Origin of the sequence: Saccharothrix longispora (genome assembly GCF_030852425.1) — a bacterium.
Lineage (GTDB): Bacteria > Actinomycetota > Actinomycetes > Mycobacteriales > Pseudonocardiaceae > Actinosynnema > Actinosynnema longispora.
Genome location: NZ_NSDM01000015.1, coordinates 57,672 through 115,342 on the forward strand (window position 1 = coordinate 57,672; position 57,671 = coordinate 115,342).

45 protein-coding genes (2 of these 45 cut by a window edge) are annotated in these 57,671 nt (G+C 71.8%); 20 read left to right on the top strand and 25 right to left on the bottom strand.

Annotated elements, in window-relative coordinates; translation table 11 throughout:
• From CKY47_RS37065 to CKY47_RS29965, 4 genes are all read right to left on the bottom strand, one after another.
• A protein-coding gene (locus CKY47_RS37065; protein WP_371320761.1) for an endonuclease crosses the window boundary here: on the bottom strand, nucleotides 1-199 show its 5' end (the start). The gene continues 977 nt to the left of window position 1, outside the view; 199 of the gene's 1,176 nt are visible here — the first part of the coding sequence; the start codon lies at nucleotides 197-199; the stop codon falls past the left edge of the window.
• 209 nt (nucleotides 200-408) lie between these two features.
• Nucleotides 409-675 carry a hypothetical protein gene (locus CKY47_RS29955; protein WP_306749672.1) on the bottom strand — a complete coding sequence of 89 codons (267 nt, stop codon included), beginning with the start codon at nucleotides 673-675 and terminating at the stop codon, nucleotides 409-411.
• A complete protein-coding gene (locus CKY47_RS29960; RefSeq protein WP_306749673.1) occupies nucleotides 653-859 on the bottom strand; it encodes a hypothetical protein in 207 nt (68 codons plus the stop codon). The genes CKY47_RS29955 and CKY47_RS29960 overlap by 23 nt, the downstream gene beginning before the upstream one ends.
• A gap of 25 nt (nucleotides 860-884) precedes the next feature.
• The gene (locus tag CKY47_RS29965) at nucleotides 885-1,646 is read right to left on the bottom strand and encodes an alpha/beta fold hydrolase domain-containing protein (RefSeq protein ID WP_306749674.1); all 762 of its coding nucleotides are present in this window, start codon (nucleotides 1,644-1,646) and stop codon (nucleotides 885-887) included.
• Between the two features lie 126 nt (nucleotides 1,647-1,772).
• Here CKY47_RS29965 and CKY47_RS29970 point away from each other — a divergent pair, with 126 nt between their 5' ends.
• Together CKY47_RS29970 and CKY47_RS29975 are read left to right on the top strand one after the other, a co-directional pair.
• The gene (locus CKY47_RS29970; RefSeq protein ID WP_306749675.1) at nucleotides 1,773-2,420 is read left to right on the top strand and encodes a HemK2/MTQ2 family protein methyltransferase; all 648 of its coding nucleotides are present in this window, start codon (nucleotides 1,773-1,775) and stop codon (nucleotides 2,418-2,420) included.
• Complete coding sequence (locus CKY47_RS29975; RefSeq protein WP_306749676.1) at nucleotides 2,404-2,595, top strand: CDGSH iron-sulfur domain-containing protein; 192 nt, start codon at nucleotides 2,404-2,406, stop codon at nucleotides 2,593-2,595. The genes CKY47_RS29970 and CKY47_RS29975 overlap by 17 nt, the downstream gene beginning before the upstream one ends.
• On the opposite strand, the gene CKY47_RS29980 is transcribed toward CKY47_RS29975, so the two are convergent.
• The 3 genes from CKY47_RS29980 to CKY47_RS29990 are packed head-to-tail and all read right to left on the bottom strand — an operon-like array spanning nucleotide 2,592 to nucleotide 6,175.
• Complete coding sequence (locus tag CKY47_RS29980) at nucleotides 2,592-3,605, bottom strand: iron-containing redox enzyme family protein (protein WP_306749677.1); 1,014 nt, start codon at nucleotides 3,603-3,605, stop codon at nucleotides 2,592-2,594. The two genes, CKY47_RS29975 and CKY47_RS29980, sit on opposite strands and share 4 nt — an antisense overlap.
• 9 nt (nucleotides 3,606-3,614) lie before the next feature.
• A complete protein-coding gene (locus tag CKY47_RS29985; protein WP_306749678.1) occupies nucleotides 3,615-4,670 on the bottom strand; it encodes a carboxylate-amine ligase in 1,056 nt (351 codons plus the stop codon).
• Nucleotides 4,667-6,175: an FAD-dependent oxidoreductase gene (locus tag CKY47_RS29990; RefSeq protein ID WP_306749679.1), complete on the bottom strand. Its 1,509-nt coding sequence runs from the start codon at nucleotides 6,173-6,175 to the stop codon at nucleotides 4,667-4,669. The genes CKY47_RS29985 and CKY47_RS29990 overlap by 4 nt, the downstream gene beginning before the upstream one ends.
• Before the next feature lie 59 nt (nucleotides 6,176-6,234).
• On the opposite strand from CKY47_RS29990, the gene CKY47_RS29995 reads away from it, so the two are divergent.
• Nucleotides 6,235-6,669, top strand: coding sequence for a DUF6098 family protein (locus tag CKY47_RS29995; RefSeq protein ID WP_306749680.1), 435 nt, complete (start codon nucleotides 6,235-6,237; stop codon nucleotides 6,667-6,669).
• A 42-nt stretch (nucleotides 6,670-6,711) separates the two neighbouring features.
• On the opposite strand, the gene CKY47_RS30000 is transcribed toward CKY47_RS29995, so the two are convergent.
• From CKY47_RS30000 to CKY47_RS30015, 4 genes are all read right to left on the bottom strand, one after another.
• Complete coding sequence (locus CKY47_RS30000) at nucleotides 6,712-7,254, bottom strand: dihydrofolate reductase family protein (RefSeq protein WP_306749681.1); 543 nt, start codon at nucleotides 7,252-7,254, stop codon at nucleotides 6,712-6,714.
• Nucleotides 7,255-7,326: 72 nt separating this feature from the next.
• Nucleotides 7,327-9,348 carry a neutral/alkaline ceramidase gene (locus tag CKY47_RS30005; protein ID WP_306749682.1) on the bottom strand — a complete coding sequence of 674 codons (2,022 nt, stop codon included), beginning with the start codon at nucleotides 9,346-9,348 and terminating at the stop codon, nucleotides 7,327-7,329.
• A gap of 84 nt (nucleotides 9,349-9,432) precedes the next feature.
• Nucleotides 9,433-10,635, bottom strand: a complete 1,203-nt coding sequence (locus CKY47_RS30010; protein ID WP_306749683.1) for a cytochrome P450 family protein — start codon at nucleotides 10,633-10,635, stop codon at nucleotides 9,433-9,435.
• 60 nt (nucleotides 10,636-10,695) lie between these two features.
• On the bottom strand, nucleotides 10,696-11,496 hold the full coding sequence (locus tag CKY47_RS30015) for a GntR family transcriptional regulator (RefSeq protein ID WP_306749684.1): 801 nt from the start codon (nucleotides 11,494-11,496) through the stop codon (nucleotides 10,696-10,698).
• A 182-nt stretch (nucleotides 11,497-11,678) separates the two neighbouring features.
• Between CKY47_RS30015 and CKY47_RS30020 the strand changes: the two genes are divergently transcribed.
• The 5 genes from CKY47_RS30020 to CKY47_RS30040 are packed head-to-tail and all read left to right on the top strand — an operon-like array spanning nucleotide 11,679 to nucleotide 17,631.
• Nucleotides 11,679-12,923 (top strand): extracellular solute-binding protein, encoded by a 1,245-nt coding sequence (locus CKY47_RS30020; protein ID WP_306749685.1) that lies wholly within the window; start codon nucleotides 11,679-11,681, stop codon nucleotides 12,921-12,923.
• Nucleotides 12,920-13,867 carry a carbohydrate ABC transporter permease gene (locus CKY47_RS30025; protein WP_306749686.1) on the top strand — a complete coding sequence of 316 codons (948 nt, stop codon included), beginning with the start codon at nucleotides 12,920-12,922 and terminating at the stop codon, nucleotides 13,865-13,867. The genes CKY47_RS30020 and CKY47_RS30025 overlap by 4 nt, the downstream gene beginning before the upstream one ends.
• Nucleotides 13,864-14,685, top strand: coding sequence for a carbohydrate ABC transporter permease (locus tag CKY47_RS30030; protein ID WP_306749687.1), 822 nt, complete (start codon nucleotides 13,864-13,866; stop codon nucleotides 14,683-14,685). The genes CKY47_RS30025 and CKY47_RS30030 overlap by 4 nt, the downstream gene beginning before the upstream one ends.
• Nucleotides 14,686-14,705: 20 nt before the next feature.
• Nucleotides 14,706-16,232, top strand: coding sequence for a beta-N-acetylhexosaminidase (locus CKY47_RS30035; RefSeq protein ID WP_306749688.1), 1,527 nt, complete (start codon nucleotides 14,706-14,708; stop codon nucleotides 16,230-16,232).
• A gap of 16 nt (nucleotides 16,233-16,248) precedes the next feature.
• Nucleotides 16,249-17,631 carry a cellulose binding domain-containing protein gene (locus CKY47_RS30040; RefSeq protein ID WP_306749689.1) on the top strand — a complete coding sequence of 461 codons (1,383 nt, stop codon included), beginning with the start codon at nucleotides 16,249-16,251 and terminating at the stop codon, nucleotides 17,629-17,631.
• A gap of 54 nt (nucleotides 17,632-17,685) precedes the next feature.
• On the opposite strand, the gene CKY47_RS30045 is transcribed toward CKY47_RS30040, so the two are convergent.
• Together CKY47_RS30045 and CKY47_RS30050 are read right to left on the bottom strand one after the other, a co-directional pair.
• Nucleotides 17,686-17,937, bottom strand: coding sequence for a hypothetical protein (locus CKY47_RS30045; RefSeq protein WP_306749690.1), 252 nt, complete (start codon nucleotides 17,935-17,937; stop codon nucleotides 17,686-17,688).
• 99 nt (nucleotides 17,938-18,036) lie between these two features.
• Nucleotides 18,037-19,245 carry a helix-turn-helix domain-containing protein gene (locus CKY47_RS30050; RefSeq protein WP_306749691.1) on the bottom strand — a complete coding sequence of 403 codons (1,209 nt, stop codon included), beginning with the start codon at nucleotides 19,243-19,245 and terminating at the stop codon, nucleotides 18,037-18,039.
• A gap of 145 nt (nucleotides 19,246-19,390) precedes the next feature.
• Between CKY47_RS30050 and CKY47_RS30055 the strand changes: the two genes are divergently transcribed.
• The 5 genes from CKY47_RS30055 to CKY47_RS30075 all read left to right on the top strand — a co-directional run bounded on the left by CKY47_RS30055 (nucleotide 19,391) and on the right by CKY47_RS30075 (nucleotide 24,792).
• Nucleotides 19,391-20,665: an MFS transporter gene (locus tag CKY47_RS30055; RefSeq protein WP_306749692.1), complete on the top strand. Its 1,275-nt coding sequence runs from the start codon at nucleotides 19,391-19,393 to the stop codon at nucleotides 20,663-20,665.
• On the top strand, nucleotides 20,662-22,065 hold the full coding sequence (locus tag CKY47_RS30060) for a pyridoxal phosphate-dependent decarboxylase family protein (protein WP_306749693.1): 1,404 nt from the start codon (nucleotides 20,662-20,664) through the stop codon (nucleotides 22,063-22,065). Before CKY47_RS30055 ends, CKY47_RS30060 begins: the two co-directional genes overlap by 4 nt.
• 526 nt (nucleotides 22,066-22,591) lie before the next feature.
• Complete coding sequence (locus CKY47_RS30065) at nucleotides 22,592-23,005, top strand: hypothetical protein (RefSeq protein WP_306749694.1); 414 nt, start codon at nucleotides 22,592-22,594, stop codon at nucleotides 23,003-23,005.
• 151 nt (nucleotides 23,006-23,156) lie between these two features.
• Complete coding sequence (locus CKY47_RS30070; RefSeq protein ID WP_306749695.1) at nucleotides 23,157-23,951, top strand: SDR family NAD(P)-dependent oxidoreductase; 795 nt, start codon at nucleotides 23,157-23,159, stop codon at nucleotides 23,949-23,951.
• A 268-nt stretch (nucleotides 23,952-24,219) separates the two neighbouring features.
• On the top strand, nucleotides 24,220-24,792 hold the full coding sequence (locus CKY47_RS30075; RefSeq protein WP_306749696.1) for a hypothetical protein: 573 nt from the start codon (nucleotides 24,220-24,222) through the stop codon (nucleotides 24,790-24,792).
• 119 nt (nucleotides 24,793-24,911) lie between these two features.
• Here the strand turns inward: CKY47_RS30075 and CKY47_RS30080 are convergent, their stop codons facing one another.
• The 5 genes from CKY47_RS30080 to CKY47_RS30100 form a co-directional block, all read right to left on the bottom strand.
• A complete protein-coding gene (locus CKY47_RS30080; protein ID WP_306749697.1) occupies nucleotides 24,912-26,363 on the bottom strand; it encodes a radical SAM protein in 1,452 nt (483 codons plus the stop codon).
• Nucleotides 26,363-28,963 (bottom strand): glycosyltransferase, encoded by a 2,601-nt coding sequence (locus CKY47_RS30085; protein ID WP_306749698.1) that lies wholly within the window; start codon nucleotides 28,961-28,963, stop codon nucleotides 26,363-26,365. The genes CKY47_RS30080 and CKY47_RS30085 overlap by 1 nt, the downstream gene beginning before the upstream one ends.
• 253 nt (nucleotides 28,964-29,216) lie before the next feature.
• Entirely contained in the window at nucleotides 29,217-29,591 is a 375-nt protein-coding gene (locus tag CKY47_RS30090) for a hypothetical protein (protein ID WP_306749699.1), read from the bottom strand.
• Between the two features lie 457 nt (nucleotides 29,592-30,048).
• Nucleotides 30,049-30,627 carry a DUF8817 family protein gene (locus tag CKY47_RS30095; protein WP_306749700.1) on the bottom strand — a complete coding sequence of 193 codons (579 nt, stop codon included), beginning with the start codon at nucleotides 30,625-30,627 and terminating at the stop codon, nucleotides 30,049-30,051.
• Nucleotides 30,628-31,167: 540 nt separating this feature from the next.
• Nucleotides 31,168-33,906: a tetratricopeptide repeat protein gene (locus tag CKY47_RS30100; RefSeq protein WP_306749701.1), complete on the bottom strand. Its 2,739-nt coding sequence runs from the start codon at nucleotides 33,904-33,906 to the stop codon at nucleotides 31,168-31,170.
• A gap of 912 nt (nucleotides 33,907-34,818) precedes the next feature.
• Here CKY47_RS30100 and CKY47_RS30105 point away from each other — a divergent pair.
• The 5 genes from CKY47_RS30105 to CKY47_RS30125 all read left to right on the top strand — a co-directional run bounded on the left by CKY47_RS30105 (nucleotide 34,819) and on the right by CKY47_RS30125 (nucleotide 41,602).
• Nucleotides 34,819-35,817 carry an AAC(3) family N-acetyltransferase gene (locus CKY47_RS30105; protein ID WP_306749702.1) on the top strand — a complete coding sequence of 333 codons (999 nt, stop codon included), beginning with the start codon at nucleotides 34,819-34,821 and terminating at the stop codon, nucleotides 35,815-35,817.
• Between the two features lie 938 nt (nucleotides 35,818-36,755).
• Complete coding sequence (locus CKY47_RS30110; RefSeq protein ID WP_306749703.1) at nucleotides 36,756-37,292, top strand: P-loop nucleotide/nucleoside kinase family protein; 537 nt, start codon at nucleotides 36,756-36,758, stop codon at nucleotides 37,290-37,292.
• A 1,104-nt stretch (nucleotides 37,293-38,396) separates the two neighbouring features.
• Complete coding sequence (locus tag CKY47_RS30115) at nucleotides 38,397-38,846, top strand: hypothetical protein (RefSeq protein ID WP_306749704.1); 450 nt, start codon at nucleotides 38,397-38,399, stop codon at nucleotides 38,844-38,846.
• Between the two features lie 559 nt (nucleotides 38,847-39,405).
• A complete protein-coding gene (locus tag CKY47_RS30120; RefSeq protein ID WP_306749705.1) occupies nucleotides 39,406-40,602 on the top strand; it encodes a S1 family peptidase in 1,197 nt (398 codons plus the stop codon).
• A 76-nt stretch (nucleotides 40,603-40,678) separates the two neighbouring features.
• Nucleotides 40,679-41,602, top strand: a complete 924-nt coding sequence (locus CKY47_RS30125) for a helix-turn-helix domain-containing protein (protein ID WP_306749706.1) — start codon at nucleotides 40,679-40,681, stop codon at nucleotides 41,600-41,602.
• A 96-nt stretch (nucleotides 41,603-41,698) separates the two neighbouring features.
• Here CKY47_RS30125 and CKY47_RS30130 read toward each other — a convergent pair whose 3' ends face one another.
• From CKY47_RS30130 to CKY47_RS30140, 3 genes are all read right to left on the bottom strand, one after another.
• Nucleotides 41,699-42,454, bottom strand: coding sequence for a class I SAM-dependent methyltransferase (locus CKY47_RS30130; protein ID WP_306749707.1), 756 nt, complete (start codon nucleotides 42,452-42,454; stop codon nucleotides 41,699-41,701).
• Between the two features lie 29 nt (nucleotides 42,455-42,483).
• Nucleotides 42,484-43,251 carry an IS481 family transposase gene (locus CKY47_RS30135; RefSeq protein ID WP_306749708.1) on the bottom strand — a complete coding sequence of 256 codons (768 nt, stop codon included), beginning with the start codon at nucleotides 43,249-43,251 and terminating at the stop codon, nucleotides 42,484-42,486.
• Nucleotides 43,252-44,283: 1,032 nt separating this feature from the next.
• Nucleotides 44,284-45,996 carry a choice-of-anchor P family protein gene (locus tag CKY47_RS30140; protein ID WP_306749709.1) on the bottom strand — a complete coding sequence of 571 codons (1,713 nt, stop codon included), beginning with the start codon at nucleotides 45,994-45,996 and terminating at the stop codon, nucleotides 44,284-44,286.
• 809 nt (nucleotides 45,997-46,805) lie between these two features.
• On the opposite strand from CKY47_RS30140, the gene CKY47_RS30145 reads away from it, so the two are divergent.
• A complete protein-coding gene (locus CKY47_RS30145; RefSeq protein WP_306749710.1) occupies nucleotides 46,806-47,966 on the top strand; it encodes a S1 family peptidase in 1,161 nt (386 codons plus the stop codon).
• Here CKY47_RS30145 and CKY47_RS30150 read toward each other — a convergent pair.
• The 3 genes from CKY47_RS30150 to CKY47_RS30160 form a co-directional block, all read right to left on the bottom strand.
• Entirely contained in the window at nucleotides 47,920-48,363 is a 444-nt protein-coding gene (locus tag CKY47_RS30150) for a hypothetical protein (RefSeq protein ID WP_306749711.1), read from the bottom strand. The genes CKY47_RS30145 and CKY47_RS30150 overlap by 47 nt on opposite strands.
• A 235-nt stretch (nucleotides 48,364-48,598) precedes the next feature.
• Entirely contained in the window at nucleotides 48,599-50,038 is a 1,440-nt protein-coding gene (locus tag CKY47_RS30155; protein WP_306749712.1) for an SMI1/KNR4 family protein, read from the bottom strand.
• Nucleotides 50,039-50,522: 484 nt separating this feature from the next.
• Nucleotides 50,523-51,002, bottom strand: a complete 480-nt coding sequence (locus tag CKY47_RS30160; RefSeq protein ID WP_306749713.1) for a hypothetical protein — start codon at nucleotides 51,000-51,002, stop codon at nucleotides 50,523-50,525.
• A 294-nt stretch (nucleotides 51,003-51,296) separates the two neighbouring features.
• Here CKY47_RS30160 and CKY47_RS30165 point away from each other — a divergent pair, with 294 nt between their 5' ends.
• On the top strand, nucleotides 51,297-52,028 hold the full coding sequence (locus CKY47_RS30165; RefSeq protein ID WP_306749714.1) for an SDR family NAD(P)-dependent oxidoreductase: 732 nt from the start codon (nucleotides 51,297-51,299) through the stop codon (nucleotides 52,026-52,028).
• A gap of 68 nt (nucleotides 52,029-52,096) precedes the next feature.
• On the opposite strand, the gene CKY47_RS30170 is transcribed toward CKY47_RS30165, so the two are convergent.
• A protein-coding gene (locus tag CKY47_RS30170; protein ID WP_306749715.1) for a WXG100-like domain-containing protein crosses the window boundary here: on the bottom strand, nucleotides 52,097-57,671 show its 3' portion. 3,131 nt of this gene lie beyond the right edge of the window; only the last 5,575 of its 8,706 coding nucleotides appear in the window; the start codon falls outside the window, past its right edge; the stop codon is at nucleotides 52,097-52,099.

Here is a 57,671-nt window from a genome sequence, read left to right on the forward strand (position 1 = left end):
GCACCACGGTGCTGGTGGCGGTCGGCTGCCCCACCACGTAACCCCGCACGGTGGCCGACACGCCGTTCTGCTGACCGATCGCCTGGGCGACCGTGATCGGAGCGGCACCGGCCGCGGTGCTCGGGACCAGCAGGGCGGTGGCGACCACCACGACGGACGCGACAACGGCAAGGGGATGCAGCAGGGATTTGTATCGCACGATGAGGTGTCTCCTCCCCGAGTGCGGCGTCGCAGGGTGGCCGCACTCGGGGAGGATCGCACGAAAAACAACACTTCAGAGTGAATGATCACCGAACATTGTTGACCAACCGACGAACTGTTGACGCACTCTCGCCACGCGCGACACCTGCCCGTGCGACGACATACCCCAGCGCAGGGCACACCCGCCCCCTGCGCGTTCAACGGACTTCACGAGGCCGCGAGCAGATGTACGTCGTCCCGGTGGACCGTCACCACGTCGGGGCCGTCGTCGTGCTCGGCGAGCGAGGTCTGTCGGGCACTCGGATCATTTTTTGCCCACACTGAAGCAATAGGGACCAGTGGTACCATTTCGCCGCCGAAGCCGAGGGCCACCCGAGCCCACCTGAGCAGCAGTTCCGGCGCCCGATCGTCGTGCGTCGGGGTCGCCGCGACGAGACCGGCGGCCAACTCCTCATGCGAACGGATCAGCGCCACCAGCCGCCCGAGCAGCCCTGACCGCGCACCCCGACGCGCGGAGCTGGACGTTCTCCACGACGCCGCTGGGCCGCACCGAGGTCGGCGACGACTCACCCGGCGCGACCACCCGGGCACCTCCCACGCCCCGTTCGCCGGGGTCCCGGTTGCCGAACGCGACGAGCCGGGCGGGTGGTTCGACCACGGCGTGATCGTCGCACGTGCCCGCGTCAGCGCGCCGGCGACACCGGCTCCCGGGCCGCCGCCCACTCCGCCAGGCGCGGTGCGAGCAGCTCGTAGAGGCCCGGGTCCAGGGCCATGCCGGTGTGCGTGCTCCCGAGCTCGACGCACTCGGCGCACGGGTCGGCGCACAGCTCCGGCGGCGCGATGACGTCGTTGCACGAGGAGAACGCCAGCGCGGGCACGGTCAGCGGATCGGCCATGGCGGTGGAGTTGGTGTCGTAGCACGGCCCGGCGAAGCAGTCCTCGTCCAGCAGGCCCGGCAGGCCGGCGGCGGAGAGGCGGGCCAGGGTGCGGGCCACGCGGACCACGCTGGGGTGCGCGCCGAGGGTGTCCAGGACGGGACTGGCCAGCATCACGATGCCGCGCACCAGTTCCGGGCGGCGCACGGCCAGGAGGCGGGCCAGTCCTCCCCCGCGGCTCTGGCCGAACAGGACCACCGGGCCGCCGGTGGCCTCGTGGTGCGCTTCGAGCCGCTGTTCGAGGCGGTCCACCAGCGCGGTGGTGCACCCGACGTTGAGGCCGATGCGCGCCCCGATCGGCACGTAGCCGCGACGGGCGAGCCAGGTGCGGGTCAGCCGCAGGCTGAGGTCGCCGAAGCCGAACCCGGGCACCAGCAGCACACCGGTGCCGCGCCCCTGGCCGGGGTCGGCGTCGCGCCAGGCCGCGTGGGACAGCAGGCGCGGGATGCCGAGCACGGCCAGCAGCACCTGCTCCCGGGCCATGGCCCGGGCACCGTCGACGACACCCATGGGCACCTCCCTCTCCGGCCTCGTCCCTCCCGCGCCGTCCGGGACCGGAGGGTTCCCGGTCCCGCGCCGGCGAATCCCGGTGCGCCCGGACCGTTTGCCGGCGGAGATGGTGGGAACCACACTCCTATGTGGATGTGGAGGCCGCCGGGGGTCTACCGGCCGCAGGACGACACGTGGCTGATGGTCGAGGCCCTGGCCGACGCGGGCGTCCCGCCGGGTGGACGGGCCCTGGACGTGTGCACGGGTACGGGCGCGCTGGCGGTCGCCGCCGCACGCGCCGGTGCGAGAGAAGTGACGGCGGTGGACCGGTGCCGCCGCGCCGTGCTGGCCGCCAGGGTGAACGGCGCGGTGCGCGGCATCCGGGTCGAGGCCCGGCACGGCGACTTCGGCGACCTCGTCGGCGAGGACCCCTACGACCTGATCACCGCCAACCCGCCGTACGTGCCGAGCACCGGGGTGCCCGACAGCGGACCGGAGCGGGCGTGGGACGCGGGCCGTCGGGGCCGTGCGGTGCTCGACCGGCTGTGCGCGGTGATGCCGCTGTTGCTGGCGGACAAGGGGGTCGGGCTGATCGTGCACTCGACGCTGTGCGACTCGGACACCACGCTGCACCAGTTGCGCGGCGGCGGGCTCAAGGCGTCGGTCGTCGCGCGCCGCACCATTCCCTTCGGACCGGTGATGCGCGGGCGGGCGCGGTGGCTGGAGGAGCAGGGGCTCATCGCGCCGGGGCAGACGGAGGAGGAACTGGTGGTGGTCCGTGCCGACGCGGCGTGACTCGCGCAAGGTGACCGTGGTGCCCGGCGGGCCCCTCCTGGTGGAGGGACCGGTCGAGGTGGAACTGGACGACGGGACGCTGGTCGAGTCCGACCGGTTCGTCGTCGCGGTGTGCTCGTGCCGCCGCAGCAAGCGCTACCCGTTCTGCGACACGAGCCACCGCAAACGCCGTTAGGCGGATTCCTCGGGGAGGGGCAGGCGCAACGCCGTCTGCCCCTCCTGCCACGCGCCGAGCAGGTGCTCGCCCAGGCGTGCCTCCAGCAGTTCGGTGGCCTGCACGCCGAACACCACGGACCCGGTCAGCTCCGGCTCCCGGTCGAGCAGGTCGCCGATCACGTCGCGCCGCATGATCTGCTCGTGGACCGCGTCCGCCTCGATGTGCTCGGTGAAGAACTCCACGCAGTCGGGGTGCGCGCCCATCCGCTCCAGCGCCTTCGCCACCCGGGCGGCGCTGGGCGCGGTGGTGATCTCGGCGGCGGCGAAGTGGCCGACCAGGGCGCCGCGCAGCGAGCGGTGCAGCCCGCACAGCGACATCAGGTTGACGGTGGCGAGCACGACCGCGGGCGCGTTCTCCAGGTAACCCAGGTAGTCGTCGGACAGGCCCGCGCCGAGCAGCAGGTCCCCGAACAGCCGCGAGTGCATCCGATCCGCCCGACCGCCGCCGAACTCGTCGAACTCGACGGCCACCAGCGCCGCCTTCGCCCGGCCGCGCAGCCTGGGGATCACCCAGGCGTGCGGGTCGGCCTCCTTCAGGTGGTAGATGGAGCGCAGGGCGAAGTACTCGCGCACCTGCCACCACTCCCCCCGGTCCTTGAGGAAGTGGCTGACGCCGGAACCGTCGACCGGCTCCACCAGCAGCTCGTCGAGCACACCGGTGATGTCGGCGCCGCCCGGCACGTCGGCGCGCAGCGCGTCGAGGAACACCGTCTCCAGCAGGCCGCGGAACCGGATCAGCTCCGGGTCCCACTCCCACTCGTCCGTGACGCCGGCCCAGCCCTGGTAGTGCAGTTCGTAGCACAGGTGCAGGGCGAGCTGGAGGTCCTCGCCGTACGGGTCGGCCGCGACCGACGAGGGCAGGGCGACGGCGGGCGGCGCGCCGCGCAGGGCGTCGAGGACTGCTTCCGACAACGGCCCGCGCGGCGCGGGGAGCACGGCCGACTCGACGGCCCGGTCCACAGTGGTCATGCGGGTGGACTACCCAGTTCCCGCCTCGATGCACGTGATCGTCGCCGCTTCGGGCGAACCGGCCCGCTGTTGGCGCACCGCCCCGTTGCCCTCCGCGAGCACCCGGTCGAGCAGCGACCGTACCGCGACGCGGTCCTCCCCCAACGCGTCGGCCGCGTGGTCGAACAGCGCCTCCAGCAGCTCGGGCACGGGGACGCGCCGCGCGGTCAGCGGATCGACCCCGTCACCGGTCAGCCCGTATCGCGCGGCCGACCACACCGCCGCCGCCAGCACCTGCTCGTCCAGCTCCGGCGCGGGTCCCGGCGGCGTGGCGGCCACCAGGGCGCGGGTCAGCGCCGCCTGGAGCACCGCCTCCCCGGGCGTGGCCGCGGTGTCCGCGACCCGCACCTCCACGGTGGGGTACCTCGGCGACGGTCGGGCGAACCAGAACGTCTGGCTCTCGTCCACCAGCACGCCGAGGTCGACCAGCCTGGCCACGGCGGCGTCGTGCGCGGCGGCGTCCGCGAAGTGCGGGGTGACGCCCGAACCGGGGAACTTCGACTGCTCCACGATCCGCCAGCTCGCGTAGCCGGTGTCGCGGCCCGCCCAGAACGGCGAGTTCGCGCCCAGCGCGAGCAGCGCGGGCAACCAGCGCCGCAGGTGGTTGACCACGTGCACGGCGGTGTCCCGGTCGGGCACGCCGACGTGCACGTGGCAGCCGTTGCTCTGGTAGTCGGTCACCTGCGCCCGGAACAGCTCCTCGACCCGCCCGTACCGGCCACCGGGCGCGAACCCCGGCGCCGGGTCGGCGAGCGGCGGCGTCCCGGAGGCCAGCAGCCGCAGCCCCGACGCCTTCGCCGCGCCCACCAGCGCACGGCGGCCGGCGACCAGCTGCGCGCCCAGCCCGTCCAGGTCGTCGCACACGCCGGTGGCGAACTCGACCTGGGTGCCCATCAGCTCCGGGTGCGCCTTCGCGCCCGGCGGCAGCTCCTCGACCCTGGCCAGCACCTCGGCCGCGCGCGGCACCGGGCGCAGCGTCGTGGGGTCGACCAGGAGGAACTCCTCCTCCGCTCCGATCGTGCTCAAGCGGGGTCCCGCCGTTCCAGCGGCTCGGTCGCCGGTCCTTCCAGGACCTCGCCGTCGACGTCGAAGCGCGAGCCGTGGCACGGGCAGTCCCAGCTGACCTCGGCCTGGTTGAACCGGACCAGGCAGCCCAGGTGCGTGCAGCGCAGCGACACGCCGTGCGCGCGGCCGTCGTGGTCGCGGTACACGCCCGCCTTGCCCGTGCCGTCGCGCACCACCCGCGCCTCGCCCGCGGGGACCTCGCCGGCCGAGGAGACCTCGGCGGGCTTGAGGCGGTCGCCGACGAGGTCCACCGCGACCTTGGCGTTCATCTTGGCCAGCGTGGGGGCGGACTTCAGCGACACGCGGTGCGGGCTGAACCGGTCCGCCCACGGGTTCTCCTCACCCCGCACCAGGTCCGCGAGCAGCATCGCGGCGGCGGTGCCGTTGGACAGGCCCCACTTCATGAACCCGGTCGCGCCGAACAGGCGGTCCGAGCCGGGCGTGTACGGGCCGACCATCGGCAGGTGGTCGTAGGGCACGGCGTCCTGCGCGGACCAGCGGTGGGTGACCTCGGCGACGTCCCAGTGCTCGGCGGCGAACTTGAGCAGCTCGCCGTAGGGGTCGCCCTCCTCCGAGCCGGTCGCGTGGCTCTGCCCGGACACGATGAGCAGGTCGTGGTAGTTCGACAGCGACCACGACGGGGTGCCCGTGCTGATGGACAGGCCGGGCGGCGGCGAGCCGGCGTTCAGCCGCACGGCGATGCAGTAGGAGCGGACCGCCTCCAGCCGCGCGAAGTACAGGCCGCGGTCGAGGATCGGGTAGTGGGTGGCGATGACCACGCGGTTGGCGACCACCACGCCGCCCTCGGTGCGCACCCGGACCGGGTCTCCGTCCTCCACGCGCAGCACGCGGCTGTTCTCGTAGACCTTCGAGCCGCCGCCGTCGACCAGTTCGGCGAGCGCGCGCACGTACCTGACGGGGTGGATGGCGAGCTGGTCGTCCAGCCGCACGGCCGCCGCCACGGGGAACGGCACGCCCATCTTCTCGCCCCGGTCGCGCACCACGGGCAGCCCGGCCGCCTGCGCCGCGCCGAACTCCTCCTCGACGGACGGCACCTCGTCGTTGGTGAACGCGAACGTGTAGGCGGGCAGCCGGCGCAGGTCGCAGTCGACGCCCTCCCTCGCGACGATCGTCTCGAGCATCTCGACGCCGGCCCGGTTGGCGGCGGCGTAGACGGCCGCGGCGTCCTCCCCGTGCCGCTTCACGATCGTGGAGTACTGGGTGGACTGGAGCGCGGTCACCTTGGCGGTGTTGTTGCCGCTGACGCCGCTGCCGACGAGGCCGGCCTCGATCAGCGCGACGCGCAGGCCGGCGCGCTTGAGCAGCAGGGCGGTGGTCACCCCGGTGATGCCGCCGCCGACCACGGCCACGTCGGCCGTCTCCTCGGAGGTCAGTGCGGGGTGCCGGCTCCCGGCGATCGCCGCGGTCCACAGGGACTCGCGTGCCGTGGTGGTCGAATCGGTCATGGTGATCGCGTACCCGGAATCGGGAGTTCGAACCGCCGTCCCCTGGTTACCCCCGGGCCATGCGCACCTTCGCCGACCTCGACGACCTCGTGGCCCTCGTCGCACAGCGGAACGGCGCCGACCTGTTCGTCCGCTGGTCGCTGGGCCCGGACGCGGACGGCGGCCGGTGCAGCCGGGACGGCTTGACCGGCCTCGCGCTGCCCGGCCTGTCCGCGAACGCCCTGGCCGTGGAGCCCTGGTGGGGTGACCGGCCGCTGCGCCTGTGGGTGGCCCGCCGCCTGCACGACTACCGCCACCTGCGGGAGCGCCGCAGCACGGGCACCCGGCCGTGGGTGCTGGAGGGCACCGAGGTCGGCCGGGGCCCGGACAACGAGCCGCTGGTCGACCGCCACCGCCCGATCGGGTGGATCACGGACGAGGTGCTCGCCGAGTGCGAACGCCTCGTCCTGGCCACCGCCGCCACGCCGTGGGGTCCGCTCGACCGGGAGGGCTGACGCGACCCGGCGGCCGGGTCGCGCCGGGTCGCCGGGTCGCGCCTACTTCCGCACGCGGAAGCGGAGCATCGTGATGTCACCCGACCGGGTGTTGTCGAGGGGTTCCAGGTCGATCCGGTCGAGGCTCGGGGGCGTGAAGCGGACGCCGTCGCCGAGCAGCACCGGGACGACGTACACCAGGATCTCGTCGACGAGGCCGCGCTCCAGGCACTGGGCCGCCACGTCGGCGCCGAGGACCTCCAGGTCCTTGTCGCCGGCGGCGGCGCGGGCCGTGGCGACGGCTTCCTCGACCCCGCAGGTCAGGAACGTGACGGTGGGGTCCGGCTCGTCGGGGGGTTCGTGGGTGAGGACGAACTGCGGTCCCCCGTCGTAGGGGGTGTCCTGGGCGGCCATGCGCTTGGCGACCTCGTAGGTGCCCCGGCCGACGAGCATGGCGCCCGCGGCCGCCATGACCTCCGGGAACGTGTCCGGGGTCAGGTGCTCGCCGACCCAGCCCATCTCGTGGCCGCGACCGGCGATGAAGCCGTCCAGCGACATCGCCCTGTTCACGACCACCTTGCCGGCGCCGATCCCCACCCCGCCCATGCGCTTCCCCCTTGCCGGTACCGAATCCGGAAGTGGATCGTAGTTCCGCCGGCGGGGAGGGCGGGAGCCGCACTAGCCGACCGTGAAGCTCCTGGTCGCGCCGGTGAAGCCGGTGATCGCCCCGGTCCAGCCGCTCTTCCAGTCGCCGTGGTGGACGATGCGGTAGGTGCCGGCCGGGGTGTCCGCCGGGATCGCCCACGTGAGGGTGGCCGTGGAGTTCGCGATGCCCTCGCGCTGCCAGCGGTAGCGGGTGGACCAGTCGCCGTCGTCGGCGTGCCGGGTCCACCGGCCGTCCACCAGGCGCTGCACCTCCAGGAACGTGCCGTTGCGGTGCAGGTCGTTCTTGGGGTGGCCGGTGACGAAGACCGCCGCGGCGGTCTGCCCGCGGGTGTAGGAGGCGGCGGGCTCGGTGCGCACCTGGCCGAACGACGTGCCGATCGGCTTGTCGTCGAACACCACGCCGGTCTGGAGGTTGATGCCGGTGAACGGCGGCGTGCCGGGCGTCGGGCCGGGCGGCAGGGCGGCGCCGGTGCGCAGCGACGCGGCGAGCTTGCCGAACTCCTGCTCGTAGGCGGGCAGGGTGTTGCGGCCGAACAGGGTCGAGCCGCCCTCGTACTGCTGGAGGTCGTACTCCTCCGGGGTGGTCACGTACTGGGCGTAGTCGTTGGCGTAGCCCTGCACGAGCACGTTCTCCAGCGGCACGCCCGCCTCCGCCGCCACCGACTGCCGGATGCGCAGGCCGGCCACGATCGTGACCTCGCCGGGCACCGCGACCAGGTGCAGCGGACCGATCTTGACCACCTGGAGCGGCACGACGTTCGGGGTCGCGCCGATCAGGCCGGTGGGCACGAGCGACGCCTTCGGGTACTGGCAGTCCTTGAGCCACTGCGGCACCTCGACCTGCAAGGGCTCGAACAGCGCCTTCCACGGGCTGGCCATGCCCTCGTGGAACAGCGGGATCGCCGGGCCGTCCTCGACGCTGCCCGCCAGGGTGGACGCGCCGACCACGCCGGAGCACGTGGTGCCGGGGCGGCCGTCGGTGGTGAACCGGCCGTCCACGGCGACCGCCGACATGTCGACGAACCGCATCCGGGAGTCCACCGATCCGGTGACTGCGGCCTGCGGGCCGGCGAAGACCCGCTGGGCCTCGCGGTTCTGGCGCTCGCCGATGATCCGGGTGTTCTCGACCTCGTCCTCGGTGGGACCCGAGCCGGGCCTCAGGTTGAGGTTGGGCGACATGTCGCCCGCGTTGGTGTTGGGGAACGCGGCCACGAACCCGGGCCGGTCGTCGAGGTAGCGCACGCCGTGGTGGTCGTGCTCCCACCGGTAGGACGCGTACCCCTTGTTGTCCGGGCTGATCAGGGTGTTCCTGTTGGTCATCGACGTGTTGTGGGTGGCGAACCAGCTGATCGCGCCGACGTCGGTGGTGCCCTGGCGGAACCTGAGGACGGTCATCGACGGGTCGACGGCGTTCGGGAAGTGGGCCTTGTCGGCGGCCGGGTTGCGGTCGAACGCGGTGCGCGAGCGGTTCACGCTGGCGTCGGTGAGCTGTCCGCGGCCGAGCGTGATGGTGCCGGGCCTGAGGTCCTCGTGCGCCTCCACGACCGACTCGGTGATGCCGTCGGCGATGGCGTCCAGGGTCTGCTTCTGGAGGCCGAGGACCGACAGGTTGTAGGCGAGGTTGTGCGAGTAGCCGCCGGGTCCGGCGTGGGTGTGGGTGGCGGACAGCAGCAGGTTCTCGCGCGTGTACGTGGCGCCGTAGCGGGCCTGGAGGCGGGACAGCACGGCCTCCTGCACGGCGCGGAAGACCATCGCCAGGTCGGCGTTGACGTAGGCGACGCGCTTGCCGGTGGCCTGGTCGACCACGACGAAGGCGCGGGACCGCTGCCGCTGGTGGATGCCGGTGGTCTTCTGGTCGAACGACGAGTAGCCCATCATGCCGTTCTCGGCGGCGGGCCCGGTGACGTCCGAGATCCCCCGCCCGACCAGGTAGGGCGCGGCCGGGCCGGGTTGCGCGCCGGCCGCGGGCAACCCGACCAGCACCAAGGCCCCGACCAGCGCGCTGGACACCAGTGACCGGCGTGTGCTCCGCATTCCCACTCCCGACGTACGCGAAAGGGATTCACCTTTGTCGAGGACGGTAGTGACCCGGACCACTCCCGGCAAGTCCGGGAACGGTCAGCGCAGGCGGACGGGCAGCTCCAGGTGGCCGTTGGAGATGAACGAGCGGACCGGCCGCAGGTCCTCCACCGGCACCGCCGGGGCGAGGTCCGGGAACCGCGCGAACAACGCGGGCAGGGCCACCTCGGCCTCCAACCGGGCCAGCGGGGCGCCGAGGCAGTAGTGCACGCCGTGCCCGAACGCCAGGTGCGCCTTGTCCGGCCGGGTCAGGTCGTACTCGTCGGCCGTCGGCCCGTGGTGCAGCGGGTCGCGGCCCGCGCCCGCGAACGCGGCCAGGATCGCCTCGCCGCGCCGGATCACCACGTCGCCGACCTCCACGTCCTCGACGGCGTAGCGCAGCGGCAGGTTCGCCACGGGCGCCTGCCAGCGCAGCGTCTCGTCCACCACGTCACCCCAGCCCCGCTCGCCCGTCCGCACCAGCCGGAGCTGGTCGGGGTGGGTGAGCAGCGCGACGACGGCGTGGTCGAGCAGGTTCACCGTCGTCTCGTACCCGGCGGAGATCAGCAGGACGAGGGTGTCCACCAGTTCGGTCGCGGTCAGGCTCCCGTCGTCCTGGTCGTGCGCCGCGATCAACCCGCTGATCAGGTCGTCGCCGGGGGTGGCGCGCTTGGCCTCGACCAGTTCGCCGAGCGTGCGGTAGAGCCGTTCCCGGTTGGCCGGCGCGCTCTCCGGGGCCGGCGTGGTGTCGAAGACGGCGTCCACGAGGGCGCGCAGCTCCGGGCGCGTCCGGTCGGGGATGCCCAGCATCAGGCAGATCACCTCGATGGGCAGCGGGTTCGCGTACGCCTCGCGCAGGTCGGCGGTGTCCCCACCGGCGTCGAGCGAGTCGAGCAGCCTCGTCGCGATCCGCTCCACCTCGGGCCGCAGCGACTCCACCCGGCGCGGGGTGAACGCCTTCGACACCAGCGAGCGCAGCCTGCGGTGGTCGTCACCGGAGGCGTTGAACATGTTCCGCACGGACACCCAGAGGTGCAGCGGCCAGTCCTCGGGCACCTCCCCCGCCGCCCAGGCGGTCCAGTGCCGTCGGGCGTCCTTGGAGATCCGGGGGTCGGCGAGCAGTCGACGCAGCACGTCGATGCCGGTGACGGACCACGCGGTGAGGCCGCCCGGCAGTTCCACGCGGGTGGCCGGGCCGAGTTCGCGCAGCCGCGCCGCCTCCCCCTGGAGGTCGCGGCCGGTCGGGTCGAGGACGTAGGTCATGCACCCACCGTGGCAGCGGCGCCGCGGCCGGCACACCCCCGTGGGGGTCATGTCGGCGGACTACTGGACGTCCCCCGTGGTGGCCGAGCGGACCGTCGTGGCGGAGCCCGGCGGGATGCCCGGGTAGTGGTCGGCCCGGTCGCCGGGGGCGGTGCGGCCCAGCGAGAGGCGGGAGACGATGCGGTAGCGGTCGCCCCGGTAGAGCGAGTGCACGTACTCCACGGGGCGGCCGGCGGTGTCGTTGGTGAGGCGTTCGAACAGCAGGGCCGGCGCGAAGACGGGCACGCCGAGCAGCTCGGCCTCCGAGTCGTTGGTGACGGTCGGCTCGATGGACTGCACGGCGTCGCTGACGTGCACGCCGTGGTCGGACAGCCGGTCGTAGAAGTTGCCGGATTCCATGTCCTCCTGGGTGAGGCCGGGTGCGACGGCGACCGGCACGTGCAGGTACTCGATCGCCATGGGCTGGCCGTCGACCAGGCGCAGCCGGGCGGTGTAGTTGACCTCGGCGGCCGGTGACACGCGCAGCTTGCGGCCCACCCGCGCGCCGGCCGGGACCCTGGCGTGCTCCAGGACGCGGCTGGTCCACGCGCCGCCCGCCTGCGGCAGCGTCATGGCGCGGTCACCGGAGACCAGCTCCTGGGTGATCTTGGCGGGCGCGACGAACGTGCCCCGGCCGTGCTGGCGGACGAGCAGGCCGGTGTTGACCAGCTCGTCGACCGCGGAGCGCAGCGTCGGCCGGGAGACGGACAACCGCGCGCACAGGACGCGTTCGGCGGGGATGGGCGCGCCCGGCGGGTGCGTCTCGATCAGCTCCAGCAGGTAGTCGCGCACCCGTTCACGCTTGAGGATCGGTTCGGCCATGCCGCCTCGCTTCGTTCTGCCGCGTCGCCGGGCCAGTATGTCAGACCAGTGGTCAGTGACCACTTCACAAGGATCGAGAGCGCTCTCACGGCTGTGACGTGGGTGTTGACGGACACATTGGTCTATGCCATCTTCGACACGCTCCACCGGAGGTTACCAATTGGTCAGCTGAGAGGTGAGACGTGTCGCACCGCCCCGTCGCCGTGGTCCTCGCGTTGGGACTAGCCCTGGCCGCCTGCGGAACCGACGCCGGCGACGCCGGTGGGAAGCAGGAGATCACCGTCTGGCTGATGAAGGACTCGACCACCGAGGACTTCGCGAGCCGGTTCGAGGCCGAGTTCGAGCGCGACCACCCCGACCTGGACCTGGACCTCCAGGTCCAGGAGTGGAACGGGATCACGCAGAAGGTGACCAGCGCGCTGGCCAGCACCGACCCGCCCGACGTGATCGAGGTCGGCAACACCCAGGTCGCCCAGTACGCGGCCAGCGACGGCGTGGCCGACCTGTCGGCGAAGAAAACCGAACTGGGCGGTGACGACTGGATCCCCGGCCTGGCCGAGCCGGGCGCGGTGGACGGCAAGCAGTTCGGCGTCCCCTGGTACGCCGCCAACCGCGTGGTCGTCTACCGCAAGGACCTGTTCGAGGCCGCGGGCGTGACGCCGCCCAGGACCCGCGACGAGTGGCTGGCCGCGACCGACCGGCTCGACGAGGGCGACGTGCAGGGCATCTACCTGCCCGGCCAGAACTGGTACGTGCTGTCCGGGTTCGTCTGGGACGAGGGCGGCGACCTGGCCCGGAAGTCCGGCGACCGGTGGGCCGGTTCGCTGAACACGCCGGAGGCGCTGGCCGGCGCGGACTTCTACCGGCGGCTCCAGGCGCTGGGCGACGGCCCCAAGGACTCCGACGAGGCCAAGCCGCAGCAGACCGACGTGGTGGCGGCCGGGCAGGTCGCGCAGTTCATCGCGGTGCCCGGCGCGGCGAAGCTCGTGGAGAAGGCCAACCCGGCACTGGCGGGCAAGCTCGGCTTCTTCCCCATCCCCGGCAAGACCGCCGACGAGCCCGGGGCGGTGTTCACCGGCGGCTCCGACCTGATCATCCCGCTCGCCTCGCCCCGCCAGGAGGGCGCGTACGAGGTGGTCAAGGCGCTGGCCGGGGAGAAGTGGCAGGTCGAGCTGGCCAAGGCGATGAACTACGTGCCGAACCGGACGAGCCTGGCGAGCGCGGTCGGCGACGACCCGGGCGCGGCGGCGATGGCGGCGGGCGCGGTCAACGGGCACGCCACGCCGAACTCGCCGAACTGGGCGGCCGTCGAGGCGCGCAACCCGATCAAGGAGTTCCTGACGGAGGTGCTGACCGGCGCCGACCCGGCCACCGCGGCGGCCGAGGCGGACCAGGTGATCACCCAGGCGCTCAACTCCGGGACGTGACCGCGACGTTGGCGCGGCCGGTGGACGACCGGCCGCGCACCACCCCTCCCCCGCGCCGCCGCCGGTCCTGGTGGCCCTACCTGCTGATCTCGCCGACCCTGGCGGCCACCGCGTACCTGCTGCTGTACCCGTTGGCGCGCAACGTGGTGATGTCCGTTCAGGAGTTCGGCCTGCCGCAGCTGGTGCGCGGCGACGCGCGGTTCACGGGCCTCGCGAACTACGCGAAGGTGCTGTCCGACCCCGAGTTCTGGGCCGTCGTGCGGCGCACGCTGCTGTTCACCGCGGTCAACGTCGTGCTGATCATGCTGCTGTCCACGCTGGTGGCGCTGCTGCTGGTGCGGCTGGGCCGGTGGCTGCGGCTGCTGGTGATGTCCGGGCTCGTGCTGGTGTGGGCCACCCCGGTGATCGCCGCGACCACGGTGTTCCAGTGGCTGTTCCAGTCCCGACTGGGCGTCGTGAACTGGGTGCTGGTGGAGCTGGGCTTCGAGTCGTACCGCGACTACACGTGGTTCGCCGACGGCCCCGCGACGTTCGCGATCCTGGTGGTGCTGATCGTGTGGCAGTCGGTGCCGTTCGCCGCGCTGTCGCTGTACGCCGCGATGGTGACCGTCCCGTCCGAGCTGTACGAGGCCGCCCGGATGGACGGGGCGGGCGCGTGGCGGGTGTTCACCAGGATCACGTTCCCGGTGCTGCGGGCCATGTTCGGGCTCATCACGTGCCTGGAGGTGATCTGGGTCGCCAAGGCGTTCGTGCAGATCTGGGTCATCAGCCAGGGCGGTCCGGGGCAGGCCACGACGACGCTGCCGGTGTACGCCTTCCAGGTGGCGCAGTCGTTGCAGCGCTACGACCTCGGCGCGGCGGTGTCGATGCTCATGGTCGTGCTGCTGGTGCTCGCCCTGCTGGCCTACTTCCGGCAGCTCTACCGGCAGGAGGGGGTGTCGTGACCGGGCGGGTGCTGCGGACCGTCGCCGCGCTGGTCGTGTTCGCGGTGTCGGTGTTCCCGGTGTACTGGATGGTGCTGACCGCGTTCAAACCCGCCAAGGACATCCAGGCGGCGACGCCGACGTTCCTGCCGCTGTCCCTCACGTTCGAGCACTTCGGCACGGCGGTGGCGGCGCGCGGCTTCTGGTCGTTCTGGCGCAACAGCCTGCTCGTGGCGGGCGGGGCGGTGCTGCTGTCGCTCGTGGTGGCCCTGCTGGCGGCGTTCGCGGTGGCGCGGCTGCGGTGGAAGGGGCGGCGCGGGTTCATCCTCATGGTGTTCGTCGCCCAGATGACGCCGTGGGAGGCGCTGCTCATCCCGGTCTACGTCATCGCCCGCGACACCGGGATGCTCGACACGCTCTGGATGCTCACGCTCGTCTACTTCATGATCACGCTGCCGTTCACGATCGTGACGCTGCGCGGGTTCCTCGCCGCCATCCCGGTGGACCTGGAGGAGGCCGCCCTGGTGGACGGCTGCTCGCGGGCGCAGGCGTTCCGGCGGGTGGTGTTCCCGCTGCTCGCGCCGGGCCTGCTGGCGACCTCGCTGTTCGGGTTCATCACCGCCTGGAACGAGTTCGCCTTCGCCAACGTGCTGATCATCAAGGACCAGGACGACCGCACGCTGCCGGTCTGGCTGTCCTCGTTCAGCAACACCTTCGGCACCGACTGGGGCGCCACCATGGCAGCCTCGACGCTGTTCATGCTCCCGGTGCTGCTGGTGTTCCTCGTGCTCCAGGGCCGCGTCACCACCGGTATCACCGGTGGCGCGGTCAAGGGCTGACCAACCAGGGGGTTCCGCTCGTGATCGTCCCACGCCCGACGCGGCTGGTCCGCAGGCACGGCCGGTTCGCGCTCGACGAGGACACCGCGATCCGCGCCACGCCCGGCGCGGAGGGCGCGGCCCGGCTGCTGCGCCACCTGCTGCGGCCCGCGACCGGCCTGCCGCTGCCGCTGCACGAGGACGGGCGGGTCGTGTTCGCGCTCGACGAGCGGCTCGTCGGGCTCGGCGACGAGGGCTACGCGCTGACCGTGAACGAGCACGCCGTGGTGCTGCGCGCGGCCACCCGGCAGGGCCTCGCGCACGGCGTGCAGACCATCCGGCAGCTCCTGCCGGCGCAGGCGCTGGGGTCGCGCCCGGCGTCCGGGGTGGAGTGGGCGCTGCCGGGTGTCGACGTGCGGGACACGCCCCGGCTGCCGTGGCGGGGCGTGCTGCTGGACGTGGCGCGGCACTTCCAGCCGGCGCCGGTGCTGCGCCGGTTCGTCGACCTGCTGGCGCTGCACAAGCTCAACGTCCTGCACCTGCACCTCACCGACGACCAGGGCTGGCGGATGCCCGTGCCGCGCTACCCGCTGCTGACCGAGGTCGGCGGCAGGCGGGCCGAGACGGCGGGCGACGGCGTGCCGCACGGCGGCGCGTACACGCGGTCCGAGCTGGCGGGGCTGGTCGCCTACGCCGCGGAGCGCGGCGTGCGGGTCGTGCCGGAGATCGAGATGCCCGGTCACGCCCGCGCCGCGCTCGCCGCCTACCCGCACCTGGGCAACGACCCGGGCCGCCGGCTGCCGGTGTGGACCCGCTGGGGCGTGAGCGACGCGGTCTTCGGCGTGGGCGACGCGACGCTGGAGTTCTGCCGCGACGTGCTCGACGAGGTGCTGGAGGTGTTCCCCGGCCGGCACGTGCACCTGGGCGGCGACGAGTGCCCCACCACCGAGTGGGAGAGCGGCGCCGGCGCGGCGGAGCGGGTCGCGCGCGAGGGCCTGGCCGGGCCGCACGAGCTGCACGGCTGGTTCCTGCGGGCCATGGCCGACCACCTCGTGGAGCGCGGTCGGGTGCCGGTGTCGTGGGAGCGGATCGGCGACCCGCGCGTGGTGGTCATGCCGTGGCGCGACGCCGACGACGCCCGCTCCGCCCTGGACGGGGGCCACGACGTGGTGATGGCGCCGCACCGCTCGACCTACCTCGACTACCCGCAGACCTCCGACCCCGACGAGCCCGCCGGGCAGCCCGGCCTGGTGGTCACCGCGCACGACGTCTACCACCTGCCGCTGCCCACCGGGGTGCTCGGCGCGCAGTGCGCCCTGTGGACGGAGTACGCGCCGACCCCGCACGACCTGGAGCGCCTGGCGTTCCCGCGGCTCGCGGCGCTGGCCGACGCGCTGTGGACGCAGCGCCCCTCGTGGACCGACTTCACCGACCGGATGCGCGAGCACGGGAGCCGCCTGACGGCGCTCGCCGTGCCGCACCGCCCCCTGGACACCCGTCGGCCGCCGACCGCCCGAGAGGAGGCCAGCACCCAGGACGAAGCCCGCTCCCCTGTCCCACCCTGCTGACACGAGGAGAACAACCTTGTCCGCACGCGTTATCGCCGCCGTGGGCTCGGCCGCCGTGGCGGTCGCCGCCCTGGTGACCGCGCCCACCGCGATGGCCGCCGACGTGGTCACCGCCCAATACCGGACCAGCGCGTCCGCGAACACCACCGACCAGGTCGAGCCGTGGCTCAAGCTGGTCAACTCCGGGTCGACCACCGTGCCGCTGGCCGACCTCAAGGTCCGCTACTACTTCACGAGCGAGACGCCCGACGTGGGCTACCGCTTCGCCTGCTCGTGGGCCGTGCGCGGCTGCGGCAACGTGACCGGCACGTTCGGCACCCTCACCGGCGGCGCGGCCGACCGGTACCTGGAGGTCGGCTTCACCCCCGGCGCGGGCTCGCTCGCACCGGGCGCCGACTCCGGCGACCTCCAGCTGCGGTTCTACCGGAGCAACTGGGGCCGGATCACGCAGACCGACGACTACTCGTTCCGCGCGTCGAGCTCCTACTCGCCGTGGTCGCGCGTCACCGTGCACCGCGGCGGCACCCTGCTGTACGGCACCCCGCCGGGTGGTTCGTCGACCACCACCACGACGACCACGACGACGAACCCGCCGAACCCGAACGGTCCGGCGCTGTTCGACGACTTCGACTACGCCTCGTCGTCCGACTCGCGGATCGCGCAGCGCGGCTGGACCGTCCGCTCCGGCGGTGGCGGCCCGGGCGTGCCCGCGACCTGGGAACCGTCGCAGGTGACGTTCCCGACCGTGGACGGGCAGAAGTCGATGCGCCTGGAGTCGTCCAACAACGGCTCGACGGCGCGGCAGACCGAGCTGTACCACCAGCGGAAGTTCTTCGAGGGCACGTACGCGGCCCGGGTGAAGTTCTCCGACACCCCGGTCTACGGGCCGGACGGCGACCACGTGGTGCAGACGTTCTTCACCATCACGCCGCTCGACAGCGACCTCGACCCGAACTACGGCGAGATCGACTTCGAGTACCTGCCCAACGGCGGCTGGGGCGAACCCGCGAACATCATGTACGAGACGACGTGGGAGACCTACCGCAACGAGCCGTGGCTCGCGGACAACATCCACAGCGAGCAGCGGCAGAGCTACGTGGGCTGGCACGACCTGGTCTTCCAGGTCGCGAACGGCCGGGTGAAGTACTTCATCGACGGGGTCCAGGTCGCCGACCACGGCGACAAGTACTACCCGGAGACGCCGATGTCGATCAACTTCAACCTGTGGTTCATCGCGGGCGGCCTGGCCGGCGCCCCCGGTGACCGCGCGTACCAGCAGCACGTGGACTACGTGTACTTCGCGAAGGACCAGGTGCTGAGCCCGGCGCAGGTGCAGTCGCGCGTCGCCGGCTACCGCTCGTCGGGTGTCGCGCACGTGGACACGGTGCCCGCGAGCTGATCACCCCTCCCCGGCCCGCTGCCGCCGAGCGGGCCGGGGAGACCGGGTCCGGTGTCAGCTCCCCGTGGCCCGCAGGGTGCTCGCTGCCCGGGTGCTGCCGGTCCGGCCTCGCGCGGCCGCGATGTCGGCCAGCGCCTCGTCCACCTCCCCGGCGAACTTCCCGAGGGCTTCCTCGGTGAAGGTCAACTCGGTCGCCCCGCCCGCGAACTCGAACCGCACCTCCCCGGCGACCACCTCGTGCCTGATCGTGCTGTTCGACTCGATGCGCACGCGCACCACGTTGCGCACGCCGACGTCAGTCCTCATGTACGACTCGACCTCCCACTGGACGGATGACTGCCACGCGCGAGAACGTAGGAGCGCCTGTCCGGTCGGACTTAACTGCTTGTTAACGGATGCGCGAGTTCACCCGACAGGTGCGACGCCCACCCGCCACGCGAGACCGCGCAGCTCTCGGCCTGCCGCATCGCGTCGAGCACGACGCAGCAGGTCCGCGACGGCCTCGCGGACGAACACGTTGTTGCGCACGAGCTGCGGTGCGATGGACTCCGCGGTGACGAGCGCCCGGATTCCCCCATCGGTGCCGGCGCGCTCCGTGAGCAGAGACCGCCCCAGGTCCGTCCAGTACGTCGCGCGCCGTGCCTTGGCGGGCAGCTCGTCGGGGTTCACGCGGCGAGCCAGCTCGACCACCTTCCCGCCCTCACCCAACTCGGTCGCCAGGGAGATCCGCCACACGCCGACGTTGGGGCGGCCGAAGTGGAGGAACGCGAAGTTCTCCCGCTGCTCCGGCAGGTGTTCCGCGAGTGCGGCGGCCTCGTCCAAGTGGGTGCGGGCAGTGCCGCCGTCGCCCATCGAGGCTGCGGCCAGGGCGGCGTTCAAGTGGAGCATCCCGACGGCTTGGCGGACGTTCGACCCGTCGGCCCTGGACAGGCGGTCGATGCCGCGCACCGACGCGGCGAGTTGGTGGGCGCGCCCCTGCGCCCCGGCCACGCTGCCGCGCAGCCACACGGAGAACCCCAGCCATTCCGGCGAGTCCAACTCCTCCGCGCACTGCTGCGCCAAGCGGGCCGCGAGCACGGGCAACCCCCGCACGCCCAGGTTCTTCGTGAGCACGGCCGCGGCGTGGTAGGTGTGCAACAGGCCCACCAGCACGTCCCGGCGGTGGGCGGGGTGGCGCACGTACGCGGTGTGCAGCCGGAGCAGCAGGTCCGGCACCACGCGTCCTTGCGCCGCGTAGTCGGCTTCCGGTCGCAGCACGGTGTTCAGGTGGACGACGCGGTCGCGCAGGTCCGGCCACGGGACGGGCGCGACACCGGGGTCCACACCGAGGTCGACGGCGGACAGCACGGTCTCGATCTCGCGGATCGCGGCGTGCGCCTCGGCATCGGCGGCATCGGTGGGCGGGAACGGGGAGCCCGTCAGCTCGGTGGGGGCGACCTGGAGGGCGTCGGCGAGTGCTTCCAGCACGGCTCGCTTGGTCACCGGCCGAAGGCCGCGCTCGATCATCGACAGGTAGGCCGGGGTGATCCCGGCAAGCCCGGCGACGGCGGTCAGCGACAGCCGTCGCCAGGAGCGCACCTCGCGGAGTCGACGGCCGACGTGGTTGTCCGACATGCGCACCTCCGGAGCCGGTTCCAGGGTAGCGGGGTCCGGTCGGCACACCGGTCGGGTGACGGCCCGGCGCGAGAGGCGGCCCGCCGTCCGGGCTCCCGAAGTGGTGCTCGCTTCCACGGCCGTCGAATGCGAAGATCTTCCGCCTATGCGGCAGAGCAGCGGCGTCACCGGCGGCGTCCGGGTGGGCTACGCGACCGGGTCCTTCGTGACCGGCGCGTTCGGCACCGTGCCCGGGTTGCTCCTGCTGCCCTACCTGACCGACGGCCTCGCCGTGCCCGCCGCCGTCGCGGGGCTGCTCGTGCTGGTACCGAAGGCGTGGGACGTGCTGTTCAACCCCGTCGCCGGTCGGATCAGCGACGCGGCGGGCGTGCGGCGGCCGTTCCTGCTGCGCGGCGGGCTGGCCACGGCGGTGCTGTTCGCGCTGCTGTTCGCCGGGCCGTTCACGGGCGCGGGCGCGGCGGTGTACGTGGCGCTGGTGTTCCTGCTGTGCGCGACGGCGTACGCGTTCTTCCAGGTGCCGTACGTGGCGATGGCCGCCGAGATCACCGAGGACTACGACGAGCGCACCCGGCTGATGGCGTGGCGGATGGCGTTCCTGGCGCTGGCGATCCTGGTCAGCGGCGCGGGCGCGCCCGCCGTGCGCGACCTGATCGGCTACCCCGGCATGGGCGCGTCGGTGGCGGCGCTGATGGTGCTCGGCACCGTCGCGACGTACCTGGGCACGCGCGGTGCTCCCGCGTCCCGGCGGGTCGCCTCGGCGGCGTCGTTCCGGGAGCTGGTGGCGGCGGTGCGCGGTTCGCGGCCGTTCCGGCTGCTCCTGGCGGTGTTCGTGGTGCAGGCGGTCGGGCTGGGCACGATGCTCGCGGGGGTCGACTACTTCGCGCGGCTCGTGCTGGGCGACCGGTCGTTGCAGACGCTGCTGTTCGCCGGGTTCGTCGGACCGGCCCTGCTGGTCATGCCGCTGTGGCAGCGGGTGGGCGCGCGGTGGGGCAAGCGGGTGGGGCTGGTGGCGGCGTCGCTGCTGTTCGCGGTCGCCGTGCTCGGTCTGCTGCCCTCGCGGGTGCTGCCGGTCGGCGCGGTGCTCGGGCTGATGGCCGTGGTCGGCGTCGGGTACGCGGGCATGCAGGTGTTCCCGCTGGCCATGCTGCCCGACGTCATCACCGCCGAGGAGCGGCGCGTCGGCACGACCAGGGCCGGGTTGTTCTCCGGTGTCTGGACGGCCGGCGAGACCCTGGGCATGGCGCTCGGGCCGGGCGTGTACGGGCTGGTGCTGGCCCTCGGCGGGTACGTCGCGAGCACCGACGGCTCGGCCGCGCAACCCTCCGGCGCGGTGACCGCCGCGCTGCTCGGTTTCACCGCGATCCCCGCCGTGCTGGCGGTCGCGGCCCTACCCCTGTTGCGCGAGGAGAGGCCGGTATGACGTCGGCGGAGTCCGTCCTGGCCCGGCTGCGCGCGTTGCGGGCGGGCGACCTGCCCACCCACGGCGGGCGCACGCTGGCCTACGTCTACGACAGCGCGGTGCCCGGCCTGGACGAGTTGGCGGCCTCCGCGCACGCGCTGGCCTCGTCGGTGAACGGGCTCGACCCCACGGCGTTCCCGAGCCTGCTGCGGCTGGAGAACGACGTGGTGCGCACCGCCGCCCGACTGCTGGGCGGCACCGACGCGACGGTCGGCACGGTGACCTCCGGCGGCACCGAGTCCTGCCTGCTGGCGGTCGTGGCGGCCCGCGACGCCCGGCCCGACGTGCGGGAACCGTCGATCGTGCTGCCGGAGACGGCGCACGCGGCGTTCCACAAGGCCGCGCACTACTTCGGGCTGCGGGTCGTGTCGGTGCCGGTGGACCCGGCGACCTACCGCGCGGTGCCGTCGGCGATGGCGGCCGCCGTGGACGACTCGACGGTGCTGGTGGTGGCGAGCGCGCCGTCGTACGCGCACGGCGTGGTGGACCCGGTGGCCGAGATCGCCGGCATCGCGTCGGCTGCCGGCGCCCGCTGCCACGTGGACGCGTGCATCGGCGGGTGGGTGCTGCCGTTCGCGCCGGACGTGGAGCCGTTCGACCTGTCCGTGCCGGGGGTGACGAGCCTGTCGGTGGACCTGCACAAGTACGCGTACGCGCCGAAGGGGACGTCCGTGCTGCTGCACGCGTCGGCCGGTCTGCGGCGGTCGCAGTACTTCGCGAGCGCGGCGTGGCCCGGTTACACGATGTTGAACTCGACGACGCAGTCCACTCGTTCCGGTGGTCCGCTGGCGGCGGCGTGGGCGGTGCTGACGCACGTCGGTGACGACGGGTACCGGTCGCTGGCCGCGGCCGCCCTGTCGAGCGCCCGCGTGCTGCGGGAGGGCGTGGAGAAGATCGACGGCCTGCGCGTGCTGGGCGAGCCGACGTCCACCCTGCTCGCGGTCACCGCGTCCCGCGACGACTTCGACGTGTTCACCGTGGCCGACGAGATGAAGGCGCGGAACTGGTACGTGCAGCCCCAGTTCGCGTTCGGCGCCTCCCCCGCCAACCTGCACCTCACCGTGACGGCGGCCAACGCGGGCCACGAGGACGAGTTGCTGTCCGACCTGAGCGACTCGGTCTCCGCCGCCGTCGCGGCCGGTCCGGTGCGGGTCGCGCCGGAGATCGTCGCCTTCATCGGCTCCCTCGACCCCGACACCCTGACCCCGGACGAGTTCGGCGGGCTGCTCGCCGCCGCGGGCATGGCCGGCGACGCCGGGTTGCCGGACCGCATGGCCACGGTGAACACCCTGCTCGCCGCCGCCCCGCCCCGCCTGCGCGAACGCCTCCTCGTCGAATTCCTGGGCGGTCTGTACTCGTAGGACCTTCCGACGGCGCTGCCCCGTCGCCGCGTGGTCGACGGACGACCAGGCCGTCACGCCTTCCGCGCGGGTGCCGGGCGTCGGGGGCGCGGGCGTCGCGACGAGTCCGCGGAGGAGTGCTTCCGCGGCACCTTGTCGCGATCCTGGCGGATTCCCGTTCCGCTCGCGGGCCCGTTGTCCCGACGCCACGACGCACTCGACTCGATCCTCGACAGCAGTACCCCGCGAGCGGTACCGGACGAGAATTCGTCACCTTGTGGGGTGAGCGGTTCGACACCCACCGACGAGACATCCATTCACATTCCAGGCGATTCCGGAAAATGTCGAACACTACTGCGAACGGTTGAAGAGACATGGGCTTCGACTCGGCCGGTGGTAGCGTCGGTCGAACCCCCGCCGCGAGGCGTGATCGCTTCTCCGCAGAGAGGTACGGGCGCACACCGAGCCGCCCGCGGGCGGAATGTCGAATCGTCCGGAGTGCGCCGGGCACCCGACGCGGACGGGCCGACGAAAGGCAGACAGCATTGTGAAGCCGCTCAAGACGCTGATCGCCACCTTGGGGCTCGTCGCCGCGTTCGTGCTGGTGTCCCCCGTCGCGGCGCAGTCCGCACCGACGCGCACCGACGACACGACCGCCGGTTCGTCGGCCTCGCCCGTGACAACCGCCGCCGACCCGTGCACGGCCACCTGGGTGTGCCTGTACGCGAGCACGGGATTCGTCAACATGAGGTTCCGGACCCAGCGGCAGAACTGGTGCTGGCTCCTCTCCGATTTCAACCTCACCGGGGTCAACTCGTACGACAACAGGTTGCCCGTGTACGGCCGCTTCTTCAACTCGGCGAAGGTCCTCGTCTGGGAGATCCGCAACGGGGGCAGCAGTTCGGACAGTTCGTCATTCCCGGGCGAGCACTACTTCTGCACCGGTTCCGCCAGGCCGTAGCGGACCGGGAACAGCGGGTGCGGTAGCGATACGTACCCGGTCATCAGGGAGTCACCTCCGGTCGGATTCAAGGGAACGACCACCGGGCCGGTGATGGGCCTCGATTCCGGGGCGCGTGGCGGCATTGCGCCGTTCGCGCGATCATGGACCCGTGCACCTCGATCTGAGCGGGAAGACGGCGCTGGTCACGGGTTCGACGCAGGGCATCGGCGAGGCCATCGCGACGGGCCTCGCCCGCGCGGGCGCACGGGTGGCGGTCAACGGCCGCAAGCCGGACGCCGTGGAGGAGGCCGTGGCGCGCATCCGGTCCGCCGCCCCCGGCGCCGACCTGGTCGCCGCCCCGGCGGACGTGTCCACGGCCGAGGGGGCCGAGGCGCTGGCGTCGGCGCTCCCCGAGGTGGACGTGCTGGTGAACAACGTGGGCATCTTCGGCGCGCAACCCGTCCTGGAGATCAGCGACGACGAGTGGCGGCGCTACTTCGAGGTCAACGTCCTGGCCGCCGTCCGCCTGACCCGCACGTTCCTGCCCGGCATGCGCGACCGGGGCTGGGGCCGCGTCCAGTACATCGCCAGCGACTCGGCCGTCGTCATCCCGGCGGAGATGGTCCACTACGGCATGTCGAAGACCGCGCTGCTGGCGGTCTCACGGGGCTTCGCCAAGGAGGCGAAGGCGAGCGGCGTCACGGTGAACTGCGTGCTGGCCGGCCCCACCCACACCGGCGGCGTGGAGGACTTCGTCTACCAGTTGGTCGACAGGTCGTTGCCGTGGGACGAGGCGCAGCGCGAGTTCATGCGCCTGCACCGCCCGCAGTCCCTGCTGGGGCGGCTGATCGAACCGGAGGAGATCGCGAACCTCTGCACCTACCTGGCGTCTCCCCTGGCCTCGGCGACCACGGGCGCGGCGGTGCGGGTGGACGGCGGTTACGTGGACTCGATCGTGCCCTAGACCACAGCGCGCGCCGCGGAAATCACGTGGACGTTTCCCTGGCGACCCGGTACGTTCCGCCCGAAATCGTTCACTGCCGACTTCCGGCCGACCCGCCGTGGCCGTTCGGGCTATTGCGACGAAGACTCGGCTCTGGTTCCGTGGTGAATGCAATACGGGGGGACCGGTGACGTGCCCGCTTTCTCGGGGAGATGAGCAATTCGCTTCCCGACGACAGCGGGCGTTTCTTGGCGACCCCGTTCGGAATCCTTGAACAGAGAAGGCCGAAGTGATCGTCAAGAGAATCCTGCTCGCCGTCCTGGCCGCGGTCGCCGTGGCGTCGTCCGCCACCGCCGCGCACGCCCAGGAGGCGAGCCGCCTCGCCGCCACCCCCGAGAACCCCTGCGAGTCCGGGTACATGCCCGTGTCCAGCGCATCCGGGCCGCTCCAGGTGACCAGCAGCGACGCCCCGCCGGTGCTGAACATCCGGCTCATGTGCTACCACCCGACCACCAAGAGGCTGGTCCCCATCGCCGCCGGTCAGGCCATCGACCTGGAGGTCCTGGGCGTCTGGGCGACGTCGGAGGCGGCGCTCAACGACGAGACCCTCCGCAACGCGAGCACCTCGTGGCCGTACGACGCCGACACGGCGCGGGGGTCGTACAAGAACTTCACGAAGTCGTCCGGCCAGTACCCCATGCCCGAAGAGGGGTGGAACAACCTCAAGAACGTGGGGCGGCCCGACACGTGGGGCGTCCTCTACTGGCGCACCATGGTGTGCCACCGCCACCCGGGCCAGGAAGACCCGGACGGTTGTGTCATCCACCAGCCGACCGACCTGCTCTTCATCGACCACATCTGATCCGGTAAATCCGCCTCGCCACGGGAACGCCTCCACCTCGGCTCGATTCCCCTTTCGGAAGTACGTCCGATTTCGACTCGGGCACCGGCCGGGAATTCGTGGTCCCGCATTCTTCACCGTTACCACTCGGTGTTGATGATCGCCTCGACCAGCACTTCCCCGTCCCGGGTGAGCGCGACGGTGCGCGCGGCCTCGTCCAGCCGGACCAGGCCGCGCGCCTCCAGCGAGCGGAAGCGGGTGAGCCACGGTTCGGCGAACAGCGAGCGGCCGGGGAAGCGGCGTTCGTGCACGGCGTCGTCGAGCGGCTGGAGGGTGGACAGGGCCATCTTCACGGCGCGCGACTCCTGCCCCTCCGGCGTGAAGCGGGTCGCGGAGCCCAGCGGGATGCGGCCCGCGGCGACGGTCTCGGCGTACCGCTTCGAGTTCACGTCCGTGATGGCCTCGGAGGCGCGGCAGCTGGAACTGCCGCCCAGCCCGATCGCCACCTCCGGCTCCTGCCGGTCCTGGTCGACCATGATGGACTTCCACTTCTCCGGCCCGAGGCCGTCGCGGGCGAAGTACATCGTCGGGTGCTCGGTGTAGCCGCAGCCGCGCAGGCCGTCGGTCAGCACCTCCCGCATCTGGTACTGCTCGCCGAGCGTGGGCCAGCGGTGCCCCTTGCGGACCAGCCGGTCGCGGTACTCCGGGAGCTGCCACGCGGCGGGCTTCTCCCCCGTCACGCCGGTGCGCGAGTCCGCGTAGGACGCCAGGTGCAGCTTGGTGCACACCACGGCGGGCACCTCGTTCTCCAGCACCACGTCCAGATCGCGGCGGACGCTGTCGAGGGTCTGGTCCAGCAGGCCGTACATCAGGTCGATGCTCACCCAGTCGAACCCGGTCGCCTTAGCGTTGCGCACGAAGTCCAGGCACATGTCGGCCGTGTGCTCGCGACCGCACTCGCGCAGCACGTGGTCGTCGAACGACTGCACGCCGCTGGAGAGCTTGGTGCAGCCCAGCTCGCGCAGCAGCTCCAGCTTCGACGGCGTGAACGTGCTCGGGTCGCCCTCGAAGCGGATCGTCGACGCCGCGGTGAAGCCGAAGTTCTCGCGGTAGAAGTCCAGCAGGCGGCGGATCTCCGGCTCGGGCAGCATCGACGGGGTGCCCCCGAAGACGTTGAACTCGCCGACCTCGGCGCGCGCCAGGTTCGGCACGGCGGCCAGCCACAGCCGGGCCTCGGCGATGTTGAGGTCCACCCAGTGCGCCGCCCGCTCGCGGGTGACCTCCGGGCCGCCCTTGACCACGACCACCGGGTACTGGCAGAACCGGCACCGGTAGGCGCAGGTGGGGATGTAGGACCACAGGTGGATCGGGCCGCTGGTCGGCAGCTGCGCGTCGAGGTCGGCGAGGAACGCCTCGGGCGCGTGGCCGGGCATGTCCCCGGGGAACACGTGCGCCCCGAACGGGTCCTCCTTGACGTAGTCCAGCAGGTGCCGGTTCCCCGGGGCGCCCAGGGCGTCGAGCACCGCGGGGCGCGGCCAGGCGGGGTCGAGCACGTGCAGGGAGTCGACGGCCTGCTCGTAGGTCAGCGTCATCAGAACACCCCTCCGTTGCCGAAGTAGTTGTGCGCCTCGCCCGATTCCCGGTCCTCGCAGTAGTAGCGGACGAACTCGGTGAACCGCTCGGGCGGCACGTCCCGGAAGCACGGCGGCAGCGGCGGCGGGAACCCGATGTCCTCTCCGACGTGCAGCCGCAGCCGGGCGAAGATGTCGTCCGCGAACTCCAGGTAGAGGCGGTACGACGGCGTCTTGTACGAGTGGATCGGCGCGAAGTCGGTCACGCGCATCTCGTCGCGGATCTCGGCGATGCGCCGGCCGAGGCGCTCGGCGAGGTCGGGTCCGAAGAACGCGACGACCGGCTCGTCCTCCAGCAGCGACGGTGTGAGCAGCACCGGCAGGATCGTGTTCTTGGGCGTGAAGTCCTTGATGGAGAAGTCCCACGCCAGCCGTGCCTGCTCCTCGGTCAGGTCGTCGCCGGCGGTGGCGGGCGGATGCGGGCGGATGTCGCGCATGACGATGATGCCGTCCGACCCGTACGCGCGGCCGGTGACGACCTCGTCGATCGCGTGGTCGATGCGCCGCGGGTTGATCTCCACCCGGGAGCGCGGCGCGTAGGTGACGGGGCCGCCCGCGTTCGCCACCTTGATCCCGAAGTCCCAGTCGTCGGACAGGTGGTTGACGAACTCCCCGTCCTGGAGCTGGTAGAAGACCTCGATGCCGCCGACCCGCTCGTAGGCGTCGCGGTCCACGGCGAACCCCTTGCCGTCGGGGAAGCCCCCGAACAGGGAGAACGTCACGGCGCGGCACCGCAGGGTCCGCTGGATCGCGTCCCACAGCCGCGGGCGGCCGGTGAAGTGGTCGGGGTCGTAGTAGTAGTCGCACACGGCGATGGCGGCCTTGGAGGTCTCCATCGCGGCGAGCAGCTCGGCGAGCCAGTGCGGGTCCACGCGGCAGTCGGCGTCGGCGGAGACCAGGTAGAAGCGCTCCCCGACGTCGGTCCCGGGCCGGTTGCGGCTGCGCGCGGCCGCGAACTCCATGCCGGCGCGGCGGGCGCACGACACGCCCTGCTCGGGCTCGTGGATCACGTGCACGGCCAGGTCGGGGTGCGCGGCGGCGAACGCGCGGGCGATGGCGACGGTGCCGTCGGTCGAGTTGTTGTCGACCAGCACCACCTCGTAGAGGTCCTTGTCCAGCGGGCCGTCGCCGTCGCGCTGGTCGTGCAGCGTGCGCAGCACCTCGTCGAGGTCGGCGGCCTCGTTGTAGACCGGCAGCACGACGCTCATCCGCGCGCGGGGCTTCATCGGCGGTGGGTAGAGGCGGTCGAGCAGGCCGGCCGCGACCTCCTCGCCGAACAGCGCCTCCCCCGCTTCCCGGTTGGACTCGACCACTTCCGCTCGCTTCCCCTCGTTCGTGATCAGCTCCGCCACCTCGTCGGCGAACGCGCGCGTCGGCAGGTCGTGGACGCGGACGTCCAGCACCGGCGCCCGGAAGCCGCGGTCGCCGTACACGGCGTCGTACAGCTCGTACCGGCTGGTGGCGTAGGGCGTACCGGAGGCGACGGCCTCGCTGATCGGGTTTCCGTAGCTCTCGTAGTCGTAGGAGGTCAGGAAGGTCACCAGGTCGGCGTGCGCGAGCAGGTCGCGGACCGAGTAGCGCCCCTCCAGCCGCGTGTCGTACGGGGTCAGCCACCCGCCGAACACGACGCGCTCGCGCACCCCCAGTCGGGACGCCAGCTCGACCAACCGGGCGTGCTCCCCCGGCGCCTCGTCCACGTCGCCCGCGACGAACAGGTAGGCGTCGAGCCGGTCGGCCAGCATCGCCAGCAGGTGGACGTCCCGGTCGACGCGCTTCTGCGGGATGATCCGGGTGATCCGGGCCAGCAGCGCGGCGTTCACGGGGATGCCGTGGTCGCGCCGGAACGCGGCGTTGTGCCCGTCCACCTCGGCGGTGCGGCAGGTGAACGTGTTGGGCAGGACGTCGATGTGCGCCAGGTCGGGCACCCACTCCAGGGTGCGGGCCCTGGCCTGCTCGTGCAACGCGAAGTAGTGGACGTGCGGCGAGTTCCGGGGCGCGGGCGTCGCCGGGTACGGGAACCGCCCGTACTTGGCGGCGCCGGGTTCGCTCTGCCACATCAGGTCGTGGTCGCGCCACAGGACGAACCGGCCGAGCCGGTGGCGGGCGCCGTAGCGCTCGATCGCCCGGTAGAGCGCCCTGGTGTAGGTGATGTTCTCCGGCAGCGTGCCGTTCTCGACGACGACGAGGGTCACGCCGAGGCGTTCCCAGGTCTCCTCGATGCGGTCGGCGATGTCGGCGGCGATCCGGCCGACCTGCTCCAGCAGTGCCGGGTCGTCGTTCTGCACCACCTCGGTCAGCACCCGTTCGACGAACGCGCGGTCGTACCCGGGCACGTCCTCCAGACCGGCGACCCGGTCCAGGACGACCCAGTCCGGGAGGAGCGCGGCCTCGTCGCGGTAGGGGCGGAAGAACGCGTTCTTGTCGGCCTTGATGTCGTAGCCGAGGTCGAGGTGGACGCGGTAGCGGTTGCCGCCCCTCAGGCGGCGGGCGGTCTTCAGGAACTCGACCACCACACCGGACAGCGGGGTCGCGTCGAACGAAACACCCCAGAGCACCGTCATCGGCAAGGACTCCAGTGTCGACTGCGCGAGTCCTTCCCACGCTACTCCGACCGGAACCGGGTGGACGGCCGGCGCGACCGCGCCATACATGAGGCAATGTCACTTCGCCACGCTTGGAATCGCGATGCCGTCGCCGCTGGTGGACGGGCGGTTCGCCGGACCGGTTCGACCGTCCGCCGCAGCGGCGCCGGCCCGAACGGAACTTCGGCAACGCGCAGCCGGCCGGAGCGCGCCGGTCCGGGGCCTGTCGAGTTCAGAGCCCGCCGAGTTCGGCGATGAGGTCCGGGTCCCGCATGCCCGGCAGCTCGTACCCCTTCTCCTCGTCCCACTCGACGTCGAGGTCGTCCAGGTGAACCCGCCACTCGGCGTCCGGGAGCGCGCGGCGCAGTCCGGTGAGGGAGTCGAGCACGTGCGCGACGACCGGCATGAGGTGCCCCGGGTCGAACGGCATCTTGGTGGACCCGGCCAGCACCTCGCCGCCGTCGAGCCGGTCGTAGAGGTAGAGGCTCTCCTCGTCGTCGCAGGGGAACGACTCGTGGCGGTCCGCGACCACGCGCGCCACCCGGGTCCGCTCGGCCTCGGTCAGCGGGGTGGTGCGGCGGGCGGAGTAGTACAGGGAGGCGCTCACCCGAAGAGCCTAAGCGAACGACACCCGCCCCGGGGCGTTCCGGATCACCACGGCGGGAGTCCGGGAAGCACCGGCGGTCGAGATCTCCTGGCGGTGCGGGATGACACACCGTCATCAGGTCGGGAACCTCCCGGCGTGTCGAAACACGCTAGAGGTTCCGGGCGACATCTCGTCGATGAATGCGGCATCGGCCTGTAACGATTCAGGTCAGGAAGTGTCTTCCCCCGCGATCGGGGGCGGTCCGGCAGAGAGGCGGTCGACGTGCCGAAGTTGCGGTCCTCGCCGCACGAACGACCCGCCGGCGTCCGCGCGCCAGGAAGCCGCCGACTCCAGAGGAGGCAACGGCTTCCCGACGGTCACGGCAACCCGCGCGGCACCGCTGCCGGCCCACTTCCCCGTTCCGGACGACCTACGACCCCGAGGCGGTCAGGGCCGCGTTCAAGCGCCCGGACGCGGCTCAGCTTTCCTTGATCCGTTCGACGAGTTCGTCGCGGTACTCCCGCACCGCCTGGAACTCCGGTTCGTCGCCGGTCGCCCGCTTCAACGCGCCTTCCAGGATCTTCAGCCCCTGGCGTTCGTCGCCGCGCGCGTCCGCCTGCCTCGCGGCGTCCTCCAGGGCCTTGGCGAGCTTGGTCCGCGCCTCGGGTTCCTTGGCGGCCTTGTTGATCCGGATCCAGTTGCCGCCCGGGTCGACGACGGTGAACCCGGTGTACCGGTCGTTGCGCAGCCGCGGCCGGGTCATGCGCGGGATGCCGGAGACGAGCAGCTTTCCGTGCACGGACCGCATCCCCGCCGCGAAGGCCTCGAACAGCTCGCCGGGGTCGGCCACGATGACCAGGCACGTGCTGTAGGACTGCGCCGGGTCGTAGTCGTCCATCCCGAAGAAGTGCAGGTTGATGTCTTCCCGTCGTACCGCGACGTGCGGGTTCGGCCGCGTCTGCCGATAGGTGATCTCGAAGCCGAGCATCTCGTAGAACGACGCGATCTCGTCGATGGACGGACAGGGCAGGAGCGGGATGGTCAGTTCGTTCGCCACCGCCCGAAGCTAAGCCCGGACCCGCCGAAACGACACCGAACTATTTACTCATGCAAACCGGTCCGGCAACAACGCCGGCACAACGGCGATGGCGAGCACACGACCCCGCGGCGCCTGCGCCTGCTTCAACGCGGTGCGGGCAGGAGCGGACCGAGGTCGCGGTCAATGTTGACCACCCACCGGCTTGCCGGGGTGGACCGCTGCTCGGTATCGCGCAACACCACCGAGCCTGTGGCGGTGCGGGCGGCCCGTTCGCACCACTCACCGGGGAACCGCCGGTCGGCCGGTGATGGACCACGCGCGGCGTGCGTACCTCGACGATCAGCCCTCGGGAGGCGCCCGCCGCCGGCACGGAGAACAGGGTTCCGGTCATGCGCGGAGCGGGGTCGGTGGTGTCGGCCGGGCAGCGCCCTGTGGGCGGTCGGCATCAGGCGTTCGGAGATCCTGCGGGTGCCGCACGGAGCGCTTCCATCTCGCCGAGATGGAAATCGGTCGCGAGGCGTGGTCGACGTGAAGCACGACGCTGACGCCGTTGCCGCGTTACCGGTGATCGTTTTCCACCTGGATGCCCGCCGATGAACGGTCGGCGGCTGCGTCCAGACGGTGGTCGGTGGTGTTGTCGAGGGCGTCGAGTTGTTCCTGGACGCGGTCGGCGTCGGTGTCGCGGCCTTGTTCCCGGTACAGCTCCAGCGCCTCCCGCCACACCACGCGGGCACGCTCGCGGTCTCCGAGCGCGGCGTGGGGGTGGCCCATGTTGTCGAGGGTGTCCGCGACCTCGTAGGCGTTGCCGAGGGTGCGGAACAGGCTGAGGGCCTGGTGGTAGTGGTCAAAGGCCTGCCGGTGGTCGCCAGCGCGGTGGGCGATGAAGCCGAGGCTGTCCAGGGTGTTCGCTTCGCCGTCGAGGTCGCGGTGGTGGCGGAGCAGGGTGAGGGCGGCGTGGCAGTGGTCGCGGGCGGTGTCGAACTCGCCCAGGCGCGCGGCGTACCAGCCCACCTGGTTCAGCGCATGGGCTTCTCGCACCGGCTGGTCGAGATCGCCGAAGAGGTCGAGGGCGTGTCGGGCGTGGTCCAGGGCCCGCCGGCCGTCCCCTCGCCGTTCCCAGGTGAATGCGAGCGCGTAGTGGGTGTAGGCCTGCTCGGAGGGGTCGTGGTGGCGCGCGGCCAAGGCGAGGGCCCGCTCCTGGTGTCCGGTGGCCTGCTCGTGCAGGCCCAACAGTGCACAGGCATCGCCGAGGAGTCGGTGGGCGCGGCTGCGGGTGGCGGGGTCGGGCAGGTGGGCGGCGGCATCCAGGGCCGCCTGCCACGCGGCGAGCGCGTCGCGCCGGTGCCCCCGCCGGTGCTGGAAGGTTTTCAGGTTCCAGGCGAGGTGCCAGACGGCGTGGTGGCGGCCGAGGGTGGCGGCGGTGCGCTGGGTGGCCAGCAGGGTGGCGTACTCCGCCTGCAGCCAGGCGAGCGCGGCCGCGGCGTCGGGCAGCGGGTGCGGGCGGACGTCGGGCGCGGGCGGGTCGGGTGGCAGGAGCGGGCGGTGGGGGTCCAGGAGGCGGTCGGCGGCGTGGGCGGTGTGCAGGTGGAAGTCCACCACCCGCGTCAGAGCCTTCTCGCGCAGGTGGTCGGGCAGGTCGTGGGCGGTGATGGCGGCGTAGGCGCGGACCAGGTCGTGCATCGCGTACCGGCCGCCCGGCCGTCGTTCGAGCAGTGACGCCTCCTCCAGCGCCGCCAGCGTCCTGCGGGCGGGGCCGTCGGGCAGGCCGGTGAGGGCGGCGGTGGCGGGCGGGGTGGTGTCGGGGCCGGGCGCGATTCCGAGCAGGGCGAACACGGTGCGCTGTTGTTCGGTGAGGTGGCGCAGGGACCAGGACAGCACGGTGGTCAGGCCGGCGGCGGGGTCGGTGTCGTGGTCGAGCGCCTCCAGCCCCAGTTCGCGTAGTTCGGCGGCGACCTCGGTCAGCGGGATGGCGGGGCGGGTGGCGACGGCACGGGCGGTGATGGCCAAGGCCAGTGGGTAGGCCCCGCACAGCGCCACCAGTTCGTCGATGACGTCGGGTTCGGCGGCCACGCGGTCGGAGGGCAGGCGCGCGGTCAGCAGGGCGCGGGCCTCGTCGCGGTCCAGGACGCCCAAGGACAGGTGGCGGGCGCCGTGCCGGTCGATCAGCGAGGCTAGTTTGCGGCGGCTGGTGACCAGTACGGTGCAGGTGGGGGTGCCGGGCAGCAGGGGGACGACCTGGGCGGTGGTGGCGGCGTTGTCCAGCACGATGAGCATCCGTTTGCCCGTGACCAGGCTCCGGTACAGCGCTGCCTGCGCGCCGAGGTCGGTCGGGAGGCGGCCGGGGTCGACGCCGAGCGCGTCGAGGAACCCGCGCACCGCCACTGCCGGGTCCGTCGGGTCGTCCGTGGGGCTGAAGCCGTGCAGGTCGACGAACAGTTGCCCGTCGGGGAAGCGGCCGGAGTGGCGGTGGGCCCAGTGCAGGGCCAGCCAGGTCTTGCCGATGCCGCCGGCTCCGCCCAACGCCGAGATCACCACCGCCGCCCCCGCGGCGGGGTCGCCGTCGACGGGTGTCAGGGCATGCTCCAGGTCGGCCAGGTATTCCTCGCGGCCGACGAACAGCGCCGGCGCCCCGGGCAGCTGCCGGGGCGCCGTTCCACCGCCGTCGGGCGCGGCCGGGTTGGCCGGCCGGTCGAGCACCGCGGGGTCGGCGGGATAGGGGTGGTCGGGCAGGGCGAGCCAGGCGGTGTCCCGGATCTCTTTCACCGCCACCGGCACCGGCCGGAACGTGGCCGGGTCCAGCACCGCGGAGTGGCGGACCACCTCGTCGAACATCCAGCGCGACACCACTAGCGCGACCAGGCCGGGCGAGCCCGCCAGTGCCCGCTTCACCGGCGGCGCGTCCAGCAGCCGGAAGGCTGTGGTCACCGCGGTCGAGGTGACACCGTGCCGGTCGAAGACCACCTCACCGGCGTGCACCGCCACCCGCAAACGGACATGCTGCGCGGCGGGGTTGGTGTCGTTGTGCCCCCGCAACGCCTCCGCCAGCACCCCCGGCAGCACTTCCACCAGCGGCGCCTTGGCGAACTCGGGCGGGACCAGCACGAAGACGCCGTCGCCGCGGTCCTCGCGGTGGCAGGCATCCCACGGCACCCCGGCCGCGCCCAACGCCTCTGCGACCACCCGGTACAGCCCGGCCCGGGCCGCCACCTGGTGGGGCAGCGTCCGGCGCGCATCACCGAAACCCTCGACGTCCACCACCACGATCGTGCGGTGCACGGCCTGACCCGGACCCGCCATCCCAACCCTTCCGGAGCAGCCTGTCAGGTCTGTCGACCAAATCCGGTCTACCGCACGACCGCCCACCGTCCCCCGCCTCGACACGCCTATCGCCCGGACGGACGCACGAAATCCATCCGCCGGAGCACGCTCTTCCCGCACCGGGCCTCTGACTGACTGTCCAGGCAGGCCGGACCTCTCACCGACCTCATCAGCACGGTCGGGTAACCCGCCGGTCAAGCAGGACCGGGTTCGTCCTCAGTTCTCTTACGCCTTCGGTGATCGTCGGCCACAGATGCCCTTGCATCCGTTCTTGACCGCCAGGAACGTGGCCGACATCGTGTTCACGTCCGGATGGGCGGCCCCCTCCGACGTCCGGACCAACAGGTCGTGGGTTCCTCGGTGAGGTTCGCAGGTTAGAGCACGATCCGTCATCGAGTTCGACAACTTCAACTGTTGATACACACTGTAGGAATAGTGAATACCTTCGAGCCCCATAAGAAGAGGTGGACCATAATCCGGATCTGCGGCACGGAGCACGTGATCACCTCCCCGCACGAGTGGTGACAGCCCGCCCGACCTCGGCAGGGTGCCGTTGGCCGACCTCGTCTCCGCGGAAGCGGGAGTGGTCCGTCTTTCGAGGGGGTACTCGATTCAGAAGGTGGATTCTCCTGCGCAAGCGAAGGTGTTTCCGCCATTTGCGTCTCGCGTCCGTCGATCGGGTCGTCCTGTTCGGCTCGCGCGTGGTATGCGCACCTCGAACCACGCCACCAATGCCGTCAGCGGGGCGGCCGGGGCGTACTACGTCAAGCCGCCGCCATCGCCATCGCGTCGGGATCGACGGTGGTGCCACCCAACGACCGAAGTGCGCTCGTTGGCCGAACACCGTCATCAGCTCCGGCAGTGCGGGGGCCGCCCGATCCGGCCGACGTCATGGCCGTCGAATCGCCGGCCCGAGTGCTGCGCGAAATCATCGAGGTCAGCGGGGACGGATCACCGGCCCTGATGCACAACCGGCCCGCGACCAGCGTCGGCAGCGGCCGGGACGGCCGGTGCACCCGGTCGGTCGTGAAGGAGGAGACGCCGATGCGGTCACAGTGCCCGATGACCCGAAGCCGGCTCGCGTCCGATCTCGGAGAGCTCGGCGTGAGTTCCGGAATGGCCGTGATGGTGCACATGTCGCTGAAGTCCCTTGGCCGGGTCGTCGGCGGTGAGCAGACGGTTCTCGACGCCCTTCGAGACGTGGTGGGGCCGTCCGGAACGCTGGTGGTGCCCACGCAGTCGTGGCAGCTGTGCGACCCGGCGTTCCTCGACCAGGAGCTGGCCGAGTGGTGGCCGACCATTCGTGACCACCTGCCCGTACACGACCCGCGAATCACCCCCACCCGAACCATGGGCGCGGTCGCCGAGTTGTTCCGGACCGCACCCGGCACGCTCAGGTCCGGTCACCCGCATCGCTCGATCTCCGCCAACGGACCGCACGCGGTCGCCATCCCGGCCACACACGACCTCGACAGCCCCGTCGGGGAACGCTCGCCGCTCAAGGCCCTCTACGATCTGGACGCCTCCGTGCTGCTCCTCGGCACGACACCGGCGAAGATCACCGCCTTGCACCTAGCGGAGCACCGTGCGCACTGGCCCGGTAAGCACCTCGTCGGCAACGGCGCCGCCCTGATCAGAGACGGTCACCGGACCTGGGTGACCTGGGAGGAACTGCACGTCGAAGACGACGACTTCATCGAGGTCGTCGACGCGTTCATCGCCGACGGCGGACACCGCCACACCGGCCCTGTCGGAGACGCACCGGCCCAACTCCTGCCGATACGCACCCTCGTCGACTTCGCCGCACCATGGTTCAGCGCACGTCGAGCCCGCCGAGCAGACCGGGGCGACGTAGACGACGGCGGCTACGGCAGAACATCAGGGCGCTGACAGTTCCTGCTCGTCGCGGGGGCCGCAGACCGCCTGATGCGCACGATTCGGCAGAGTCCTCCCACGCGAGCGTGGGTGGTCCTCCAGTGGCGGTATACCACGCGGTGCGTCAACGGGAGTTCTCCATACGTTAAATCCTCCTTCGGTTGGAGCGCCAGGCACGGGCACGTGGTAGACAGCAGGCGAACAGTTCGCGGCGGATCGGCACAGTTCCGGTCCTTCCGCAGTGGAAGATCATAAAATTCGGCTTGCGAAGCGCTTATGGGCTATCCATGCGAATCGTCAGTGCAGTCGCGGCCACGGCATTGGCCGGCGGCCTGGTCTCTCTGACCGCACCTCTCGCCGCAGCATCGGACGGCAGGGTGGACGCCGGTTACGGGTTCACGCAGTACCTCGACGCCACTGATACCTACCGGGTGTGCGACACCGCCGTCGACAGCGTCGGCGTCTCGGGGCGGATCTCGATCCAGCAGGAAGACGGATCGTGGCACCACTTCCCCTGGCTGCGCGACGCCGTCGCCGACGGCGGGGAGAACTGCGCCACCGACTCGAAAGACGTCCGACGTGAAGCCGGTACCGTCGAATTGACCATCTGCCGCCAGAACGGGCCCACGGGCGTCCGTTACGCCTGCGAATCGCCGGCTGATCGTTCCCGGCCGCGCCGATGGTGTCGGCCGAACCATCTCGTCCGACGCCAATCGAGGCCATCGGCGAAACGGCCACGGCCGCAGCCCAACCGCTGCGGCCGTGGCCGTGGGGATTCAGGCGGTCACGGGTCGACAACCGCTCGGCGCGGTCTCGACTCCATGCAACAGCCACCCGCCGCCACCCGAGCAAGACCGGTCAGAACGGACTCGGCGGCGCCTGACCAGAGGCATTGGAGTGCCTTGGAGCGCGCGGTCGGTGGCGATGAGGCTCTCACTCGGCCAGGAGGTGGGATGGAGCAGCCGACGCTCTTCCTGATGGTCGGACTGCCGGCCATCAGGAAGACCACTGCCGCGCGACGGGTGGAGGTCGAGCACAACGCGCTCCGCCTCACGAAGGACGAATGGGTGAAGGCCCTCTACGGACACGAGAACCCGCCATCGGCTTCCGACGTGATCGAAGGACGACTCATCGGGATCGGGCTGCGCGCCCTCGAACTCGGCGACAACGTGGTGATCGACTACGGGCTGTGGAGTCGGGACGAACGCTCCGCGCTGCGGCAAGCGGCGGCGGACCGCGGCGCACGCGTGGAGGTGCACTACTTCGAGGTGTCCCCCGCCGAGCAGCGCAGACGACTCGACCAGCGCCAAGCCGACGCCCCGGACAGCACCTGGCCCATGGCCGACGAGGAACTCGCCGCCTGGGCTCGCGCCATCCAGGTCCCGACGCGAGGCGAACTCGACGGCAGCGAACCCATCGATGATCCTCCGGCCGGATTCACGTCATGGGACGAGTGGCGCGGGCATCGCTGGCCGCCGGCGGTCTCCTGACCGCTACCGCTCATCGACTGCCCATCGGCAATCGCCACGACGCCCCGCGACGCGGCATTCCCGGCGATGGGCACTCGTGTGACCGGCACGGTCCTCTCCCCCACCGAGCACAACCATGAGGTGAAGGTGCGCCTGGACAGCTGGTGGCCGCTCTCGGCGCGTGCGGACTTCCCGACCGGAGTCACCCGGCACCACCGCAGGCCTGGGGCCGCGCAGGCCCCACAGCCGCTGCCCGCACAAGGCGGCGTGGACGAGCTCCTCCGGTTTCACCGCCGTGGCCCGGTCGGCGATGACGCCCAGCACAACCACAGCCCCGGCGTCCCGCATGGCCGACGCCGCCCGGTCGTTGGCGTTCGACCATCGCCCTGGCGGCCAGGCGCCCGATGAGGAGCCGTGCACGACCAGCGGCACGAGCGCGCGTTGGTACTCGCCGTGCCTTCGCGATCACGGCCACCTCGTCCCCCGCCTGCCGCCGAGGGCTCAGCCCCACCGATCACAGCGACTCCAGGCGGACGCCACGGTCGGCGAGCCGCTGCGCCGGGACGAGGTCGGGGCGGCGAGACCACGCGTCTCATCGGCGCACCCGGTAAGGCGAACCGGCCCGACTCGGGACCGGGGTCCAGGAGGTTGCAGAGCGCACTGGAGGCGAGCAGCACGGCGCGAGCTGCTCCGGAATCCGAGCCACATGCGGCCGGACCCGTGTGGCGGTCACGGTGTTCCCCGGACGTGGTCGGAACACGCTGGAGGTTCCGAGGTGGCGAGTCGCGGATCAGGTGGCCCGGCCGGAGACCACGGCTCGCGCTGCGGACTCGGCGTCGACGCTGTCGCCCTCGCCGTGTTCGCAGGCCGGTCGGGGAGGTCGCGCTGTGCGCGGACGACAGGTCGTGCTTCCGGCGGAATTCCGCGATCGGCGGTCACCGACGGGAAAGGACGGGCGCCTACCGCCTTTTCGGTCGCGCGTCAACGGTCGACACTCATTCATCACATTTACCCGACGAATCGCGCGCAGTTACCGCACACGTCGGGATCATCCAATTTCCGCGAAGTCATGATCGAATGGTGAGATAATTCGTGAGCAGAACACGTGGGCGAAGAATTGCCGCCTTGTGGACAAGGGCGACGGCATTCGTGCTGGCGGCCTCGGCGGTGGTGGCGCTGGGTCCGGTCGCACGGGCCGAGTCGGGCACCACGACCGCACCGCGGTCGGTCATCACCAAGCCGGAGGTGTCGCTGACGGGCTCGGCGGTGTCCGTCCAGGCCATGAACACGATCACCCGCGGCGCGTGGTCGTGCACGTTGACCGTGAGCGACCCCGGTCGGTGGTTCGGCTGCTCCGGCGGTGGTGCGCAGGGGCCCGGTTGGCTGGACTGCACCCACGTCATGCCCCAGTTGGAGATCTTCGTCGGCGTCGTCCGCAACAACACCGTCGTGGCGCTCGCGACCGACTACGACACGGCCACGATCCAGGTCAACACGAACGCTTCCGTATCCCCTACGTCCGGGCGACCTACTTCCTGGCCGCCGTCGGGACCGTCGAGTGGTCGGCCGGCGTAATCACCGACTTCCCCGAGCTGCACAGCCCGTCGTTCGCGATCTGATCGTGCCCGCTCGGGTCCGCCGTCCCGGGTCGCCCGCGGATCGGAGCACCCACCCCGCACTCGCCCCCCACCGCTCACCGCCGATCGGATGCGTCACGAGTCCGCGCCCGTCGTCGGTCTCGAGCACGGCAAGCCCCGGGAACCGGTTTGCTGTTGACGTCGGTGATCGGCGGCCGAGATCGGCGGCGCCGCGACCGCCGACCCGCCCGTACTGCCCACTCAAGGGACGCGGCGGCACGGACCGGCACCCCCGCCGCCGCGGCCTGCCGCAGGTGCGGGCGGTGTGCCCGCCGGGGCGTCGCCACGGGGTGCGCCCGGATTCTCCTGATCATTTCAAGAGTTTGCCGGGAGCTTTGTGGAAAAAGCGTCGTTGCCCGGCGCTTCCGCCTGGTGCCAGACTTCCTGCTCACGGCGGTTGATTCCGCCGACCGGGAAAACCCGTTGACCGGGTGCGCACATCGTTTCGCGCATTCGTCCCCTGCAACGGCGTTTCCCGGCGTCGAGAGGTTGTCGTGGTGTCTCGAATTCGATTGTTGGGCGTCGTGGCCCTGTCCTGCCTGGTTTCCACGACCTTGTCCACCGGTGTCGCGGCGGCGGCGCCCGCCACCGGGTCCGGGTACCAGCCCGAGATGGTCGCCGCCCTGGCGCGCACGCTGGGCGTCGACGAGTCCGCCGCGGTCCGGCGGCTGGACCGCGAGGCCGACCAGCAGCGCAGGCTGGGTGACCTCACCGAGCGGGGCGTGCGGGTCGACGGCGCGTTCTTCGACGGTGCGGGCACGCTGACGGTCAACGCGGACCGGGCCGGGGCGGAGCGCGCTCGGGCGGTCGGGCTGGCCGCCCGCACGCCGGCGCGCGGTGAGGCCGCGTTGAACGAGGTGCAGGCGCGCCTCGACCGGCTCGCGGCCCGCCAGGTCCCCACCGGGGTCGCCTCGTGGGGTGTGGACGTGGCGGCGGACGTCGTCACGATCCAGGTGGTCGACCGCACCAGGCCACCGGCCAGGGCGTTCCTGGAGGCGGCGGCCGAGCACGGTGCGGCGGTGCGCGTGGAGCAGGTGTCACAGGCGCTGTCCGCGCAGGCGGCGATCCACCCGGGCAGCAAGATGACGCTCAACGGCGGCTCGGGGTACTGCTCGGTCGGGTTCGGCGCCCGGTCGAGCAGCGGGGTGCAGTACCTGGTCAGCGCCGGGCACTGCGTCGCGGGCAACGCCACGCTGCACTACGACGGCACGCGGTTCGCCAGGGGCGCGGGCAGTCGCTACGCGCTGGGCTACGACAGCGTCGACATGGGCGTGGCCCGGCTCGACGCGGGCAACTCGATCACCACCCGGGTCGGCACCTGGGGCGCCGCGGGCCGGATCGCGGTCAAGGGCGCCGCGCGCGGCCAGGTCGGCGCGTCGATCTGCAAGTCCGGCGCCACGACGGGCTGGACCTGCGGCTCGATCACCGGCTACAACCAGACCGTCACCTACGTCGACCCGAACGGCGGCCCCTCGACGGTGGTCCGCGGCCTGGGCAAGTCGACCGTCTGCACGATGGGCGGCGACAGCGGCGGTGCCTACATCTCCGGCAACCAGGCCCAGGGCATGACGTCGGGCGGGCCGACCAACCAGCGGTGCACGTTCAACGGCGGCTACGAGAGCGGGAAGTCCTCGTACTTCCAGCCGCTCGGCGATGCGCTGTCCTACTACGGGCTGACCCTCAACGTCGGCTGACATCGTGACGACGTGAGTGTCGATACCTCCGTCCGGGGGTATCGACACTCACCAATTCGGGTGGTCATACTCGCTCATGGCAGCTCCTCAGCACCCTTCCGGTCCTGAACAGGTCCTGTGCCAGGAGAAGTTCGCGGACGCGCTGCGCGCCGCCATAGCGCGACGCGACCTCCCCCTCGACCGCATCCGCGCCCGGCTCGCCGCGCGCGGGGTGGAGATCAGCATCGCCACGCTGAGCTACTGGCAGCAGGGTCGCAGCCGGCCCGAGCGGCCGAACTCGCTGCGGGCGCTGCGCGAACTGGAGGACATCCTCGACCTGCCGCCGGACACGCTGTTCGAGTTCCTCGAACCGCCGCGCCCGCGCGGTCGCCGCACGACCGGTGGCCGGTTGAGCATGGAGACCCTCTACGGCAGCGACTCGCCCATCCGCGCGGTGTTGGGCGACCTGACGGAACCGAACCCGGACGTCGCCGTGCTCGCCACCACCGAGACGTGCTTCGTCGACGCCCGCAGGTCGCTGCGCCGGGTCTCGACCACGCAGGTGCTGCGCGGCACCGGCGAGGGCTGCGACCGCTTCGTCACGGTGCACGGCGTGGACGAGGGCGACGTGATGCCGTCGCACGTGGTGGTGCGCGGCGGCCGGCTCGGCGCGCTGAAGACGGACGACACCAGCGGGTACGCCTCGGCGGAGATCGAGTTCGGGCGGGTGCTGGACAGGAACGAGACCACCGTGGTCGAGTACGAGTGGGTCATGGGCGAGAGCCCTGTCCCCTCACGCGGCCACGAGCGCCGCATCCGCGACAGCACCGACAACTACCTGCTGCGCGTCTGCTTCGACCACGTCACGCTCCCCGCCCGCTGCTACGCGCACCACCGCCCCCGCGTCACCGCACCCGTCCAGCAGCGCCGCCGCGTACCGGTCGACCCGGCCGGCCAGGCGCACCTCTACCTGTCCAAGTGCGATCCCGGGGTGTACGGCATCTCCTGGGACTGGGATTGATCCGTCCCCGGTGGGGCCGCCCCGGGACGTGGTCACGGGGCGGCAGTCGCGCGATGTGCGCTCCGGCCGGGGCGGCACCCCGACCGGAGCGTCCGCTCAGGACGTTCGGCGCGCGGTCAGCAGGAGTCGCCCGCTCCCGATCCCGTGGGGTTCGCCACCGGTTCCGCCGAACAGTTCGACGTCGGCGAACCCGGTGGCGGCCAGGAGGTCGACGACCTGCGCCACGGTGTGAACGTGGTGCACCGCCGTCGCGTCGAGCTCCTGCCCGTCGCGGGTGAACCGGTAGCGGCTGAGTATCCGGCTCCCGACGACGTCGTACTCGCTGGTCGCGAGGACGGTGATGTCGCCGGTCCGCATGGTCCGCGGCTCGGCCCGGTAGCCGGGCAGGACCGACTCGGCCGCCGAGGCGAGGTCGACGACCAGGCCGCCGCCGGACCGGACGGCCCGGCCCAGCGCGGCGGCGAACTCACGCAGGTCGCCGAGCTCCAGGTAGCCGAAGCTGTTGCCGAGGCACACCACGGCGTCGAACCCGTCGTCCTGCGGGACCTCCCGCATGTCGGCGCGGATGAATTCGACGTCGAGACCGGCGGACGAGCGCCGAGCGTGCCCGATCGCTTCGGCGGACAGGTCGACACCCGTCACGCGGTGCCCGCGCCGCGCGAGTTCCAGGCTGTGCCGCCCACTGCCGCACGGCACGTCCAGGACCCGTGAACGCGGCGCGAGGCCGAGGCGCTCCTCGACGAAGTCGATCTCTTCGACGGTGACCTCCGGCGGTACGACGCGCCGCCAGAACTCGTTGGGCAGTTCGGTGAAGAAGTCCACGTACCAGGTGGACGAAGGTATTCCGGACATGGGAAAGCTCCTTGCGGTGCATCGGCTTCTCAGGGCGATGACACCGGGCGGCCCCGGGCCGTCACACGGCCTCGGTGCGGTGGCCCGGTGTGAGGTTCCGGGCAACCATGGCTTCCTCCACAGTCGGCGGTCACCCCGACGCTAGCAGCGCCCTGCCGGATCGGCGAACGACTTTCCGGCACCGACACGCGGTAGAAGTGCTCGTATTCGCGCAGGGGGTGGAGCAGGTGCTGTCGATTCCAGATGAGGGTGCGGTCGAGAAGTTCGCGACGGCAGCTGCGGATCCGGCGTGCCATGATCGCGTCCATCCGCGGTATCCGGACACCGGTGAGGACGACCGGGATGCCCGCGTCGGCGAGGACTGCATCGAGCGGGGTGGGGAACTTGCCGTCCCGGTCGCGCATCAGGAACCGCACGTGTCGGCCTTCGTCTTCGAGGTCCATGGCGAGGTTTCCGGCGGCTTGGGTGCCCCAGAAGGCGGTCGGGTGTGCGGTGGCGCCCAGGACCCTGCCCCGGCGACTGGCGTGCTCGATGACCGCGAGCACGTACAGTCGGGTGCCGCCCAGGGTGGTGGTCTCGAAGAAGTCGCAGGCCAGGAGTGCGTCGGCCTGCGAGCGGAGGAGGGCCGACCAGGTCGTCGAGGCGCGTTCGGGTGCAGGGTCGATTCCGGCGTCCTTGAGGATCTGCCACACCGTGGAGGCCGCGACCTTGATGCCGAGCACGAGGAGTGCTCCGTGGATGCGGCGGTAGCCCCAGGCGGGGTTCTCCCGCGCCAGGCGCAGTGCCAGGAGTCGCATCGAGCGGATGGTCCGTGGTCGGCCGGACTGCTTGGGGCGGGATCTGGCCGCGTGACGTCGTGCGAGGAGGTCTCGGTGCCAGGGCAGGACTGTCTCCGGACGCACGAGCAGTCGGAACCGATGAAGTGCCTGCACCGGGACTCGGTGCAGTAGTGCTGAGAGAAGTGCCCGGTCGCTGGGGGGAATCGTGGACGGGTGTTGCCCGGTTGGCGTTGCAGGGCGGTGATCTGGTGCCGCAGCGCCAGGATCCCCGTGTCCTTGTCCCGGTCGCTCACGGGTAGCAGGCGCAGCAACGCGAAGGCGTTGGTCACGCCGAGGTAGGCCAGTCGGAGCAGCACAGCAGGTCGTCATGCCGTGCTGGTCGGCGTCTCGGCGGATGGCAGCCGTCCCGTGAGCGTTCGACGCCTCTTGGTTCGTACGTCCTCCACCTGCGTGGATGAGGTTTCGGCACGCACAACGTCGACGCAGTGGCCATCGGTCGTCCCCTGCCGGCGAGCCCCGACCTCCCGCAGGTGCTGGCCTCGGGCAGGAACCTCCCGGAAACTCCCAGCGCTGCCGCCACCCGCCGGCTCCGACGACGTGCACGGTGACCGCGGTGACGCCCGCCGGTACGGTGAAAGGTCGGGTTGCCGGGGTGGCGGCACGGTCCGCAGCACGGCGCGGTTGGGCGCGGCGGCGGTGAGGTAGCCGACCACGTCGACGGCGACGCCCACGCTGCCGCCACCCGAGTCGGGACGTTTACCTTGCCGTTCGCGCCGACCTTGGCCGACACCACGTTCCCCGGTACACGGGTCGACATACGCGGGTGGCCCGATCACACCCGGCCGGCCGCCCTCCTGGTCATCGGTCGCAGCCCGACCACCGAGGAGTCCACGAGCCGCCGCCTGCTCGACCGCTGCCCATCCGATCGTCCTGGTCGGCCTCCGGGTCATCAGCCGACAAGCGACACACGGCCGCGGCGCGTCCGTCCGATCGTGGTTCCGGCTACCAGGGTGGTGCAGGTGAGGGACGCACCTGCACCACCCTGGGGCGTCAGTCGATCGGGCAGGGGGTGCCGGGGCGGGTCAGGGTGACTCGCGCATGGCTGATCACGAGGTCGACGCCGTTGAGCAGTCGGACGTGCAGGGCGTTGACGGCGATGCCGGCACCGCCCGCCAGGGTCCGTTGTTCGTTGACCACGACGGTGGCCACGAGCGGGATGGTGATGGTCAGGTCGACCGCGGGGTTGACCACGGGGGTGCCGTTGATCCGCAGGTTGACCAGCTCGACCTCGCCTGCGGTGGTGACCGCGCCGTCGAGGTCTTCAGCGGCGGCAGCCTTGGCGCGGATCTCGTCGGCGGTGATCAGGCCGCCCAGCAAGGAGACCTTCGCGGTGCGGGCCCATGCGGTGGCGGTGCGCTGGCCGTCACCGCCGACGGTGCCGTGGGCCTCGGTGTCGATGACGCCCAGCGAGCCGATCCCCGGCAGGGTGGCACCGAGCGCCTGGTCCTGGTCCAGGCCCGGTTGGGGCGTGCAGGTGAGGTCCGACGGGGCGAGCGGGCCCACGCCGACCAGCGGAGCGGTCAGCTGGCCACCGTGCGCGTGGGCGTCGAACAGCAGCACGGGCGCGATGAACCGCACCGAGGCGCACCCCGGCGCGTTGAGGCCGACCCGCGTGGTCACGTCGGTGGCGCAGGTGGTGTAGGTGCCGGGGCGGGCGGCGGTGACCGTGACGGCGACGGTGCACGAGACCTGGCCGGTGGCCAGGGCGCCGGTGGCGGTGACCGTGCCGGCGGCGGTGGAGGCGGTGGCGTCGGTGCAGTCCGTGGTGGGCTGGGCGGTGGCGGTCAGTCCCGCCGGGAGGTTCGTGGTGAACGACCAGCCGTCCTTGACCGCCAGCTCGGCGGTGTTGGTGACGGTGAAGGTCAGGGTGGCCGTCTGCCCCATCTGCACCGGGGGCGGGCTGTAGCCGACGTCCAACTGCGGGGTGACGTCCAGGACGCGGACGTTGTCGAACGCGGCGTCGTTGCCGACCCCGCTGCCCTGGGCGTTGACCAGCTGCACTCCCACCGACGAGCCGCCGAACAGCACCGGCCGGTCACTGGTGTAGGTGCCCACGGCGGTGCCGTCGATGACGGTGGCGGGGTTGGCGCAGGGCTCGATCGGGGTGGTGAAGGTGGGCACTGCGGTCGCCCCGTCGAGCAGGTAGAACTCGAACAGCGCGTGGTTGGCGAAGCAGTTCTGCTCGGCCGCGTCCACCGAGAAGGTCAGGAACCGGTCGGGTGCGGGCAGCGGGATGGGCTGCTCGGTGCGCAGTTGCACTCTGCCCGCTCCGGGGTTCGCTGCGGTGTAGGCGGTGACGGCGTGGTTGGTGGCCGGGTCGCCGCCCGCCCACTGCCCCAGGACCCCGGCCATGGTCTGGACCGCCTGCCAGTTGCCCGCGCTGCACCCGCTGCCCGGCGGCGGTACGCCCGGCTGCTGCGGCGAGGCCAGCCAACCGTTGCAGGCGGTCAGCCACGCCGGATCGGCGGAGTAGGTCTGCTCGACCGGCGACGCGCCGGTGTAGTCGGTGAGCAGGACGGGTGTGGCGCCCTGGCCGTTCTCGAAGCCCTCGGCGAACACCACGACCGGCGCCTGGGGGACGCCCGGCGCCGCAGAGGCCGGTTGCGCGGAGGTGACGGCGAGTGCGAGCGGTACGACCGTCAGTGCTGCGATGATCGCCGGCAGGGCTCTGCCCCTGTGCCGACCGGGCGAAGGCGTGATCACCGATGAACTCCCTTGTTCGGTGCGAAAGGTGGAACACAGGTTCCTTCGTCCACCACAGGAAGGCGTATTAGCGCCGGACGGAAGGCCGCACCCGCTTGGCTCGCGCACACCACCCGATCACCACGGACTCCGCAGCACTCACCCACCCAAACGAACACCGCATCACCTGCGGAGCCGCAAAATGCGGACATACTCGGTCACCTCGAATAGCACATTCCTCGAGGTATCCGGTACGCCTTCACCCTCGCGGGGGGAAGCGGGCCGGGGTCGGGCGAAGGCGTACACCGCCCGGTTGGCCAAGGCGTCGATCCAGACGCGCCCGGGAGTTCGTCGACGCCGATCAACCGGCCGCCGACCGGGACGAACTCCGCGCGGAGCGGGCTGTCGCCCTCGGCCCGCCAGGCTCACACCCACTCCCCGACCGCGGCGGAGTTCGCGCCGATGTCACGCGCCCGAGGTACCGGAGGGGATGTGCAACTCGAGCGCGGAAGCACACCAGAAGCCCCAGCGGTATAGCGCACTCCGGGTCCGGAGTCGCCCGACGCATCGAGTTGTGTCACTACGGAACACCGAATAAAATGTTCCGTAACACGCTTGGCGCACCTGGATGATTCCACGCGCCTCCGACCCGCCGAAACAATCATCGAACGCCACCGACTCGGCGGTATGAGCGTGTCGAACCGAGAAAGTATCGTCCCGAATCCGTCGGGTTCATAAACGGCGTTGCCGGTCGGTCGCCGAGCTCCGTTCGCATATCTCGGGCGGCCGACCGGCGCCTCCCTGCACCCTCGCCTGAAAGGGCTGCCCAAGTGACTCCTTCACGTACCGTCCGATTAGCCGGCGCGGTCGTCCTCGCGATCGGCCTCGCCATTGCGCCCCTGCCCGCAGTCGCCGCGCCCAGCGGTGCAGCGACCACGTCCTCCACCTCCGCACCGCGCGTCTCCCTCGGCATGGCCGAGGCGATGAAGCGCGACTTCGGCCTCACCGCCGAGGGCGTGCAAACACGCCTTGCCCAAGAGGACAAGGCCCGTGGCACCGAGATCGTCGCCCGCAAGCTCTACGGCGCCGCCTACGCGGGCAGCTGGTTCGACCCCGCAACCGGCAAGCTCGCCGTCGCGGTAGCCGGTGACGCCGCTGCCGACAAGACCGGTCTCGACGTGACCGTCGTGCCCGTCGCGCACACCTATGCCCAGCTCGACGCCGTCAAGACCGCCCTCGACCGGCAGGCCGGCAAGGCCGTGCCCACCGGGGTGAACGGCTGGTACGTCGACGTGCAGACCAACACGGTCGTCGTCACCGTCAACCGGCACAAGGTCGACGCCGCCGTGACCGGGTTCATCGACGAGGCCAGGGCCCTGCACCACGCCGTGCGCGTGGTGCAGGAGGACCACTCCCCCGTGCCCTACGCCGATGTCGTCGGCGGCTGGCCGTACTGGATCAACAACGCGGGCCGGTGCTCCATCGGCTTCGCCGTGTACGGCGGATTCGTGACCGCAGGCCACTGCGGCACCCCCGGCTCCCAGGCCACCGACCAGTACGGCGCGCTCTACGGCTACTTCGCCGGCTCCACGTTCCCCTACTACGACTACGCGTGGGTGCAGACCGTCGCGGGCGTGAACCTGTGGGGCTACATGGAGGGCTACGACGGCTACTGGTACTACGTGCGCGGTTCCGCGCAGGTCCCGGTGGGCTCCGGCGTGTGCCGCTCGGGCTCGACCACCGGTATGTGGTGCAACTACATCCAGGCCCGTAACCAGACCGTGAACTACCCCCAGGGCGTCGTCTACAACCTGACCCGCACGAACGTCTGCGCCCAGCCCGGCGACTCCGGCGGCTCGTGGCTCAGCTCGAACCAGGCCCAAGGCGTGACCTCGGGCGGCTCGGGCAACTGCTCGACCGGTGGAACCACGTACTACCAGGAGGTCAACCCGATCCTGTCCGCCTACGGCCTGTCGCTGATCCTGACCTGATCGCTGACACGTCTCCCTGTCCGACGACCCGACCGGCCTTCGTCTCTGCCCGGAAGCCGGTCGGGTCGCCCCGGTCGTCGAGGGTGCGTTCGCGGCCGCAGCCGGTGTCGACCGCTCGTCCAGGACCGACCCGACCCGTGCGCCGTGATCGGGCGCGCGACGGCGTCGGGTCTCGACCGGGCCTGCCGGACCTGCTCCCCTGCCGGGCGAACTGCGCGTACAACGTCGCGAACCGGTGTTCGAGGCCCTTGCCAGAACCGTTGCGCCAATCGTCCGCCAGGGTCTGCGACAGAGAGTCGGGGAAGATCTCCTCGTCGCCATTCTCGATGACGTCGAAAACGCTCTGGACCACGGCTTCCAGAGCGACCTTCGGCACGCGGTCGAAGCCCTCGGTCATGTGTCCACGAACCGGTGAGGATCGCGTGAACTCCTATAATAGTTGGCCGAGGTGTTGAGGCCGCCTTTCCCGATGTCGGGTACGGAACCTCCTTGTGGGTGAAGGACAGCAGGTCGTCGGAGGGGTACTGAACGTTCGTGGTGAGTTCGGCGCGATGCCCGGTGTTCGGCTCCGCGTCCAGGGCGGTGAACGTGGACAGCACCACGTGCGTCCCCAACCTCACGGGACAGGACAGCTAGAACGTCCCGCGAAGGACTTCGGCGGGCACCGGCGCGCCGAGCCACGCCGCCCACTCGACGGCGCGGGCCAGCGAGCCCTGCCCGGTCAGCTTGGCGGCGACCAGGCCCTCGGGCGGGTCGGGGAGCAGCCGCCACTGGTCGTCGTGCAGCACGAGGTACGCGGCGGCGGGCAGCGAGTCCAGGTTCGCGGGCGTCGCGCCACCGAGCCCGAGCGTGACCAGTCCGGACCAGGCGGGCACCTCGACCACCGCGCCGCCCTCGACGCGCGCCGTGCGCAACGGGAGCCCCGCCAGCGGTGCGAGGTCGATCTCCGACGCGGTCACCGACACGTGCCGCAGCCGGAGCAGCGCGGCCAGGGGCGTCAGGTCGGCGCCGGTCGCGTGCCGCAGCGTCACGGTCCGCACCTCGTCGAGCCCTTCGACGGACGACAGCGCGGTGGCGAGGTCGGTCCCCTCCAGAGACAGGCTCAGCTCGGTCCGGGGTGGGTGTGGCCAGGTCGGAGCGAACCCGTCGCCGCCGGGCAGCAGCCGATACTCTCCCGCCTTGATCTGGTCGAGGACCTGCTCCAGCCACGCGGTGACCGACGGCGCGAGGTAGCGCAGGAAGCCGTTCTGGGTGTCGGCCAGCAGGACCTGTCCCGGTCGGCCGGTCGGTCCCGGCGCCAAGTCGACCACGAGGAACAGCAGGTGACCGTTGCTCGCGACCGGCACCCAGCCCGGGTGCCACCAGCCGATCCGGACAGCGTCGGCCGGGCCTTCGTACGCGACCTCCTCCTCCCAGTCGTCCGGGTGCCCGGTGCGGAACCCATCGGTCCACTCCATGGCTTCGCGCGCGTCCTCGATCCGGGCGAGCGGCAGGAGCGGGAGCCCGAACGGTCCGGGCGGGCGGGCGGTGCCGTCACCCAGCAGGTAGAGCGCGCGCAGGTCGGCCGGGAGCACGACGTCGAACCGGTCCTCGACCTCGGCCAGCGCGTGCTCGGTGGCGGGCGGCTCGGTGGGCGCCGCGGCGCCGGTGATCGACTCGAACAGCGCGGCGTACTCGGCGACCAGGCCCGGCACCCGGGCCGGGTCACCGACCGGCGGGAGCGCGGAGGCCGGCAGCGCCGCCGGGGGTCGTCGGGCCGGGTCGAGCACCCGCACGTAGGAGGGCGGCAGGTACGCGGTGTGCTGGGACAAGTCCCGTACGACCAAGGCCTCGTAGGTGCGGTCCGGGTTCACCCGCAGTTCGAGGACCGCGGCGCCGAAGCGCCCGACCAGCGCCTCATCCGGTCCGGCACCGCTCCCGCCCGGTTCCCGACCGAGCTTCCCGTCGCCCTCCACCTCCTCCCGCGAGGAGATGCCGCCCTCGTCGAACGAAGCCCGGTAGACGATCTGCCGCCAATCGCCCTCGGCTCTCCCGAACAGCGCACGGCTCAGTTCCACCAGGACGTCGTCCACGTTCCCCCCAAGATCGGAACCAGGATCTTAACGACGCCCACCGACACCGTGGCGAAGCGCCGGACCTCGTCACCTGTTCGCGATGCCGTGCCCGTCCTCGTCGTACAGGACGGGCACGACGGGCACCTCCACGTCCGGCCGAGCCGGACCTGACAGGAAGGACGGCCACACCCGCGCGACGGGGTGAACCTCGTCGACGTCCCCTGCCGTGCACGAGTTGTCACCTGCTGTTCGAGGAGGAGAAGTCGAGCAGGTCAACCACGTGGAAGAAGTGCGCTGTGACGGCGATCTGCGGCCTGGCGGCGGTCGTGGGGCCTCCCGCTCACGCAGCCGGGCACCGGCACGGCACGCCGTGCACCGGACATGCGGGATCGCGGCCGGGCACGTGGTCGCGGTGGGGCCGGGCGTCCGGGCCCGCCGAGGATCGGGTCCTGATCGACGGCGATGGTCCGCGCGGGGTCCGGTGCGGGTGATGGGTGGAGGGTCAGGTGGTGGTCGGGTCGGGCCAGAGGTGCACGATCCACTGCTCGCAGCGCGCCTCGTCGCCGAGGCTGGTGTCGATCAGGTCGGGTAGGCGGTGGGCGCGCAGCCGGTAGCTGCCGGGTGCGGGCAGCTCGACGGTGATGTCGCCGGGACTGGCGGTCGAGGCGGCCAGGACGAGCGAGCCGGTGTCGGTGCGCAGCGTGCCGCTGTAGGAGTGCTCCTCGATCCCGTCGGGGGGTGGTTCGGTGTCGTGCAGTGCGACGAGGACGTCGGCTTCGAGGTTGTGGTCGTCGGCGTGGAACAGGGCTCCCCCGTCGCCGCTGCGCCCGGTCCAGCGCGAGTCGGTGGTGGGGTCGAGCGAGGCGGGAGAGAAGTGGCCGGTGAAGTCGAACAGCACGAAGTGCGAGAACTCCACCGGCAGCCGTGCCCGCCAGGTGCGTCGCACGGTGGGGTGCAGCACGGTGGGGTGTCGCACGTCCATCGTCCCTCCTCGTCACGTGGTGCTCCTCAGCGGGGTGACCGTGGCGGAGCTTCGCCGCCGGTCCGATCCGGCCGCAGGAATTGTCCGACCAGTCGTCCGGGTGCACGTGGTCAGGCTGTCGCACCCGCGCGGAGCGGGCAACGGTCTCGAGACGGGCCGGAGCCGTTCGCTCGACAGGTCCGTTCGGGCAAGGCCCACTGCCCGGTCGGGCACTGTGGATCGTGTGCGGGACCGATCCGTGGGGGGTTCTCGCAGACTGCGTCGCGAGCACACCGATCACGTCCTGGAGAACGCATGGAGTTTCGCAACAGCGTGGCCCTGGTCACCGGTGGTACGTCGGGCATCGGGCGGGAAACCGCGCGACTGCTGGCCGCGGGCGGCGCCTCGGTGGTGGTGTCGGGTCGGGACGAGACGCGCGGCGCACAGGTGGTCGCATCCATTCGGGACTCCGGCGGGTCGGCTCGGTTCGTGCCGGCCGACCTCGTCGACCTGGACTCGGTGCGCGCCCTCGCCGAGGAGGCGGGCGAGGTGGACATCCTGATCAACAACGCGGGGGTGTTCCCGTACGCGCCGACCGCCGCGCAGGCCCCCGAGGACTTCAGCCGGCTCTTCGACCTCAACGTGCGCGCGCCGTTCTACCTGACCGCCGCGCTCGTCCCGGGCATGGTGGCGCGAGGCGGCGGCAGCGTGGTCAACGTGTCGACGGCGACGAGCGTCATCGGCTCCCCCGGTTTCGGGGTGTACTCGGCGACCAAGGCGGCGCTGGAGTCGTTGACCCGCACGTGGGCGGTGGAGTTCCGCGGCACCGGTGTGCGGGTCAACTCGGTGGCCCCGGGCGCCACCGGGTCGGAGACCGTCGTCGGGCACGGCGAGGATGTCGTGGCGATGCTGGCGGAGCAGGTCCCGCTCGGGCGCATCGCCTCTCCCACCGAGGTGGCCGAGGTGGTGGTGTTCCTGGCCTCCGGGAAAGCGTCCCACGTCCACGGGGCCAGGTTCGTCGTCGACGGCGGGCGCACGGTGCTCTGAGCCGCGCCCACGACCCGCCGCGCGGCGGCGGCGTGCGAGCGGCAGGTGGCTCCGCCGGGGCCGGGCGGTCAGCGCCCTCCTGTTCCGGGCAGCGGGATGTCGAACCCGCCCGTCTCCGCGATGGGCGGGAGCACGGGGGGCCGGCCTGCGCGCGTCGGAACTCGGCGTCGGAACTCCTCCTGTTCGTGGAGCGCGGCGACCTCCCGGTCGTAGGCCGTCTTGGCGTGCCACCACTCCTGCTCCGCGGCCTGCTCCGCCTCCGCCGCGGCGCGTTCCGCGCGCAGTGCGGCGGCGTAGCGGCGCAGCTGTTCGACGTCGACGCCACCCGCCGAGAGCGCGGCGGTCAGGTGGTGTTTGCGCTCGACGAGCCTGCGCAGGTCCAGGGATGCCGTGTGCCAGGCCTGGCGTCGGGCGGCCAGTTCGGTCCTGGCGTTGCGCGCGTTCCCGGTGCGCAGCGGGCGGCTGGTCCCGGCCGCCGCCCTGATCGCGGCGTCGAGTCGCCGGCGGAGTCGGCGGACCTCGACCTCGTGACCGGCGATCGTGCCGGTCAGGTCGTCGAGTTCGGCGAGCCGGTCCGCGCGCGTGCGGGCGTCCGCGTCGATCGGGTGTTCCCGCGCGTCGCGTTCGGCGGTCGCCGCGCGCCTGCGCTGTTCGGCGGTGAGCCACGCCTTGCCCTTGTCCGCCAGCGCCGTGGTGGCGTCGATCAGCGCGGGGGGCAGGGTCCTGCCGGTCATCTCGACGGCTTTGTCGTCGCGCACGCGTACGGCGTACGCGTCGTGCACGGTCACGTCCTGGTAGCTGACCTTGTCGGCGCTGCCGAACAGCGGCTTCGACGCCGGTTTGGCGATGATCCGGAATTCGGCGCCGGTCAGCAGGACGCGGGAGAGCTTGTGCTCGGGGGTGATCGTCCACGGCATCAGCGGCTCGAACGTCCGGGCCGGGCCCGCGGTCCTGGTGTTCTCCGCCCGGTTCGCGGCCGGCGCGGCGAACGTCGTGACCTGCCGTTGGGCCGAAGCGGACTTGTCGTCGAGCGGCTGGCGCGCGGGTGACGCGCCCGACTGGCCCTGGGGTGCCGAGTTCGACTCGCCGCCCGCGCCGAACGGAGCGGTCTGGGCGACCTCCACCGTGCCGCCCGTGGTGAGCTTCACCTCTTCCTTCTCCGTGTCCATCCGGTAGGACTTGATGTCGACACCGGCGCCGGCGCCGGCGAAGCGGGGTGGCGCGGGCAACCGGATGTGGATCTCCACGGTGCGGCCGAGGCCGCCGGGGAGCGGCACCGTGAACGTGCCCTCGGTCCCGGCGGTCAGCCCGGCCCGCACGCTCGCCGGTGTGATGCCCGTCTTGAGCGCGCGCTCGATCGCGGCGGTCGTCCTGACGCCGGAGTGGACGAGCACCTCCTTCGCGTGGGCGCGCAGGAGGTCGACGTCGCCGAAGTAGTGCTCCACCCAGTAGTCCTCCACGCCCGGCAGCCGTGTGGTCTTCGGGCCGCCGTCCCGGCCCGTCCGCCACGTCGCCAGGTCGTCGGTGCTCATGACGGCGGACGTCGCGGGGGCGACGGGCTCGGCGGACCCGAGCCGGCCGCCGTGCTCCGGTTCGGGGAACGCCTCGTCGGCGAGCTTGGTGATCTCGACGTCCTCGGTGACGAGGACGGACGCGAGGGTCCGGCCGTGCCGTTGGAGCGCCACCGTGAGGTCGAGCGTGCCGCGGTGGGTGGCGGCCGGTCCCTTGTGCGCGGCGGCGTGGGTGTACTTCGTCGACCGCTCCGCGGTCTTCTTGTGGTCGCGGACGCCCGTGGTCTTCTCGACGTTGAGGCCGCCGCCGACCTGGCCCTGGGCGCGGCCGTCGGCGGTGGCGGGTCCGGCTTTCTCCTGGATGGTCAGGGCGGGGCGGGCGGACACCATGCCGGTGAAGAAGGTCCGCGTCCTGCTCGTGACCTCCTTGGTGCCGAACTCGGCGGTCACGGCGGACTTGAGCTTGGTGAGGTTCTTGACCGTGCCTGGTTCGGGGGCCTGGGTGAACGCCGCGTCGAGCGTCAGCTCGTAGGTGCGCCCGCTGAAGCGGTCCTCCAGCCGCACGGGGGTGGCCGTGCCGCCGTTGAGCAGGCTGTTGACCATGCGGTTCGCGTCGGACAGGAACCACGTGACGGCGGCGATGTTGGCGTTCTTGGGGTCGAGGGCGCTGTCGGGCAGCAACCGGGCGGCCAGGTCGGGGCCGATGCCGGGGGTTCGGGCCAGGTTGGCCCGGAGGGTGTCGATCCGGGCGCTGAGGTCGATCGGGTCGATGATGCCGCCCAGGCCGATCGACGGTTTTGTCGTCCTGTCCGGTCGCAGCGACGCGGGTGTCTCCACGGCGCGGTCCCCGGTGGGGGTGACGGCACCGCGCTCGGGCGGTCGGCCCGTGCTCAGTTCGTGGAACTGGTCCTCGGTGAGCCAGACCAGCGCCGACTCCGGCAGGTCGACGACCGCGCCCCGGGCCTTGGCCGGGTCGGGTGTGGCGAGCCCGAAGCTGAGGTTGCCCCGGTGTCGTGCCTCGGCGACCACGGTGGCCTCGATGTCGACCCTGGCGAGGATCATCCTCTGCGGCGGGGTGCCGACGGCGAGCTTCTCGCCGCTCTTGAGGTGCGCGGCGGCGGTGGCGCCGCTGCTGGTGCCGTACGGGGAGGCGACGACCACGAAGAGGCCGCGCGCGGCGACCTCGTTGGTGCCTCCCGCGGCGGGTGTGTAGCCCTTCTGGGTCAGCAGCGGGACGGCGACGGCGTAGCCGCGGGCCTGGGTGGTGGTGCCGCCGGAGCCGCTCGCCTTGCTCGACGCCTCGTGTTCGCGCACGACCTCCTGGTACTCCTGGGCCGTGACCTGGCGTGCCGAGAGCGTGGGCCGGAACGTCACGCCCAGGGTCGCGGTGAGGTCCTCGGTGCGGCGTTCGTAGGTGAGCTGCGAGGAGTCGATGACCGTGGTGCGGCTGAACAGCCTGGGGTCGCTCGTGAGCGCCTCGGGTGAGAGCCGGTCGCTGATCGCGCGTGCGATGGCCTGGTTGCGGGAGCGCACGACCGGGTCGTGGTCGGCGGCGGCGCTGAGCACGTCCGTGGCGGACGCCTGCACCGCGGGCGCGGCGGTGAAGGCCACCACGTCGACGTCGTCGAAGGCGCGCGACATCGTGGGCCGCAGGGCGTGCGGCAGCGCCAGGGCGTCCTGGTCGATCGGCCGGTCCGGTCGGCGTGCGCGGCCGTCGTGCGACGGGTCCCGGTCGGGTCCGGTGAGCAGCGCCTCCGGGACGAGCACGCGCAGGTCCAGTTCGACGGGGCCGGGTGCGGTGAGCTGTTCGGTGTGGGGGGCGTGGCGGCCCCGGCGGCCGAAGCTGATCTTGCGGATGCTCTTGTTGTGCCGTTCCGAGTAGTCGATCTCCCCGGTGATGGTCACCTTGGCGCGGAACTGGCGCACCGCGCGGTTGCCGATCTTGCCGTCCTCGGTGAGGGAGTCGCCGCGCTTGCGCTCGACGTTGCGCTTCGCGCCCAGTGTCAGGACGACGTCGGAGAGCCAGGCCCGCGATCCGCGCACGCCCGCGAGCAGCACGCCGAACGGGGAGGTGGACGGCAGGGTGCCGAGCGGTGCGAGCAGCCGGCCCTGCGGTCCGCCGCCGAACTCGACCTCGCGTCCCTGCCCGAACTCGCTGCTGGTGACGTCCTTGGTCCTGGACAGCCCGGTGATCTCGGCGGCGTCGAGCGCCTTGCCCTCCTCGATGTCGCCGACCCGTGCCTTCAGGATGACCGTGACCTCGCGGTCGTGGAACCAGCCGGCGCGCTTGAGCGGGATGTGCAGTCCGCTCCCGCGGTCGGACATGTGCTCGACCAGGTGGGAGATCTCCTGGTCGGAGAGCGCGTCGCCGAGGTTCGCGCCCAGTTCGAGCGCCTGGGCGACCTTGCCGGTCAGCCTGCCGCTGTCGATCCCGGGGTCCGTGAAGGACCGCACGAACCTGCGCTTGTCGTGCTTCCTGTGCTCCAGGTGCCGGAGGAACTTCTTCCTGTCGAAGTACCAGCCCTCCTCCTTGGGCAGCTTCGTGAGCAGGGGGTGGATCGCCCGGTTGAGCAGCTCGCCGCTGGTGAACTCCTCCACCAGGCCGAGCAGCGCCTGGCCGTCCTCGAACTCGCTCGGCCCCCACGTCGTCCGGTCCGGCCCGGAGCGGAACCCGTCGGGGGGGCGCGGCACGATCCCGGCGCGTCCGGCGTGCTCCAGGGTGGCCCACTGGTGCGAGCTGACGTTGCCCTCGAGCGTCCACGGTTTCCGGCCGGCAGCGCCGACCTGGCGGACCTCGATGTCGTACACCACCTCGTAGCGCACGACGTCGCCCTTGATGTCGAGGGCTTCCTTGGCGGCGGTCGACCGCTCCAGGCCGGAGGAGGCGTTCCTCTCCACGCTCGCGTTGTAGGTCAGACCGCCCGCCGCGGTGCCGACGGGTCGGACGTCGGCACCGCCGCCGACGAAGCCGAACACGCCCCAGCGGCGCTTGACCTTGGTCCGGTGGGAGCGCTCGTAGTGCTCGTGCCGCCGTTCGGTGACCGTCATCCCGCCTCTGGTGTCGTTCACCCGGACCCAGCGGGCGACCGCGCGCATCTCGATCCGGGTGGACCGGGGTCGCCACTCCACCCCGCCGCGGCTGCCGCCCCTGAAGATCGGTTCGGAGCGGACCCAGCCGGCCTCCGGGTTGGCGTCCCCGTCGAAGACGACCATCCTGCGCAGGTTCGCCTTGATGTTGTCCTCGCCGACGAACTCGTGGACCACGTCGCGGCCGTGCGCCCCCACGGCGGTCGCCTTGGCGTGCCGGGCTCCCAGCAGCGCGATGACCTGGTCGGCGAAGGGCGGCGGGGAGGCGGGGTGCGTGCCGCGGTGGACGACGACCGATTCCGCGACGAACCGCTTCGGCGGCGGTTCCCGCCGGTCGACCGGGCGGATGCCGTGCCGGGCCAGGGACTCGGTGCGGTCCTGCCCGGCGGTGCCGCGGCTCGTGACGTCGTGGACCAGGGCCCCGGCGTCGTCCTCGGTGGCCAGGTCGGTCGGCACGGTGAGCAGGACGCTCGCCGCGGCTTCGACGACCTGCCCGCCGCCCCCGACGTCCACCGGTTTCCCGTTCGCGTCGACGAGGGAGAACCGCACCGTCAGGGGCACGTCCACCTCGCGCGGCGAGGAGAACGCGATCTTCGACGAGTGGGCCAGTTCCTTCTTGGTGCCACCGCTGACGTCCTCGGTCGGGGCGATCGGGACGCCGGGCACGGCCTGGACGACGAAGCCCGGCATGCCGGAGAACTGCATGGTCGGCATGATGTCGGCGTCGCGCTTGTAGCCGGTCTCCTCCGAGGTCTTGCGCTTGTCCTTGGTCCCGGCGATCAGGGCGTAGGTGCCCGTGCCCGCCGGCTGGGCTCGGTCCCAGTGCAGCGTGGACCTCATCTTCAACTCGTAGGTCCTGCCGTCACCCTTGACGACGGCCCGCGCGCCGCCGTCGGCCAGCGTGCCGGCGATCGATTTCTCGAGCGCCTTGACCACGCCGTCGACGTCCTCCCATTTCCGGACGCCGGTCGCGAACTGCTCCAGCCGTGCGCCGATGTCGAGCGCCTCCCCGCGGGTCGTGCCCTTCTGCCCGGCCACGCCGAGG

What these genes read in the sequence shown, in the direction of transcription:
- CKY47_RS29965 (WP_306749674.1), bottom strand. Translation starts at nt 1,646, where the DNA reads ATGGGTGTCGTCGACGGTGCCCGGGCCATGGCCCGGGAGCAGGTGCTG.
- CKY47_RS29970 (WP_306749675.1), top strand. Translation starts at nt 1,773, where the DNA reads ATGTGGATGTGGAGGCCGCCGGGGGTCTACCGGCCGCAGGACGACACG.
- CKY47_RS29980 (WP_306749677.1), bottom strand. Translation starts at nt 3,605, where the DNA reads ATGACCACTGTGGACCGGGCCGTCGAGTCGGCCGTGCTCCCCGCGCCG.
- CKY47_RS29990 (WP_306749679.1), bottom strand. Translation starts at nt 6,175, where the DNA reads ATGACCGATTCGACCACCACGGCACGCGAGTCCCTGTGGACCGCGGCG.
- CKY47_RS29995 (WP_306749680.1), top strand. Translation starts at nt 6,235, where the DNA reads ATGCGCACCTTCGCCGACCTCGACGACCTCGTGGCCCTCGTCGCACAG.
- CKY47_RS30000 (WP_306749681.1), bottom strand. Translation starts at nt 7,254, where the DNA reads ATGGGCGGGGTGGGGATCGGCGCCGGCAAGGTGGTCGTGAACAGGGCG.
- CKY47_RS30005 (WP_306749682.1), bottom strand. Translation starts at nt 9,348, where the DNA reads ATGCGGAGCACACGCCGGTCACTGGTGTCCAGCGCGCTGGTCGGGGCC.
- CKY47_RS30010 (WP_306749683.1), bottom strand. Translation starts at nt 10,635, where the DNA reads ATGACCTACGTCCTCGACCCGACCGGCCGCGACCTCCAGGGGGAGGCG.
- CKY47_RS30015 (WP_306749684.1), bottom strand. Translation starts at nt 11,496, where the DNA reads ATGGCCGAACCGATCCTCAAGCGTGAACGGGTGCGCGACTACCTGCTG.
- CKY47_RS30045 (WP_306749690.1), bottom strand. Translation starts at nt 17,937, where the DNA reads ATGAGGACTGACGTCGGCGTGCGCAACGTGGTGCGCGTGCGCATCGAG.
- CKY47_RS30050 (WP_306749691.1), bottom strand. Translation starts at nt 19,245, where the DNA reads ATGTCGGACAACCACGTCGGCCGTCGACTCCGCGAGGTGCGCTCCTGG.
- CKY47_RS30055 (WP_306749692.1), top strand. Translation starts at nt 19,391, where the DNA reads ATGCGGCAGAGCAGCGGCGTCACCGGCGGCGTCCGGGTGGGCTACGCG.
- CKY47_RS30060 (WP_306749693.1), top strand. Translation starts at nt 20,662, where the DNA reads ATGACGTCGGCGGAGTCCGTCCTGGCCCGGCTGCGCGCGTTGCGGGCG.
- CKY47_RS30080 (WP_306749697.1), bottom strand. Translation starts at nt 26,363, where the DNA reads ATGACGCTGACCTACGAGCAGGCCGTCGACTCCCTGCACGTGCTCGAC.
- CKY47_RS30085 (WP_306749698.1), bottom strand. Translation starts at nt 28,963, where the DNA reads ATGACGGTGCTCTGGGGTGTTTCGTTCGACGCGACCCCGCTGTCCGGT.
- CKY47_RS30100 (WP_306749701.1), bottom strand. Translation starts at nt 33,906, where the DNA reads ATGGCGGGTCCGGGTCAGGCCGTGCACCGCACGATCGTGGTGGTGGAC.
- CKY47_RS30105 (WP_306749702.1), top strand. Translation starts at nt 34,819, where the DNA reads ATGGCCGTCGAATCGCCGGCCCGAGTGCTGCGCGAAATCATCGAGGTC.
- CKY47_RS30110 (WP_306749703.1), top strand. Translation starts at nt 36,756, where the DNA reads ATGGAGCAGCCGACGCTCTTCCTGATGGTCGGACTGCCGGCCATCAGG.
- CKY47_RS30125 (WP_306749706.1), top strand. Translation starts at nt 40,679, where the DNA reads ATGGCAGCTCCTCAGCACCCTTCCGGTCCTGAACAGGTCCTGTGCCAG.
- CKY47_RS30130 (WP_306749707.1), bottom strand. Translation starts at nt 42,454, where the DNA reads ATGTCCGGAATACCTTCGTCCACCTGGTACGTGGACTTCTTCACCGAA.
- CKY47_RS30135 (WP_306749708.1), bottom strand. Translation starts at nt 43,251, where the DNA reads ATGCGACTCCTGGCACTGCGCCTGGCGCGGGAGAACCCCGCCTGGGGC.
- CKY47_RS30150 (WP_306749711.1), bottom strand. Translation starts at nt 48,363, where the DNA reads ATGACCGAGGGCTTCGACCGCGTGCCGAAGGTCGCTCTGGAAGCCGTG.
- CKY47_RS30160 (WP_306749713.1), bottom strand. Translation starts at nt 51,002, where the DNA reads ATGGACGTGCGACACCCCACCGTGCTGCACCCCACCGTGCGACGCACC.
- CKY47_RS30165 (WP_306749714.1), top strand. Translation starts at nt 51,297, where the DNA reads ATGGAGTTTCGCAACAGCGTGGCCCTGGTCACCGGTGGTACGTCGGGC.